Origin of the sequence: Rubritalea tangerina (assembly GCF_042683245.1) — a bacterium.
GTDB classification, from domain to species: Bacteria; Verrucomicrobiota; Verrucomicrobiia; order Verrucomicrobiales; family Akkermansiaceae; genus Rubritalea; species Rubritalea tangerina.
Window position 1 is genome coordinate 1 of the sequence record NZ_JBHUJB010000046.1, and the last position, 57,671, is coordinate 57,671.

Genomic DNA, 57,671 nt, shown 5'->3' on the forward strand with positions numbered 1-57,671 from the left:
CTTGGTGAGTCTCTCCTGCGCTCCCCTTGGCGGGTGAGGCGGGGCGCAATCTACATATTTCCCGACCCCATGCAAGACCTTTCGACACTTTTTTGTCACTTTTTTATACCCCGTTTCTACAAGTCCTACATACATCAACAATTCCCCATTTTTCGGAACCACCATTTTTTCCTCACCCACCCAGATCCATTCTAGCTTCTTTGCTCGCAGAATTAGTTTTGCCGCTTGAATTCACTCTGTTAGGATACCCTCATGGTCGACTTAAAATCCATTTTTAAGGAATGGCTTGGGCATTTCACCCATGCTGGTTATAAATGGTGGAAGAGCAACCACGCAAATGAGGCTGCGGCATTAGCCTTCTATTCCCTCTTTTCCTTTATCCCCATTTTACTCATTGGTCTCTTCGTAGCCTCGATGCTGGTGGGTAAGGACACTGCCACCAGCAGCCTCCTTGAACAAACCAACCAAGTCACCGGCTTCAGCGCAGGTGATTATCTTACACAGACACTCAATCGAGACCTCCAGTGGGTCGACAATAAATACTCCCCACTAGTCGGAGCCCTCGTGCTTGCGTTCTCAGCAACCAAAGTCATCAACGAATTGCGCAGAGCCCTAAGCAATATATTTGGGAATCCGAAATATAAGAAGAAATCGCATGCGGCTCTCTCCATTCTGCTGGGCCGAGTCATATCCTTCATCATCATTATTGCCCTAGGCTTTGTGATTGCTAGCTCAGTAATTAGCGAGAGCATCATCAATGCCATTCACAATCAGTTAGAAGATGATGACTCCATTATCTTAGCGAAGCTCATCAGCTATCTGTCCCCTCTCGCGACCTTCATTTCAGTCACCTTTCTGGCCACAGTCATCATGCGCTGGCTCCCCAAGCGCCCCCCAAAACTTAAAGAAGCCATCTACGGTGCAGTCGTCTGCTCCTTGCTAATCATTGGCCTGAAATACGGCCTAATGATCTTTCTTAGACACGCGAACATCACCAACATGTTCGGTGGGGCGCTCACCCTCGTCCTGATTTTACTTTGGATCTACTTTGCCATGCAAGCCGTCCTGTATAGCGCGGAATTCAGCGCCAACCTTGCACGCGAAAGAAGACAACTAGAGAAGAAGTCCAAAAAAGCAAAAGCTACTGAGGAACTAGAAAGCGAGTGCACAACCCCTCTCCCCGAGTAATCGCTTCGAGACGTTCTGGGCTTTTACCGTGGGCTATCACAGTTTCGATTCCCCCATCGAGCGCCACCTGCACAGCCTTAAGCTTGGAGGCCATCCCCCCAATGGAAAACTTACCTTTGTCTGCTCTAATAAAACCGAGTACATCTTCCACCTTTTCTACCAAGGGAATCACTTCAGTAGATTCTGGTGCAAGTAAACCATCAATATTTGAAAGCAAAATTAACTGAGAAGCTCCAATCACGCCTGCCACACGTGCAGATAGCATATCGTTATCTCCCATGCTCAATTCCTCCACAGCTACCGAGTCGTTCTCGTTGATGATCGGCACGATCTTAGCACATTGTGAGAGTCGACTTAGGGTATCCTCCATCCGCCTCAAGCGCGCAGAGTCACGAAAGTCATCCGCCGTGAGTAATAATTGCGCCACACTCAAATCAAAGTTTGAGAACAAGTTTTCATAAGCGTGCATCAAACGCGTCTGCCCCACTGCCGCACACGCCTGGCGTGTGGGCACATCCGATGGGTATTCATGCAGCCCTAACTGGGAAACCCCCGCTCCCACGGCACCACTAGAAACCAAGACGCAAGGCTGGCCAGAATGCACAAGATCAGCAACGGCCGTGACCAACTTTGTAAGAGCTGCACGGTCGAGTAGTCCATCACTTTCACGTGTGAGCACCCCTGTACCAATCTTAATAACTACTGGCTTCATATAGTTTCAAGTGAAGTTGCTGCTGCATCAACAATGGCAGTGCTGACTGCTGGGAAAATCTGTTTCTTACGGCTAACCACCCCCTCAGCATCTAGGACATTGTCACTACAGCGATCAAATGGAAGCGCTTCAATGATACGAGTATCACCTACTGCAACTATCTTACTATGATGCTTGGTAATGTCTGTCACTGCCAACAATGCGACATCGTACCCTTTGTTGGAAATGAGATTCTCCAAGCCGCTGATCATATCCTCAGCCCTCTCAGGAAAGCGCTCAAGATCCATCTCTTCAACTTGCGAAATGCTTATGAACTTGCCTGACTCCTTAAACTCTTTGCGGTCTGTACCAATCAGTTCATCCACTGACCCCTTGCGCAACAAGGAACCAGAAGCAAAAAAGTCGTGCGTGAATTGCTCAGCATCAACACCAGCTATATCACAGAGCCATTGCAACATATCCCTATCCAACTCCGTCGTCGTCGGTGATGTCAGATTCAAGGTGTCAGAAATTAATCCTGCACAAAGGCACATCGCCACTCCCCGAGAGAGTGGAACTTGCATATAGCGAAACTTTCTCGCCACCAAGGTCGAAGATGAGCCCACAGGCTCATTCAAGAAACGAATTGGCTCACGCGACATGATGTCCCCACCTAACCTGTGGTGGTCAATCACCTCCGTTACATTCGCTTCCTCTACCCCACGAACTGCTTGAGAGTATTCGTTGTGGTCAACAAGAACCAGACGTGTCCGAGCGGGATCAACCAAGGCTGACTTGCGGAACACCCCAACAAGCTTCCTCGTACCAGAGACCACTACCGGAAACAAATCTTGTCGCGCCGCTGAGAGACGCTTCTTTATATCAGAAACCGCCTCATCGGCATCCACACAGAGAAAGTCATGCCCAAGCGCACTCTTCACGGCACGCGAACAACGTACTAGCTGAACTGTCGTTGCTGTGTCAAAGCGACAAGTAATAATGGCAACACCATTCTCTTTAGCCATCTCACTGACGTGCTCGCTCACAGCAAAACCTCCAGTCACAATCACCAAGCGCACACCAATCGCTACCGCAGCCTTTTGAATGTCCTCGCGGTCACCACAGATCACAATCTGCTTGTGGCTTAATCCTTCTTTCAGCGTAGAATCGATACTTGAAATAGTACTATCCTTACTTGAGGCCCCCACAAACATGATGAGATCTTCTTCTTCATCAGTCAGATCTCCCCCCACAGAGTGCCCAAACAAGGTTGATTTAATATTTTTGAGCGATGCTTGCACGCTCTTCACACTATTCGTCGCATCAATCTCTACCGGCATCAAAAGCTGCATTAAGTCGGTGAACTTCAAAATGCCCTTAATCTCACCTAAGTCATTCACGACTGGAATCGACTTCACCTCACACTTCTGCATCGCCCGATACACCGAGTAGAACGTATCCCCCTCAGAAACAGAAACAAATTGCTGATCACAAATGAGCTTCGCGGTAGTACGCACGTCGGTCACAAGATCAGGAGTAGGCACGCCAGCCTGCTCCAGCACCCATGCTACACGTGATGGCACATCTCCACAACGGATAGGCACAGCATCGACGCTCTCAGCACGTCGCAAATATTCAGCCTGACCAATGGCTGCACAAATCGCATCCGTATCCGGATTGAGGTGACCAACTACATAAGTGGGGTTCTGGCTTGTCAGAGTCATCGTCGCGTTCGTAATAGGCAGACAAGAACATCACAATTTTCCAGCAATGCAATAGCGAGTTACTACATCTTCCATTGCTGCATGTAGACCCCACCTCGCCAAAATGAGCTTTCCTCATACAAAGTAAGTCCATTACGAAGGAAATAGGCATCAGCACGAGCGACAAAAACCTTGTCGACTCTGGCTGTCCAACCAAAGAACACCTGCATCCATCGCACCACCCACCGCACCTTCCAATGCGCTGTCTCATCAAAATCAGCCACAAACACACTTCCACCTTCTCCTACTAGCTCAGAGATTTTCGCAACCACCCCCGCCAACTCTCCCCCCTCGTAGTGATCCAACACAAAATGCAGAACCACTGCCGCATACCCTCTACTCTCTACCAGCTCAGACACATCACCACAATGCCAGCGCACCCGTGCATCCTCCCCCACACGTGCGCGAGCCTCTCGCATCATCCCCTCACTCAAGTCCAGATAATCGACCCGAAAATACTTATCGCACTCCAACAACTTCTCGAGGAAGCGGCCGTCTCCTTCACCTACAAGTAAAACTCTATTCTCCTCCCCAGCTTCTAACTGCGTCTCCAACAGCCCTAAACACCACAAGCGTGCACGCATGAGAAGCGAACCAAAGATTAGACGCTCCAGCCAAGCATACACCCGTGCGACCGCTGAATAATCTAACTCAGCCACACGACTAAAGGCACTGGAAGAATCAAGGCCAAGTCTGCCATCACACGCAGCGCCGCCACGGAAAACCTCGAACGTTCACGGTTGATGACATGTAAGAGTCCAGCGGAAGCCATCACTGCATAACACAAGGGAGCACTATAATCATCGACGTAAAAAGCCACTGCCATCACAGCCCCCACCACTAATGCAAACAACCCCATCGATAATGCAAACTCGCTCTCTTGCTTCACTTCCGGATCATCAGACCTGCGAGAACGCTCCCATAAATCGATCGCATTGATATTCATCACACACAGCAGCCCGAACAACAGCACATGAACTGACAACAAAACCATCTTCAAGGTCATCAACACCATCCCCACAAAGCGCATCAATGATTCAAAAAAAGCCTGAACCACAAGCAATCCACTCGCCCCACGAAATGGCTCGAAAACATCAGATAAAACCAATGGCAAAGGCTCAGAGGCCACCACTATAGGGGCCGCCACACCAAAAGCAAAGGTCATGCCCGCCATCAGGTTCTTGCCATATGCCACATCGGAACGATCAAACAAAGAAACAAGAAAGTAGCATCCCACTAACACCAATCCTACTACCCCCACGGTAAGCAACACCCGTTGCATTTCAAAGAGGGCAAAATAGCCGCTGTAGACTACAATCAACAATACAGCACCAGACAGAACAAACCGTCCCTTCCAATGAAATTTGTGCCGCCACGGCATCTCCCCCTCGATTGGGTGAACCCCACGGCGAACATCACGAATGCGGTCCAATACATAAACGCACCAAACCGCAGCCGCTAACAAGATATAGGAGGAAGTCTCAACATATTGCACGCGCATCGCACGTGCAAGCATCCACATCCAAATGACTGCAACCAAGGGAGCATCTAAGCTCAGTAAGTTTGGGAGCAGCCATGCAGGAGGACGCTTATCCATTTATCGAACCTCCTGAAAATTCCACACTAGTGAGACTCGGCGTGCCCCGCTTTATCTTCATGCTTGTGGTCATGCCCGTGGTCACCGTGTGCATCGTGACCGTGGTCGTCGTCAGACTTATAGAGTTCCACCACTCCTTTGCCTTGATCGTCTTTCCATTCATGTTTTTCACATGAGGACAGTCCGGCGAAGAGAGCGAGAGCGCTAGCGCTATAAATAAAAAGTTTCATTACGGCGAGAACCCATAACCCACATCAGGAGGAAATCAAGACCACATTAATGAGAAATCCGCATATGCAATATTCTTAATCATCTTCTCGCTGCCTCAGGTTCAAAATTTTGGGACAAACATTCAACCCACATCGGAAGCTTGGCTTTTCCCTCAAAAGTGACACTAATCACAGTCCTCCCCTGACCTTTCTCATCAACAACAAGTTGAATTGCAGACCTATTTATGTCTGCCAAATGTGCATAGCTTAACTTAATCCTCTTTTTTCCACTCACCCATGTTTTGTGCGTATCAAAAATAACACCAGCAATGTTGCGCACGGAACCTTCACTGACTATTGTCATTATCGTTTTACGGTTACTCTGGTCTTGAAGCGTATACTGCCACTCCTTATTCGACATCACTTCAAGCGACACTAGCGTCTCTCCTTCTGGAAAGTTAAGCTGAACTCTCTCCTCCCCATTTACACAGGATGTTAGCAAACACAGGAAGAGTAAAATAAGTTTTCTGAGAGAGTTAGATTGCATGATCCACAGTTTCACGAAGCTGTTTTGTATCATATTTGGACTCCCTCGTTAGGTCAAACAATCAAAACCTAAACAAGCCCCCTCCTCTTCTTCCAACAAGAACAAAGGCTCCCGCAATCGCCACCCCTAAGAAAACCATAGCCCACACCCCCAATGCTGATGCGATTTCATGACCATTCCCCAGAGTACTCAACAAGGCATAAATCGCCTTCGTCACAGGATAATGCTCAGCCTGCTGAGCTAAAATAAGACTATCAGACACCTCTAGCATCGCAAATGCGAATGCCAATATCGCCCCAGCTATCAAACTCGAGCCAATCAATGGCAAACCAACACGCCAAAATGCGCGAGACGGCGACGCCCCCATAGACATTGCAGCTTCCTCAAGCTGCACATTGCTCTGCTGCAGACCAGAAACTGCTGCCCGCACCACAAATGGAAGACGACGCACCGCGTAGGCAATCACCAACAAAAATGCTGGATTGCCATTCTCCCCAATCAAAAAGGCAAAAGCCCCCCCATTTTCACTCATCGAGAGGTAGCCAAATGCCAAAACCAATCCAGGTACAGCTAACGGCAACATCATTAAAGCATCCAAAACCCCACGGCCCCACATCTTACTGCGCACCACCACCCAAGCAATAGCCACCCCTAATATCACATCCAGAAATGTCGCCCCAGAGGCGTACAATAAACTATTCTTGATGGACCCCAGTACCAACGGATGCCCCAAGCCCTCCCCGTAATGCGCCAATGTTAATGACTCTGGCAAAATCGTCCCGTACCAATCACTGGAGGTCGATAGAAAGAGCACTCCAAAGTGCGGAATCGTCGCCAACACAAACACCGCCACGAAAGTCAATGAAGCCATAGCTCCAGCCAAACCTCCTAACTTCCGCTCCTGAGCATTCCCCTTAGGCTTGCTCGCGTGCGCCAACTTATTGCGCCCCAAAATCACCTTCGAAAACGCGTATACACACACTGAGATCGTCAACATGATCGCAACCAAAGCGTACGGAATCGGGTTGGCATTGAGATCCTTCAAGCCATCAAATATCTGCACCGGGGCCACCCGTGTATAATCAAACACCAAGGGCACCCCCAATTCCGTGAATGACCAAATAAAGACAATCGCTGCCCCCGCAAAGATCCCAGGCATGCAGAGTGGTAATGTAATCTTCTTAAATCGCTTCCACGGTGATGCTCCTAAATTCTGGGCCGCTTGCTCCATCGCGGGGTCCAAATTTCCCAGCGCCGCCAGAATGTTCATATACAATATCGGATACAAATGCAGCGCATTCATCACCACCACTCCCCAAAATTTCCCTTCACCTAACCAATCAGTTGGCGCCGATGCAGCCATCAATCCTAGATCAATCAAAAACGCATTCAACGCCCCTTCGACTCCCAAAATGTGACGCACCCCTACCGCCCCAACAAAAGGCGGCAACACCAGTGGAGCCAACACCAGTAAAGACAACCACTTCTTCCCAGGAAATGCCCAACGGTAGGACATCAAAGCCAAAGGCAATGCCACAATAAAGGTCACAAAGGTACTCGCTACCCCCAATGCAAATGCATTCCATAAACCCTCTAAATAGATCGGGTTCGATAATACCGCCCATAAAAAATGAATCGTAAATGCCCCCTCCTCATCCACAAACGCTTGCTTCAGCACATCACACACTGGCCAAATAAAAAATAAGCCAAAAAATGCCGTCACTAACAAGGTGATCAATAATGCCTTACCTCTCTTCACTTGCCTTCCTCCTCTGCTAAACTTGCTGTCTCTTTATAGTTTCTTCGGAACACCCCAGTCATGCGCTTGGCTATTTCTGCCGATTCTAACTTGTCTCCAGATTTCAGCTGAGCGCGTATCTCACCCATTGCTTTGATGTATGAAACATAAGAGACATCGTGAAAGTGGTCCAACGTGTGCTCAGGCATGTCATTCTCAATCAATGCTGCCCATGCCGCCTGTAATTCCTTGTGCGCATCGATGCACATACTCTTGATCACATACCGCAGCGCCCCAAAAACTGGCCCCGTAATCTCAGGCTGATAGATAAACAATGGTGGCTTCTCAAATGGTAAAACCTCCGGGTCCGTAAAGTGCGCCAAATTCTTTGGACTGTAAACAGCCGGACGTATCGGCATCCGCCGCAACGCCCGTCGCTTAGGCCCGCCCGGAGCTCCAACCTGCGTATTCCACAACAATTGACCAGAATCACTCAGCAAAAATTCCACAAACCCTTGAGCCAATTCCTCATTCGGCGCCCCCCTAAAAATGGCCACCGGATCCACACTCAAAGAAGTCCCCCCCTCAGGAGCTACCCATTGTAGCCTCGAACTCCCATCCGCCTTCTTCAACTTCTCGTTGTACGCACGCCCATAAAAATCAATGCACATCCCAGCCGAAGCATCCCCCTGAGCCACGTCGTGTGGAATCTTAGTGGCTGCATCCGTGAAATAGCGCGCATTCGCCGAGATCTTCTGAATCAAATTTAACCCGTCCGCCCAACCATAACGAATCGCCCGCTGGCGTCGCATTGCTTCAGTCTCACCAGGTTCACGCCGCGTCTGCGCAATCGCTTGATGAATCTTCTGCTGAACTAACATCTCGAAAGCCCGCGCTACAGACCCACTCTTGGAGGGGTCCGCTAATGCAAGCGTCCCAAAGTATCTTGGATCCCCCAAATCATCCCATGTCTCCGGCGCCTCAATCCCCAAACGCTCTAAAACATCCACATTGTAGCAAATGCCAAACTGAGACAAACACACTCCCACCCACAACTTCTCTGCACTGTAGTATTTCTCACCCGTGTAGACTTGAGGAATCCCCCCCTCACCTTTAAACCAATCAGGGTGTTGCTTAAACACCTCCAAGGGCATGAAGCGCCCCTTCTTCGCCTGTTGCTCAAAGACGTAATCGCCCCCCCCAAAAAAGACATCCACCCCCACACCTTCACTATCTCCCGCCCGCGCAAATTTACTGTCTAACACCATACGGATCTCCGACGTCCCACCTGGTGTCCGCCAGTCGACATAGACCTTCTTGCCCGTCTTCTTCTCCCAATACGCACTAAATGCCTGAGCAAACTCACTGCGAATCGTCTCATTGTGCGGAGTGATTACCACCAATGACTCCTCTGCTTCAGAGCGACTCACTGCCTCAGGCCTCTGCAACAACAGTGGAGCCACCGCCACGATCACTATCGTAGCCACCACCCCTATGCGCTTGTTCCAGAACTTCTTCATCGTCTCCTTAGGGCTTCAACATTACCACATCCTGCTGCCTCGCCGTCAAAGCCACTCGCTCCTGAGGCTCACGTAAATGCCTCGGGTTCAGCTCTGAAACCTGAATGTAGACCCCCTCGTCACTCTGAACCAAATATTGAATCGTCGCCCCCTGATACACACGCTCAATCACTTGACCAAAAACCTGGTTGATCACGTCACCAGAATCATCAAATCGTAACGCCTCCGGCCGAACACTCACCACAACCGAATCCCCCACATCAGGCTTCCAGCCCGGTTCCGTCACATATCCTTGAAAAATCTCACCAGCAGCAGAAATCACTCGCACACTGTACCCCCGGTGGTCGTCGTGAACAATCCAGTCGACTTTGCCTGCCAAGAAATTTGTCTCCCCCATAAATTGAGCCACGTGCTTACTCCGGGGCGTCCGATAAACCTCCTCAGGTGTCCCCACCTGCGCAATGTGCCCATCGCGCATCACCGCAATCTTATCCGCTACAGATAATGCCTCCTCCTGATCGTGCGTTACATACACCGCTGTTAAACCAAATTCCTTCACAATCCGACGAATCTCCGTGCGCATCTCTAAGCGCAATTGCGCATCCAAATTCGACAAGGGCTCATCTAACAATAGACACTTTGGCCTAACAACTAATGCTCGTGCCAACGCAACACGCTGTTGCTGACCGCCAGATAATTGATCCACCCTTCTATCTTCATACCCCTCCAAATGCACCCCTTTGAGCGCCTCAAGTGTCCTATCGACTAGCTCATCCCCCTGCACCCCACGCTCCTCTAAACCAAACGCAACATTATCCCCCACTGACATGTGCGGCCATAACGCATATGACTGAAACACCATCGCAGCCTCACGCTTATGCGTCGGCACCTCAGTAACATCCCTCTCACCAAATAAAATACGCCCCTCATCAGGCTCCTCTAAGCCTGCTATGGTTCGCAACAAAGTCGTTTTCCCACAACCACTTGAACCTAACAAAAAGAATAACTCTCCAGCACCGACGTGGAGGTTCACATTTTCAAGTGCCACGACATCCTTGCCGTAACCCTTCTTCACACCATCTATTTGAATCGCATCCATCGCTTCGCCCGTATAGTTCCTCATGCACGGGGGAATGCAAGAATAGAGATCTCTAATCTATTGCCATCGGCTGTAGCGGATACGTTTCCACCTGCTCTAACTTTATTCCGTATACTTTCGCAATCTCAGGCGCATCCGACTTCTTGTAGATGTCACGGTAGTAAATCTCCTTCACCCCATATGCACATAATGTCTGCATACAAGCAGTGCAGGGCATCGTCGTTGTCGCTATCACCTTCGCCTCCCCACGCTTGAATAAACTACATAAGTTTACCTCTGCATGTAGCATGAATTTCTGCCGGCCTTCTCTATCATCCCAAAACCCCACTGGCGCATCAAAACCCGGAGCCAGACCATTGTAAGCAGTCCCAATCACACGATTATCAAAATCTAAAGCCGCCGCCCCCACCTTGCGGTACGGATCCTCACTGCGTAAACTTGCCACATGTGCCAATGCCATCGCGTACTGGGGGATCGATAATCGTTCCGAACTCATGCCATGCACTTCAACACAACTCCCTCCTTAAGCTCAACACTTTTTCCCTCCAGCTCCACCCCAACCACAAGATATTCACGTTGGCTTCATCATCACTTCACACTATCCTGTCTATATCATCCCATGATTAAGCTCTCACGACGCCAAAGCCTCAAAGCCCTACTCGTTGCCGCACCCGCTGCAGCTGTCGCTAACGCCTTCTTGATAGAACCAAATCGCCTCAGCATTACTCGCAGAGAAATCACCCTCCCAAACCTCGACCCCAGCCTCGACGGTCTCACCATCGCTCAAATCACCGACCTCCACTTCAAACCAGGCACAGATGACGCTCTCATGCAAAAACTCGTCGCCACGGTTAATCAGGAAAATGTCGACATCATCGCTCTCACCGGTGACTACGTCACGGATGACCCCTCAGTCCTCCCTCCTCTCATAGAACACCTCAAACAACTCCAAGCCACTCACAGCATCACCGCTGTACTCGGAAACCACGACGGCTGGAGTAGCTCCCGCGCCTTCTACCGCAAACACTTCGAAGCCGCTAACATCAACCTCCTCATTAACCAAAATACCCAACTTCATATCAAAGGCTCCCCACTCTACCTCGCCGGCTCAGATTACGTCTGGTTTGGCACCCCTAACGCCTCAGAAACCCTTAAAAATATCCCCTCTAACGCCCCATTCGTCGCCCTCGTCCACGAACCAGATTATTTCGACAACATGCGCGCCGTCCGCAACATCGGCCTCCAACTCTCAGGACATACCCACGGCGGACAATGCCGCGTCCCCTTCCTCGGCTACGCCCCAGTCACTGTCGAATATGGAAAAAACTACATCTATGGTGACTATCAAGTCGATGCTTCACAACTCTTTGTCTCACGTGGCACCGGAACCTCTGGCTTACGCGTCCGCTTTGCCTGCCCACCCGAATTAGTCATTTTTACTTTGCGTTCCCCTGCATAAAGAATGCAATTCACGTCATCACCCCAAGCTAAGACACTGGTGACCAAAGAGACACACGGGAATGGCAAACCAGAGTGTTGACGTGGAGAAATTCTCCCCCATAATCCCCGCCCGCACTCAGTGCGGCTGAAATAAAAGCATCTCGCAACGAGCCGCTGACTTCAGACATTCATCACATAATACAATTATGGCCAATTACGCAATCAACGGTTTCGGACGCATCGGACGTAACGTCCTTCGCGCTCTCATCGAGAAAGGTGAACTTGAAAAAGTAGTCGCTATCAACGACCTCACTGACAACAAGACTCTCGCACACCTTCTCAAGTACGACTCATCCCAGGGCAAGCTCGACGCAGAAGTTTCCTACGACGATAAGCACCTCATCGTAAACGGTCACAAGATCGTAGCTCTCGCTCAACGCGAACCATCCGAACTTCCTTGGAAAGAACTCGCAGTAGACGTAGTTCTCGAATCCACAGGCTTCTTCGCTTCCCAAGCAGGTGGCCAGAAGCACATCGACGCTGGTGCTAAGAAAGTTCTCATCTCTGCTCCTGCTCCAGATCCAGATCTCATGATGTGCATTGGCATCAACGACGGTGACTACGATGCTTCTAAGCACCACATCGTTTCTAACGCTTCCTGCACCACTAACTGCCTCGCACCAATGGTGAAGGTTCTCCACGACGCATTCGGTCTCGAACAAGGCATGATGGCTACCATCCACTCCTACACGAACGATCAGCGCATCCTCGACCTTCCTCACAGTGACCTCCGCCGCTCACGCGCAGCTGCAGTTAACATCATCCCAACATCCACTGGCGCTGCGAAAGCCATCGGTAAAGTCATCCCTGAACTCGCAGGTAAGCTCAACGGTAACTCCTACCGCGTACCTACTCCTACTGGTTCTATCACTGACTTCGTCTGTACACTCTCTCGTGAAGTGACTCTCGAAGAAGTAAACGCAGCATTCAAAGCCGCTGCTGAAGGCCCAATGAAAGGTGTTCTCGCATACACTGACGAACCAATCGTTCTTCAGGACATCGTATCCGACCCACACAGCTCCATCTACGACTCCGGTTGTACAATGGTCGACGGCACAATGGTTAAACTCGCTTCTTGGTACGACAACGAGTGGGGTTACTCCAACCGCGCCGCTGAAGGCCTTGACCTCCTTGCTAAAGGTCTCTAATCCATCAGTAATGATGTGAATCATTTCCAACAGGGGAGGCTCTAACCAGTCTCCCCTGTTTTATTTACTTCACCACAAAACTAACCGACAACTTTCCAACCATGCCAAAACTTACTATCCGCGACATCGATGTGCAGGGCAAAGAAGTGCTCATGCGTGTAGACTTCAACGTACCACTTAACGACGAACTCCAAATCACTGACGAAACTCGCATCCTTGGCGCCCTCCCGTCTATCAAACACCTCCTCGATGGCGGTGCTAAACTCGTTCTTTGCTCCCACCTCGGCCGCCCAAAAGGGGAACCACAAGAAAAATTCTCACTGCGCCCAGTCGCTAAACGCCTCTCCGAGCACCTCGGTGCTCCCGTCGCTTTCGCTGACGACACTGTCGGTGAACACGCTGCCACCCTGCGCTCAACTCTCCAAGCTGGACACGCAATGGTGCTCGAAAATACACGCTTCGATAACCGCGAAACTGCTAACGACCCAGAATTCTCAAAAGCACTCGCCGGTAATGCTGAAATCTTCGTCAACGATGCCTTCGGTACCGCCCACCGTGCTCACGCCTCCACAGAAGGCGTCACACACTTCGTCAACACTTCCGTCTCAGGATTCCTCATCGAAAAGGAACTCGAGTTCCTCCAGGTGAAACTCGAAAACCCTGCAAAACCATTCGTCGCTATCATGGGGGGAGCGAAAGTCTCCGATAAAATCCAAGTGATCAAGTCCATGATGGATAAAGCCGACACCTTCATCATCGGCGGCGCTATGGCATACACTTTCCGCAAAGCACAAGGATACAAAATTGGTAAATCACTCGTAGAAGACGACTTCCTCGACCTCGCCAAAGAAATCCTCGCTGACGCAGAAGCGAAAGGTATCAAGTTCTACCTCCCTGCCGACACCCGCGTCACCCAAGACTTCAGCCCTACCGCCGAAACTAAAGTCACTGCTCCTTATGCTGACGGAGGTGCCATTGAAGATGACTGGGAAGGTATCGATATCGGTGACGTAGCCATCGAAGAATTCTCACAAGTCGTCGCCGGCGCCAAAACCATCCTCTGGAATGGGCCGATGGGCGTATTCGAAATGGATAACTTCGCCAAAGGCACTAAGGCTCTCACCGCAGCTGTTGCAGCCTCTGACGCTCTCAGCATCGTCGGTGGTGGTGACTCAGTCACCGCTGCTAACAAGTTTGGCAATCCAGCAGACTTCTCCTTCCTCTCCACTGGCGGTGGTGCCTCACTCGAACTCCTCGAGGGCAAAACCCTCCCAGGCGTTGCCGCACTCACAGACGCTTAACTCTTATCATTAACAACTAACAATTATATACCATGTCACGTAATCTTATCGTTGCAGCTAACTGGAAACTCAACAAAGGCCCAGCCGAAGCAGAAGCATTCCTCGATACCTTCATCCCGAAAGTAGATGCTTTCGCTGGCTCCGCAGACATCGTCATCGCCGCGCCTTTCGTTACCATCCCAGCACTCGCTGCCAAACTTGCCGGAAATAACCGCATCGCAGTCGCAGCTCAGAATTGCTCCGAACAAGAGTCTGGTGCTTTCACCGGTGAAATCAGCACTGCCATGCTCAAAGAAGTCGGCGCCCAGTACATCATCACTGGCCACTCAGAGCGCCGCTCAATCTACGGTGAGTCCGATGCTCTCATCAATGCGAAGAATAAAAAAATCCTCGCTGAAGGCCTTAAGCCAATCTTCTGCATCGGTGAAACACTCGAAGAACGCGAAGGCGGACAACTTGAGTCAGTCCTCCGCACCCAAATCACAGAAGGCCTTAAAGACATCGACTCTCTCGAAGATGTCGTCGTCGCCTACGAGCCAGTCTGGGCCATCGGTACAGGTGTCACAGCGACTGCGGAACAAGCTCAAGACACCCAAAAATTCGTTCGCTCAGTCATCGCCGAGCTCTACGACCAAGCCACTGCCGATGCTGTTCGCATCCAGTACGGTGGCTCCGTGAAGCCAGGCAACGCGGGTGAACTCCTCGGCCAGGAAGATATTGATGGTGCCCTCGTCGGAGGTGCCGCTCTCGAAGCCGATAGCTTCTTTGGCATCCTCGAAAATTCAGCTCAGTAAAAACCACAACGCTGAAAATATACATTTTAGGCCCTGCACTCCCAGTGCAGGGCCTTTTTTATGACAGCATTTTTCAACATTCAGCGGTTGCCTGCACCCAATTTCTCTCTATTTTGCCCAGTGTATGACCACACTAATACGATCCCTACTCCTTTGCTGCCCCCTTCTCACGCTGCAAGCTGGTGTCTATGAAGACCTAGAATACGGCGACTCGAAGTTGGATGTCACAAAGAAGCTCATGAATTGCGAGCGTGTGGAAAATACCGTGCCTGAAACCATGTTCGGCCGCGTCGGACTCAATGGCACCTTCAGAATCAAAAAACAACTCAACGGCCTGAGCTTTGCTCTCTACTTCGATTGGGACGAAGACGACCAACTCAAGGAAATCACCCTCCGCTCCGATGCCATCCCTGTCGGTGAGTACAACTCAACCTTGAAAGAAGCCTTCAAGTCCGCTTCCAGCCTCATCACGGAACTCTACGGAAACCCCGTCATGGGCAATACTATGCCCACAAGCTCTCAGCTCGAAGAAGGCATGATTCTCAACTCCCACCTCTGGCACCCCGAAGAAGGTACCCTTCTCATGGGCGTCGCCCGCGAAAATGGCAAATACCACCTCTCTATCCGCTTCCTTGAAAAGCGTATCGAACCCGTGCGTAACTAATCGCCCCCGCTGAATGTCTGACTTGCTCGAGCCCACTCTGCTCTCACACTTCGGGCATGCCTCCTTTCGCCCCCTCCAACGCGAAATCATCGAGAGCACCCTCAGCGGCGCTCCCACTCTCGCCATTCTTCCCACAGGAGGAGGGAAATCTCTTACCTATCAACTTCCCGCACTCCTCCTAGAGGGCGTCAGCATTGTCATCTCCCCCTTGCTATCGCTCATCGAAGACCAAGTCACTGAACTGCAGCGAAAAAATATCGCCGCGGCTCGCTACGATTCCACCCAGTCACTCACCCAACGCGCGGAAACCATCGAGAAACTCAAAAAGAGAGAAATTAAATTACTCTACACCTCCCCAGAATCACTGGCCTCCACCACCCTCGTCACTGCCCTCAAACACATCGATATCGCACTCGTCGCCATCGATGAAGCCCACTGTATCACCGAGTGGGGCCATACCTTCCGCCCCTCCTACCTCTACCTCCCAAAAATTATTCGCCAGCTCAAACCCCACGCCACGCTCGCCCTCACAGCTACCGCGACAAAAAAGACAGCCTTCGAAATCAGGAAATATTTCAAAATCAAAACCGCCCACCAGTTCACAAGCAGCCACACCCGCCCCAACCTTACCTTCCAAGTCACCCCACTCACACCCGAGGATAAAACCGCTGCCTTGCTCAGCACACTGGCTTCCCCAGATACCCTCCCTGCCATCGTCTACGCGATGCGACAGGAACAGTGCGAGCAAATCGCACACACACTCAGCCAAAACGGTTACCAAGCACGCTCCTACCATGCGGGTATGAGCAACCCCGCACGCAGCCAAGTCCAACACGATTTCCTCCACGATAAGATTCAGATCGTCGTCGCCACCATCGCTTTCGGCATGGGTGTCGATAAACCTAACATCAGATCCGTCGTCCACTACCACCTCCCAAAATCACCCGAAGGCTGGATGCAAGAAGCCGGCAGAGCAGGACGTGACCGCAAACCCAGCACCTGCACTTTACTCGCCTGCGGTGACGACACCATCCCTCTAGAGAATTTCATCCACACCAAACTCCTGCGTAAAAACACCCTCTCCCGCTTCCTCGAGTCACTTTTCTCACAAGGCAAACACATCGAATTCTCCCCCTACCACACACGCCTGCTCCATGACTTTCACGTCTCCACACTAGACATCATTCTAGCTCGACTCGAAGTCACCCACTACCTCCAGTTCAAAGGAACCTCGTGGCGCTACATCCGCGCCTGGATCCCCACCGGCCAATCACTCACACTCGATCACTTCCCCAAAAAAACACAAAAAGCAATCAACCACATCCTCACCCTCGGTGAACGCTACGATACCAACCGCTCACAAGACGACTTCGGCATCTCCCGACCAACCCTCTGGAATGCCCTCGATCAACTCGCTTCCTCCATCGTTTTCAAACCCAGTGGCTGGCTCTGGCACTACACAATCAAAAAACAACCACCCCATCTCGAAACCCTCGTCGATTCCCTCCACGAAACTTTCCATGCCCAATACCAACACGACCTCGAAAAACTCCACCACCTTACCAAAATCAGTCTAACAAGAGGGTGTATCCCGAAAGCTCTAGCCCACTGGTTCGGTGAACGAGATGCCCCCAACTGCGGCAAATGCAGTGCCTGCCTCAATCTCAAAGTCCCGCGCCGGCTCCCAAACTCAGCCCCCTCAGAACCGAGCCCGCAGGAACAAGAAATGATCCATCAACTCACCACTAACCCAAGACACCACTTCAAAACAAACCAACAACTTGCACGTTTCCTCTGCGGAATCGCCTCCCCCTACCTGCGCCACTACAAGCTACACTTCCACCAGCACTTCGGCTTACTCAAACACCTGCCTTACACAGACGTCTTCGCCTACGCCAAAGCCTCACTCAACGCCCGCGATTAAAAACCCCATCACCCGCAGGCTCTCTCAAATCACGCTCCCTCTCAGCGCGCCTTCAATCTTTGTCGCGCCCCAAATGCTTGAACAAAAAGTCCGTCGCCTTTTTCTTAGCATAGTCCTCTATCAGGCCCTCCACATCGGGCAACTTGGTCAGCATATCGACCTCCGGCTTCGAAAAACTCCCCTGCGTCCGTAAACGCAAAGTCAGCTTCCCATCCACTAACCACTCGTTCTGTACATTCGCATTCAACGCCTCGCCCAGTGACTGAGACACCTTCCCCGCCAAATCTCCAACATGCTTCACTACCGACGCACTCGACTTCTTGCTCGCCGCAACATCAATTAAAAACGCATGCTGCTCACTCCCAGACTCGATCCAAGAACCCTCGTTGATCGCAACCTCCCAATCATGCACCACAATCGAAATGTCCTCACTCACATCCACCCGTCCACGCTTGTAACTCCCCGCTAATTTACGACTCCGACCAAAGGTCGCCTTGTCAGGTAATGTCCCTAAATTCACCCCAAATTGCTCAAGCTTCTTCGCCGTATCCCAAACCTTCTCCACATATGGCACCCGCGTGTTCAAATAAGAATCCTCAGAAAAGTCTAAATCAATCATCACATCTGGATCCAAATCACCATTGCTCGGGTCAAATAACTTCGCCACCGCCGGCCCACTTAAACCAATCACCCCAAACTTTACCGTCTTAGAGGCTGAATCATAAATCTCAACACGTGAGCCTAACTGAATCTTTGCCTCATTCACCACCTCCAAAGAATTGGGATTCACTTCAATATCATCTATCAAAACCTGACACCCCTGCCCCGATACCAAAACACCCGTCTTCTCAATTAACAAATCAAAGCTAGCATCCGTAATCCTTATAGAATCTAACTGAGTCACAAACTCTTCACTGCGCTTCGCATTGAAACTCGGCGGCTCCGCCACAGCATCTGGCACCGGCTCATGCGGATCCGCAAATAACGCATTCAAGGAGTTCGTTCCATCCTCATACAAACTCACCTTTGCATGAAACCCGTCCGCTTCAAAAGTATCCACGTAAATCTTCCGCGATAATAACTCCCACAGCGACACATCAAAGCGTATCACATCACACGATAAAGCCCCCGTCGCTATCGGTTCCCTCTCAGCATAGGCCACCTTGCGATTCGCATAGTTGTCACGCTCCGCCAAGATCACATCACGCAACGTCACCTTCGCTGGAAATGAAAATAACGATACCTCAAAACTACCAATCTGCACCCGGCTATTGATAGCATCCTCAGCTTGCTCAACTAACAATTCCTTGGTGAGCAAGAACTTTGCCGAAAAAGCAAAGACACACGCTATGATTATGAGGCCAATTACCAAACGCTTCACCCACTTCTTCATAGCGCGTAATCTAGCAAAAATTTAGTCGTCCGTATACTTTTTATGTCCCTCTTTCTTGACCTCTTTCACCTTGCTCATCGCTGCCTCTATCTTCGCTGGATCCTTCTCAAGGTAAGCAAGCTCTAAGGCACAAAGAGATGCATAAGAAAGTCCCATCACCCGACGTGAATCCGCAATCGCCTTAGCCTTCTCTTCACCATCAGGCATCTCCTCTACCATCACGGGAATGTACTGCATCGCCGCCAAGAGAGCCTCGTGCGCCTTGCGTACTGCTTCCGCTCCAGCAGCATAATCATCCTTAGGAATCGTGCGTAATGCCTTGAGCTGCTTACTCACAACCTTCATCTCAGTAGCCATCTTCGTGTCGTCCTCAGCACGCACAGAACCCAAGCATACCATTGCTGTTACAGCCACGACGGAAAACGGTCGAATCATTGATGTTATCATAGGTCCCTACCATCTGATCTCACGCCGCCTTGTCAAGACCCAGACTCACATAAACTTCCCCGCATTTCAGACTTCACACCCTCCCTAATGCTGGACCAGAATCCCCCCACATGGCCGCTAAGAAAGAAAAGAAACTCACCCCAATGATGGCGCAATACGTCGCTATGCGCCGCTCGCTCCCTGAAGATGTCGTGCTTTTCTTCAGACTCGGTGACTTCTACGAAATGTTCTTCGAGGACGCTCAGCGTGCCGCAGCCACTCTTAATGTCGCTCTCACTAAACGCCATGATGTCCCCATGTGCGGTGTCCCCCACCACGCAGCACAAGGCTACATCGCCAAACTCGTGAAAGCCGGTATCCGTGTCGCCATCGGCGAACAAACCTCCACACCCATCCCAGGTAAACTCGTCGAACGTGAAATCTCTCAAATCATCTCCGCCGGTACCGTCGACGATATCAACCTGCTAGATGACACCAAACACAACTACCTCGCATCGGTCAGCTTCTCAGGCAAACGCTACGGACTAGCCTGCGCCGACCACACCACTGGCGAATTCACCGTCGCCGAGTTTGCCGATAAAGTGCAGTTAGAAGATGAACTCAAACGGCTTTCCCCCTCTGAGATCATCATCCCAGATGACCAACTCAACCAACTCGGCGGCATTGCACATTGCATGCCCTACGATGGCTACGCATTCATCCCCGAACAAGCCGAACACCAACTCAAAGATCACTTCAAAGTACAATCTTTCGATGGCTTCGGCTGCTCCAACATGACCGCTGCCACCTCTGCTGCCGGTGCCATCCTCCACTACCTAATCCACCAACTGAGACGATCCTGCGACCACCTGCTCAAACTCGCCGTGCGCGATAACTCAGAGCATGTCATGATCGACTCAGCCTCACAAAGTAACCTCGACCTCGTCGAATCCAGATCAGGTAAAAAACACACCCTCCTCCACGCCCTCGACCGCACAGCCACCCCCATGGGCGCCCGTAAATTGCGCGACTGGATCCTCCACCCACTCCGCGACCTCAATAAACTTACCGCGAGACAAGACCTCATCGCCTCCTTCCTCGAGCAACCCTACCTGCTCAACCAATGCCGCGATTCACTCAAAAAAATCCGAGATATCGAACGCACCACCGGAAGACTCTCACAAGGAAGTGGCACCCCACGTGACCTCCAGTCCCTCGGACTCTCACTCGCCCAAATCCCCACCCTCAAAGACGACCTCACCGCCGTCGCCTCCTCCACCGCCCTCGCCGGCCACCTCCTCGACCATATCCATAACTTCGATGAACTCGTCGAGTTGTTAGAATCGGCGCTGGTCGATGAACCACCCGCAAAGCTCGCTGACGGCGGCATCATCCGCGACGGATACTGCCCCGCCCTCGATGAATACCGTACCGCCTCAAGAGACGGCAAACAATGGATCGCACAACTCCAAGAATCAGAACGGAAACGCAGTGGCATCGAAAACCTTAAAATCAAATTCAATAACGTCTTCGGCTACTTCATCGAAGTCACTAAAGCCAAAGCAGACCTCGTCCCTGAGGACTACCAGCGAAAGCAAACAATGGCAAATGCCGAGCGCTTCATCACTCCTGAACTCAAAGAGGTCGAAAGCAAAGTCCTCGGAGCTGAAGAACGCTCAAAACAACTCGAGGCCGATGAGTTCACCAAACTCAGACTCCAAGTCGCAGCACACCTCAATGAACTTCAAGAAACTGCTGACGCCCTCGCCACCCTCGACGTCCTCCTCGGACTCGCTGAAACGGCTCAGCTCTTCCAACACACCCGCCCGCTAATCGATGACTCGCGCCAACTCACCATCACAGAAGGCCGTCACCCAGTCCTCGAACAAACATTGATCGATGAAAAATTCGTCCCTAACGACACAAACCTAAACCACGAAGACTCCAGACTCCTCATCCTCACAGGCCCTAACATGGCTGGTAAGTCTACCTATATCCGCCAAGTCGCCCTCATCACACTCATGGCCCAAATTGGTGCCTACGTCCCCGCTGATGCCGCACACATCGGCCTCGTAGACCGCATCTTCTGCCGCGTAGGCGCCTCAGATGATATCGCTCGCGGCCAATCCACCTTCATGGTCGAAATGAATGAAACCTCCCTCATCATCAATAACGCCTCAGATAAATCTCTCGTCATTCTCGATGAAATTGGTCGCGGTACCGCCACCTTCGATGGCCTCTCCATCGCTTGGTCAGTTGCTGAACACCTACACGATGTGTTAGAATCTCGCACCCTCTTCGCCACGCATTACCACGAACTGACCGACCTCTCTAACACTCGCCCAGCTGTGCAGAACTACAATGTCGCTGTCCGTGAGTGGAATGATGAAATCATCTTCCTGAGAAAAATCCTCCCGGGCTCAGCCGACAAATCCTACGGTATCCAAGTCGCCAAACTCGCCGGCCTCCCAGACACCATTGTCAACCGCGCCAAGGATATCCTCTCGCACCTCGAGATGAATTCCTCCAAACCAGACGCTAAGAAAAAACCGCGTGCTAAAAATACCAAAGCCACCATGCCTGAGAGCGATACCCCTCAGATGGACCTCTTTGGCGAATCCTCCCCTTCAGCATCCTGACCAAATTCCTCCGCGAATAGAAGGTCAGCTTTGTGAAGGCTTCTTCTAATAGACGTGTTATACCATTGAGCGATACGGAATGGACGAATGGTCGGAATGAGCTTGCAGAATAGCAAGGCGGAGTGATAGAGCCCCGCACGCGCGGGACAACTGAGTGACAACGATGACATACTGTAAGGTAATCCGATTGACTCTAAATTCGCGAAGCGCAAACTCCACAAGTCTGAACCACACCCCATGCGTCTATTCCGAGTCGAGAGATGCTATTAGATCCCGAAACAGGCTTTCACAGCACTGCGCTTAAGCGCTAATTCGCGCCACTCATTCGTCAATCTAGAAGCCTCAATCACACCACAGCCAGAAGGCACCGCCACCTGCTCCCCCTCCCAATATATCCCACGAATCGCAACCACTGCGTGAAATTCTCCATGGTCGTATACCCCAAAGGGTGCCCCAAAACCACGCGGCGCTCCCAGCCGGCTACGCCATTCGTAAAGTAACTCTAACGATTCAGGCGTCCTTGGATGTGGCCCCAGCGCTGGAGTCGGGTGCATCTTGCGTACCAAATAATCAATCGCGTGATCACCATACATAAACACCTCAATCGGAGTGTGGAAATGGACTAACTTTCCTAGATCCATCATCCTACGCTCCCCACGCTTCACCATGCCAATGTCGCTCAAACTTGCCACTAAAGTCTGCGCCACATACTCGTGCTCACGAATCTCTTTCTCATCAAACGCAAAGACACTACGGTCCTCAGCCCTTGCCGTCCCAGCCAATGCCATCGTCTTTAGCCTCCCTTTCCTGAGGTGAAACAACAACTCCGGGGTCTGCCCACAAAAACCACTCGCCCCATCCACCCAAGCATATGGATAGAATTGGTCGCCTGAGCCCACTAGCCCATTCAATAAACCTCTAGCAGTCCCGCCCTTAAGCGACCCGCGCTCGGTTGCAACAGGCACAGACTTCTCTAACACGCCTTTTTGAATCGACTCATTAATCTCAGAAAACACCTGCGCAAATCCATCAGGCTCCAGCGCCTCCCACTCAATCACCGGACTTTCCATTCCCTCCATCTCCGCTGGGTCAAACTCCACCACTGCACTCGGAACCTTCCATGGCCGTGGCTCAGTCAGCGAAAAGTTGTTCACGTAAAATGCTACCCCCTGGTGCGGACACTCAGCCAATTCCTGAAATGGCCCAATCCCCATCAAAACTTTCCCACTAGGTGCCTGTAATATCGCGAAACTCTCTGCGTCCATTCCCACCATCCTATCACTCCTCCTATCCAAATGATTTCATGAAACCCACCTCTAGGGCTAGTTGCTCGCTCACATTAGTCTCTAGCAAACTAGCTAGTCCCTCCAAGGCCTCCATTCTCCCCAGTAAGGATTCCAAGCTCTCATGCTCTGCAACTAACTTCGTGATCTTCGCCTGCTGCGGATAATCTAGCGCTTCGACATCACATTTCTGTCGCACCACATCCCCTAACCAAGTAATCAAAACATCCAGAAGCTGTGAACGCTCCAGCAAATACTCACTCTCAGTCAATGCCTTGTAGTAATTCTCCCTCTGCTTTAGCCAATCCCCCTCAGTCGTCTGCTTGTACTGTAAAACTTCTTCCTTCTGCGCAGCCTCGTTAGCCTTACTAATCGCCGCCTTTCTCCTATCTAACACTCTGGAAAAAGCCGCCTTCAAGGTCAGTGAACGCCCGACAGACCCAAAGCCAGCTTTGCCCAGTTTCGCTAAAACCTCTAACAAATCCTCTTCGCCGTCATACGCTTCGCGCTTCGCATTAGTGATCAATGGCAATTGAACACAACGAGATAATATCGTCGGTAATAAGCGATCAGGGTTACTCGTAATCAACAATAAGAGACAATTCGCAGGAGGCTCCTCCAAAGTCTTCAAAAAGGCATTTTCCGCCTCCACTCCCATGCGGTCCGCTTCTAACACCACACCAACCTTCCACTTGTCGGCTTCAGAGGCTTGATACATCGCTTTCTCTAAGCCACGCATCTGACTCACTGAAATCCTGCGCGATTTCATCTCAGGTCGCACCACCCTCACCAACTCCCCCTCTAGCTCATCTATCGTTTGTGGCTCTGGTGGGGGAGCGTCTCCAAAAAGATCCAATCCCGCCGTTGGGTCATCCACCCCGTTGATCATCTCAATCATACGAGAAGCCAGCCGCTCACCACCTGCGAGCGCCTCGCCCGTGATCAAAAATGCATGCCCAAGCCGCTGCCTCTCATAGGCCGCTTGCACCAACTCAAATGCCCTGTCTTCCGTGTATGCCATGGTCTGAAAACATGCTGGATGGAACACCTAAAATGACAATAGAAAAAACAATGACCCTTAAAGACATTCCCACCCTCACAATCATTCTTCTTCTCCTCGACTCAGCCAATCACAACCTGCGCCGTCCACAAGCTCGGGTCTAATGCTTGCTTCGCCCTGCCTGCCAATGCCTCAGCTGCGTTCGCATCCTTCAGAATCGCTATCATCGTGGAGCCTGAGCCACTCATCATCGCCGCAGCCACCTCTGGCTGACCTAACAGCCACATCTTCACTTCAGCCAAAAACCGATGTTTGGCAAAGACAGGCCGTTCCAAATCATTGACCATCCGCCCCCACTCCAGCTCCTGCGCCTCATAGCGAATCCCACAAATCGCCTCAGACCCGAGCCAAGCCTTGTACGCCCCCGGAGTATCCACCCCAAAGTCAGGCTTCAACAATAGCGCATCTAATTGATGCGGCCACTCGACAGCCTCGACTATTTCCCCTCTCCCCGTGCAATCACAGACACTGTCATAGACAAAAAATGGCACATCACTGCCGATCTCAGCAGCCCACTCAGCAAGTTGCGCCACCTCCACACCTGTCGCCTCCAGATGGTTCATAGCCCGCAGCACTGCCGCGGCATCACCACTCCCCCCGCCTAGCCCAGCACCGTGCGGAACATGCTTCTCTAACTCAACTCGATAAGCACACGCCGCACCCGTTTCACGCTGGAAAATCCGCACCGCGCGCGTGACCAAATTAGACTCGTCCACCGGCACCCCTACCTTGTCACAAACCAAGCTATAGCTCTCCGCTGGCGTAAGAATCAATCTATCTGCCAAGCTGATAGGCGCCATCCGCGTCTCAATGGCGTGAAAGCCATCCGCCCGCTTCCCCAATACCTTGAGTGACAGGTTCACCTTCGCTCTCGCATGTTCTATATACGTTTCCATCTTCACTTTTCTCCTTCTTGAATCCCCAATAAAGCGATCATCCGTCCCGTCGCTCCCTTTTCAAGGCGGTACGAATAATACGCATCCAGATCTGAGCTCGTGCAGATGCCACAGTCGTACGACTCCTTCACCCCAACACTCGCCAAAGTCTCCATGATCTGCTTCGCAAAATCCACTTCGTACGCCGGTGGACGAATACAGGGCGCCAAAACCGCAACCACGTCACTCGCCTGCGTCCCATAACATTCGCCCATCTTCTCCAAAGCCACCCGCACAATCTCTGCCTCCGTCCCCTTCTTCCCCGAGTGCACGAGGCCAATCGCCTGTTGCTTCCGGTCAAATAAATACACCGCCCCACAGTCTGCCACATAAATACCTAACATCACTCCAGGCACATTGGTCACTAATCCGTCCACTCCACTGATCACACCCACGCCGCTCTCCTCCACCACGGCCACCTCACCTCCATGCACCTGCTCAGCACGCGCCACACTTTCCCACGCAAACCCCAAGGACTCCACCACCTCGCGGTGCATTGGCTCCAGACGTGCCACTGTCGCCTCCCGGTCAGTGTCCACCGGCACCCCTGCGATTCGACCGATAAAATCAGCGGCAATGCCATCGCGCTTCAACGGTGCTAGAAAATGCTTATCATTCACGCCGCGACGCTATCTCTCAACCTAACGAATTGCAAAAACAATCCCACCCCTGTTAGCCACCCACACATCACGCTCACCATCAACACACTACAGAAACACAGCCACAATCCACACGATAGCGGTTGAAGATTTCTCAGATACCACTATCCTCATCCCTACGTCGTTTGCTGCAAATCAGCCTGCGTTGAGCCCACTCTCTCCCCATATGAGCCAAGCGAATAGAGACTTCCTCAGCACCGAAGATATGAGCGCTATCATCCGCACCCTAGCAGAGGTCGCGGACTCTAACCTGTCGCTTAGCCAAAAACGTACCCGCCTCGTCCGCAGTATCGCCGAACTCACCGACACCGACGCCTGGATCTGGGGCATCACCGGAAAATTTAAATCCGGAGAACACGCCACCTTCTCACTCTCCCACCAGGAAGGCTTCTCAGAGGAACAATTCGCCGCCTACCTCGCCGTCCTCGAAAAACCCAAAATGGCCGACATGTTCGCTCCCGTCCTCACCGAATATGCCGATTCCTCTACCACCCTCACCCGTAGACGAGACCAGTTTGACCCCGAAGGCAAAATCTACACCGATGCCTACGCCGAGTGGAAAGACATCGGACTCGCCCCCCTCGTCGTCTCCATGACCCCCACCAGCTCAGGTGGCACCAGCTGCGTAGCCATCTACCGCCACTACGACAAACCACCCTATTCCGCGCGTGACTCTAAAATCATGCACCTCATCCTCTCCGAGCTCAAATGGCTCCATGAAGAAGCCGGTAGCAAACCACCCAGACAAACCGTCTACTCTCTCCCCCCAAGGCTCAACACCGTCCTCAACCTCCTCCTCCAAGGTGCCGGCAGAAAAGAGATTGCTGCCAACCTTAAGATCTCCCCCAATACCCTCAGCGGCTATTCCAAAGAAATCTACCGCCGCTTCAATGTCCGCTCCCAAGTCGAACTCATCCACCGCTTCTCCGTCGGTGACCGAGGTGATGAATCTCCCACCCATCGCTAGACACCTCCCCCCTCTATTCAGCATTGCTTTTTTGCGTCATTTAAGGAAACTGGATTGTCCTAATAACCTAATGAGTTCACGAGCACGTAAACCCCAGCGCCGTCGCCGATCCCATGGCGCCGCCCGCAGAGCCCAAAGGCCAAGCCTCTGGGAGTCCATTCAAGGGGCGAACAAACGTGCCCACCAACGCGCAAATCAACGCGCCTGGAGACGCCAAGGCCTCACCTCTGTGCGTGCCGCGATCGCAGACACCTACGAGGACGACTTCAGCCTACCTACCGGCCAGCTCATCCTTAGAAGCATACTCGCTCTCCTGCTGCTGATCCCCAGCGCTATCAGCACACTCGCACTCTTCACCATCACCGAACACACCGGCAACAACCACTTCTGGATGGATATTGCCCGATCCCGCCCCTTCCTCTTCTTTGCGGTGGGCTGCTTTCTCATGATCGGCTGGTTCTACTCGCGCTTGTTTACCAATTTCTTTCTCTACCTCTACGTACTTGGCCATGAGCTCACCCACGTCATCTTCATCTACCTCTGCGGTGGCCGTGTTTCTGGCTTCCAAGTCACCCTCGATGGCGGCTATGTGATGACGAATAAGTCCAACGTACTCATCGCCCTCTCCCCCTACTTTGTCCCCTTCTGGTCCTTTATCGTCCTGCTTATTTCAGGCATCCTGCGCCTGTTCTGGGACATCCCCTACCACGACTACGCACTCTACCTCGCCATCGGAGCCACCTGGACCTTCCACCTTGCCTACACAATCTGGATGATCCCCCGTGACCAACCCGACCTCAAAGAAAATGGTACCTTCTTCTCCCTCGTCATCATCTACCTCGCCAACGTTCTCCTGCTCGCCGCCATGCTCTGTCTCGTCCCCGGTGGCCTCAACTTCCAAAGCTACGCTGCCCACTGGATCAGCCTCGGCTCCCACCTCCTCGACTTCTCCCAAGGCCTGCTCCATCACCTCTCAGCCAAAGTCTAGATAAATCAATTTATCTGCTGGCCGGTGATAGTCATACAACCGCCCAACGCATTTCTCGAGCAGATCAACATTCGCCTCCCTAATGGCGATAATGCCATGCACCCTATGATCAAAGCTCGAAGAGCTTACTTCCCCTAGCCCCGTGTGGCGCAGCCAACTCGGGGGAACCGAATGATAGCCTAAGAAGTCTGTAAGACTTCAGGATCAAGAGACCGCTCCCCCTCAGAAATATTCTTCCTCGATTCAAAACTGGTTGGGAACAGATTTGTAACTGATTTCTCATCTCATTTTCGTCCTATTCGCACTGTGAAATAATTTCTCCACACCGCCTGCACCCTATGCCGTCTATCCAAATAAATTTATCTGCTGGCCGGTGATAGTCATACTACCGCCCAACGCATTTCTCGAGCAGATCAACATTCGCCTCCCTAATGGCGATAATGGCACCCACCCTATGATCAAAGATCGAAGAGCTTACTTCCCCCAGCCCCGTGTGGCGCAGCCAACTCGGGGGAACCGAATGATAGCCTAAGAAGTCTGTAAGACTTCAGGATCAAGAGACCGCTCCCCCTCAGAAATATTCTTCCTCGATTCAAAACTGGTTGGGAACAGATTTGAAATCTGACAAAGGAAAAAAGAATCATCCTCAAGAGCGGACTATAAAGTAAAAAACACAAACCCGGTGCAAACCCATGTTACTTCCCTCTCACAATCGTTCAAAGACAGATAAGCCGGCTCCGCACAAGAACCTGCAAGCAAATAGATTTATCTGCTGGTAAATTGTTGACAAGCCAGTCATTCTTTGCATTCTCCCCACCCCGCCGCGACGGAAACGTGGCACAACCTTATCAAGACTATGAAAGCTGATATCCATCCTGATTACCACCCAGTAATCTTCCAAGACATGACATCCGGTAAGCGCTACTTCACACGCTCCACCGCTACTTCCGCTAACAAGGAAACTGTAGACGGCGTTGAGTACTACGTGATCTCCATGGGCGTTACTGCTGACACTCACCCATTCTACACCGGTAAGTCTACCTTCGTTGATACCGAAGGTCGTATCGACAAGTTCCAGAAGCGTTTCGGTGCTGTTCGCCGCGCCAAGAAGCCATCTCTCAAGGCTTAATTATCCCTTCCGGAAATTACCAATTTCTAAGCTCTTCGAGTCCGCTCGAAGAGCTTTTTTTATGCCCACTCAGCGCCCACTCCCCGTCGCTCCAGAAAACCCCTGAAACCAATGCACTCCCAGCACGCCTCCCTGCCGGTAAAACAAACACAGGGCATTGGGCTGCACCTCAAAACCCCGCATCCATTCCTTGCGCCATCCTTCAGCTCCCTCAGAGTCGACAGTCCAATGCTGCGCCCCCCTCTTTCCCGCTAACACCTTGCCCTCGCGCGCACCCAAGCTCAGCCGCCGGCCACCCGCTACCTTCACTCGCACTCCCGAGTCACTCGCATTGTAGACGTACGCCCCTCCTCCCCGTAAATCACCCATCGCCACAAGCAAAGTCCAGTATCTCTCCCCCTGCGGTACACACACCATCGCGTGCCTCCCCTCAGCATGCACATCCACACGCGCAACTTCCACCAGCTCCCCATCGCGCCGCACACATACCTGCCACGCCCCACCTTCCTCTAAAACCACCTCAGCGCTCGGCCTCAATCCATTACAGCGACACACCACCACACTCTCTCCCTTCCTAAAATACAAAACCTCTCGCAGCACTTTAGACTGCGCTACTGCCTCGTGGCCTAACACCACTCCACGCTCAGGCTCCGGCCGCCAAAGCTGTACCTCCACACTCGGCCCAGCCAAGGCCACACCCATCATTACATAAAAAAGAAGCCAAACTCTCACTCTGCTTTCCTAACAGAATTTGAGCCCGCTGCCAATCACATCCTGCTCCACTGAATCTCAGCCACCTCGCCACCATTGAACCACAATGTCAGCTCCACATCCTCATACGCCACACCACGCGCCGTCTCCGGCTTCGACGGCCCAATCTTCTGCGTATCGAGAAATGCCACGGCCTCATCCCGCTTCATCCCAATGAGCTTCTTGCCAAACAGTGTCACCTCCGGACTCGCCACCTCTATCGTGCACAACTGATAGTTCTCACTCTCATCAAAATTCAGAGAAATCCCTAAATCCCAATAATGCCACGCAATCGATTCCTCATCCCCCAAATCCACACTATCCACCTCCTCTGGTGCCCCCAAGACTGCCTCCACCTCATCGCGTGTCGCCCCAAAGGGTAAATCCGCTAAACCTTTTCCTAACATGATGTGCTGCGCCTTGCTCATGCCCGCACGCTATATCCCCCACCATTCAAAGGTCAACCCCTTCTCACTCCACCCATCCGCCATCCGCCATCCGCCATCCGCCATCCGCCATCCGCCATCCGCCATCAGCCATCAGCCATCAGCCATCAGCAATCAGCAATCAGCAATCAGCAATCAGCAATCAGCAATCAACAATCAACAATCAACAATCAACAATCAACAATCAACAACCGGTACTTTCCTGACTCCTTTATTTCTCTCCAATTATTTGTAACTCAGTCAACTGAGCTGCGTATACTATAGGATAAATTCAGAATTCTTCCCATCAGCTACCACTCTAAAACCCTGATTTTATAAGAGAAGCAGCTCGTATGGAGGTGAGTTTTGGAATAAAAACAACCTACCTGTTACTACACCATGCCATCACCCTGCCCTGGAAACCCACTCAGCGGATCTCCCTTCTCACGCAGAGAATTCCTCAATGTCGGCCTCCTCGCGGGCCTCGGTCTCACCCTTCCCGAGTTCCTGCGCATGGAAGCGCAAGGAGCCCAAAAGTTCTACGAAACCAAAGAAGGCCAGGCCAAAGCCGTCATCCAAATCTTCCTCCCGGGTGGCCTCGCCCAACACGAATCCTTCGACCCCAAACCCTTCGCCCCACCCGAATACCGCGGCCCCTTCGGCTCGATCAAAACCGCACTCACTGGCGTCCACTTCGGTGAAAAACTCCCCCACCTCGCGAAAATTGCAGACAAAATAACCGTCATCAATTCCATGTCCCATGGCGAGGCCGCCCACGAGCGTGGCACCCATAACATGTTCACCGGCTACCGCCCATCGCCCGCCCTCGAATACCCCTCCATCGGCTCGGTCGTCTCCCACGAACTCGGCCCCCAAAACAACCTCCCCCCCTACGTTTGCGTCCCCAATGTCCCCAACACCTTTGCCAACTCCGGCTACCTTTCCTCAGCCCACGGCCCCTTCGCTCTCGGCTCCAATCCCTCAGATAAAAATTTCAAAGTCCGCGACCTCAACCTCCCGAACGGAGTCGATGACGCCCGCTTCCAACGCCGTAAGTCGATGCTCGAAACCGTCGACCACCACTTCAGAACCCTCGAAAACGCGGATTCCCTCGAGTCAATGGATGCCTTCTATCAGCACGCCTACCGACTCATTTCCTCGCAACAAGCCAGAGAAGCCTTCGACCTCAATAAAGAACCTGACAAGCTCCGCGACACCTACGGCCGCCACCAAGCCGGCCAACGCATGATCCTCTCCCGCCGCCTCGTCGAAGCCGGCGTCCGCTTCGTCTCCCTCACAGTCGGCTCCTGGGACCACCACGACAACCTCAAACAAGGAATCGAAAAAAACCTCCCAGCCGTCGACCAAGCCGTCGCCGCCCTCATCAATGACCTCGAACAACGCGGCATGCTCGACTCCACACTCGTCATCCTCTCAACCGAATTCGGCCGTACCCCAAAAACTAACAAAACAGGCGGCCGCGACCACTGGCCCCGCGTCTTCTCCACCATGATGGCCGGTGGCGGCGTCAAAAAAGGCATGATCTACGGCAAGTCCGATGCCCTCGGTGGCGAACCAGAAGAAGATAAAGTCAGCGTCGAAGACTTTGCCAAAACCATCTACCACCAACTCGGCATCACCGCTGATAAAGAACTCATGGCACCAGGTGAACGCCCTATCGAAATCGTCGACGGTGGCAGAGTCCTCAAGGAAATTCTTGGCTAACACATACCATGCGCCTCGCCACACTCGCCTCGCCCGTCCTCTGTGCTCTCGTCACGAGCTGCCTCATCGCGCCCCTGCTCGCCTTCTCCCCCCAACTCAATGGCGCCTACCCCAATGGCCTCAAACGTGACACCTCCCCCACCCTCAACCTCCACGGCAAACAGCTAAGCAAGGCCAAAGCTCTCCTCTTCTACCGCCCCGGCATCCAAGCCGCCACACCTGAAATCCACAGCGACACCCACGTCGCCTTCCCCCTCACCATCGCGGCAGACTGCCCCATCGGCGAGCATCCCTTCCGCCTCCACTGCGCTGACGGCACCAGCTACCAACGCACCCTCTGGGTCTCCCCCTACCCAACAATCGGCGAAACCAAAGAGGCCAATGACACCCTCGATCAAGCCCAAGAAATGCGCCTCAACTCCGCCGTCCGCGGCATCACAAAAGTCGAAGACCTCGACTTCTACAAAGTCCACCTCGCCAAAGGCCAACGCCTCTCAGCTGAACTCTTCGCCATGCGCTTGGGCCGCAAATTCTTCGATGCCCACCTCACCCTCTTCGGCCCTGACCACAAAGTCATCGCCACCTCCGATGACACCGCCCTCACCAAACAAGACCCCTACATCTCCACCGTCGCCAAAAGCGACGGCTTCCATTACCTAACCATCCGCGAGGCTTCCTACGAGGGCTCCGACCAGTCGCGCTACCTCCTCGTCGTCGGCGACTACCTGCGTCCCGCAGCCGTCATGCCCCCAGCCGCCCAGCCGAACAAAGAGACCTCCTTCACCTTCATCCTGGATGACGGCTCCACCCACCAACAAACACTCAGCCCGAAGACCCCAAGCCTCTTTGCCGGTGCCGACGGCCAAACCGCCCTCTCACCTGTCCCCATCACCCTCTCACCACTCACCTACCAAAACGAAATAGAACCTAACAACGCTGGCAAAGACACCCAGCCTGCACTCGACCTCCCCTGCGCATTCCACGGCGTCGTCCAACAAGCCGGCGATGTCGATTGGTTCCGCTTCCGCGGAAAAAAAGACCAAGAAATCCGCATCACCGTCCGTGCACGCACCCTCGGCTCACCACTCGATGCCCGCATCTACCTGCGCGACCATAAAGCAAAGTACCTCGCGAACAACGACGACTCAAACCACCCAGATTCCCGCCTCGACTTCAAACTCCCCGCAGACGGCGAATACCTCGTCAATATCCGCGACCACCTCGGCAAAGGGTCCCCCACATCCACCTACCGGATCGAGGTCACCCCGCGCACCCCATCCGTCACCGCCTCACTCAACCGCGAAGACCGCAACGACTCACAAAAATCCAAAGTCATCAACATCCCTCGCGGCAGCCACCTCGCCTACCGACTCAACCTCAAGCGCGATAAGAATAATGCCAACTTCACCCCTCACGCAGCCAAGCTCCCCCCCGGCGTCACCCTCCACCCAATCACGGCCAGCAAGTCCCTCAACGACATCCCCATCGTCTTCAGCGCAGCCCCAGATGCCCCACTCAGCTCCGGACTCTTCCCCCTCACCCTCCAGTCCGATGATAAAAAAATCACCGCTCCTATCACCGAAACCGTCGAGCACCTCTTCGTTAATAATCAGGGCATCTACCACTCCTATAGCTCAGATTTGCTCACCATCTGCGTGATGGAGGAAGCCCCCTTCACGCTCAATCTATCAGCTCCTAACATACCTGCCGTCCAGAATGGCACCATCTCATTGCTTGCTAAGATCCAGCGTAAAGAAAGTTTCGACTCCGAGGTCACCCTCTTCTTCCCCTGGCTTCCCCCCGGTGTCAGCGCCCCAGCAAATGTCAAAATCCCCAAAGGCAAAGACTCCGCCCACTACACCCTGAGCATCAAAGGAGACTGCAAACCCCAAGATTGGCAACTCTGCCTCTCAGCCACCGCCCCCACGAAACAAGGCACCGTCCAGCTCAGCTCAAACCTCACCACCATATCAGTCAAACCACCCTACCTCACCGCCAAGCTCTCCATGGCCGCCACCACCCAGGGCGTCGACACCCAATTGCTCTGCACCATCGACCACCATACCCCCTTCGCTGGTCAGGCAGAAGTCAGCCTCCACGGCCTCCCAGATGGATTCACTGCCACCCCCGTCAAGATCGATAGCAAAACCACCGAAACCTCTATCCCCATCACTGTCGCCAAAGACGCTCGCACCGGCAAACACGGCAACCTCTTCGTCCATGTCAAAGTCCCAGAAAATAAACAATCCATCCCACACAATACCGGCCACGGCGGCACCCTCAGAGTCGACCCACCACCCAAAAAACAAGTCGCGAACAACAAAGCTCCCGCACCCGCGAAACCAAAGCCCACCACTAAAAAGCCACTCAGCCGACTCGAACAATTGAGACAACAACTCGCACAATAATGCCACCACACTCACGCGAAATGTCCCACCGTACCATCATCACCCTCCTCCTCACTGGCATCTGCCACGCAAACCCACACTTTCAGGCCGCCAAACCCGTCCTCGAACAACATTGCGTCTCCTGCCATAACGCAGACAAAACCAAAGGCGGCCTGCGCCTAGATACCCACGCCGGCTTCCTCGAGGGCGGCGACGATGAACTCGCCTACAACCCAAACTCCCCACGCGATAGCCACCTCCTCAAACTCGTCAAACTCCCTCACGACCACGACGACATCATGCCCCCAAAAGGCCGCCCACTCCAACCCGAGGAAATCAAAGCCCTCGAAGCCTGGCTCGCAGCCTCAGCCCCGTGGCCTAAAGACACCACACTCGTGGCCCAGAAACCCCAACCCACACTCGCCGAACTCACCGCCGGCCTCAAACAACTCGTCCCCCATCCCTCATCGATCCGCTTGGAAACCGCCTCTGACTTCCACTCCGTCATCGCCTACGCCCACTACGCCGATGCCACCAAGCGCGATGTCACCCGCCAACTCACCTTCTCCCTCGCCGATCCCTCGATCGCGAAAATAGAATCTAACAAGCTACTCCCGCTCAAGGACGGCAAGACCACCCTCACCCTCACTCTCGGCTCCCACTCCGCTCAAATCCCAGTCACGGTGAGCCAGGCCAGCACCAAACGCCCCGTTAGCTTTCAGTTAGACGTCATGCCCGTCATCACCGCAGCTGGTTGTAACACCGGCTCCTGCCACGGCGCCGCCCGCGGCCAAGATGGCTTCCAGCTCTCACTCTTCGGCTTCGACCCCAAAGGCGACTACCAACGCATGACCCGCGAGTTCCCCGGCCGCCGCATCAACCTCGCCCTCCCGGAAGACTCACTATTCCTGACCAAGGCCGCCGGCCAAGTCCCCCACACTGGCGGTAAAATCCTCACCCCAGAAACTCCCGGCTATCAGACCTTGTTAGAATGGATCAAGGCCGGCGCCCACTACGATAAAGACGATATCCCCCACCCCACATCGATCGATATCCAACCCAGAGAAATCGTCACCAAAGGTGCTGAAATCGACTCCACCTTCACCGTCACCGCCCACTACAGCGATGGCACAGACCGAGACGTGACCCCACTCTCCACCTTCACGAGCAGCAACGATAACGCCCTCGCCATCGATGATAAAACCAAAGTCGCCACCTCCGCAAACCGTGGAGAGGCCTTCATCATGGCCCGCTTCCACACCTTCACCCAGGGCTCCCAAGCCATCGTCATCCCCAAAAACGACCAACACCAGGCTCAAGCCAACCACTCGGGTAACTTCATCGACCAACACATCGGTGCTAAACTCAATAAGCTGCGCATCACCCCCTCCGACCTCTGCAGCGATGAAGTCTTCCTCAGACGTGTCTACATCGACATCATCGGAAAAATTCCAAGCCCGGAACAACACGCCCACTTCCTCGCCGACACCGCACCGGACAAACGCGAGAAACTCATCGACCACCTCCTCGCCCAACCAGAGTTCAATGACATCTGGGTCATGAAATGGGCCGAGCTGCTCCAAATCCGTACCTTCAATAACACGGTTAGCTACAAAGCAGCCATTCTCTACCACACCTGGCTCCGCGAACAATTCGCTGCAAACCGCCCCTTCAACCTCATCGTCAAAGATATCATCAGCGCCCGCGGCGGTACCTTCTCGACCCCACAAACAAACTTCTATCAGGTCGAGCGTGATAACCTCAAACTCAGCGAAAATGTCGCCCAGGTCTTCATGGGCACCCGCCTCCAGTGCGCCCAGTGCCACAACCATCCCTTCGACCAGTGGACCATGGAAGACTACTACGGCTTCGCCGCCTTCTTCTCCGAAGTGAAACGTAAAAAAGCCGAAGACCCACGCGAACAAATTATCTTCGACGGCAAAGGGGACGTCAAACACCCAGTCACCAACCAAGCAGTCGCACCCAAATTCCTCGGCGGCAGCCCGCCACCAGACGATGGGAAAAAACGCCGCGAACATATCGCCGACTGGCTCACCGCCCCCGAAAACCCATGGTTCGCTAAAAATGTTTCGAACATCATTTGGGAACACTTCCTCGGCAGAGGCATCGTACACCCAGTCGATGACGTGCGCATCTCAAACCCACCCTCCAACCCCGCCCTCCTCGAGGCCCTCTCCAGCCGCTTTGTCGACTACAACTACGACTTCAAAAAGCTCGTCCGCGATATCTGTAACTCCCACGCCTATCAACGCAGCACCCACACCAACCTCTCGAATGTCAGCGACCACACAAACTTCTCTCATGCCATCCCACGCCGAATGCGTGCAGAGGTGTTGTTAGATGTTATCTCGCAAGCTACGGAAACTCCTAACAAGTTCAAGGGGCTCCCGCGCGGAGCTAAGGCCGTGAGCATCGCCGACGGCAACACCTCCACCTACTTCCTGCGCACCTTCGGCCGCTCCACCCGCCAGACAGTCTGCTCTTGCGAGGTCAAACTCGAACCGAACCTCTCTCAGGCCCTCCACCTGCTCAATGGTGACAGCACGAACAACCGCATCCCCCAAGGCAAGGTCGTCAGCAAACTCATCGACTCGAAAGCCAGCGACGAAGAACTCATCCGCCAGCTCTACCTGCGCTGCCTCAGTCGCCCACCAGTCGCGAAAGAAACCCAGCACCTCCTCGCATTCTTTAAAGATGTCAATGACCCCAAGACGCGCAAAGAAATCCACCAAGACATCTTCTGGTCGCTCCTCAACTCCAAAGAATTTATCTTTAACCACTAATGCTCCGCCCACTCACCATCGCCGCAGTGCTCTGCACGCCACTCAGCGCCCAGGAGAAAGTCACCTTCGACGACCACATCCTGCCGATCTTCGAAAACGCCTGCACCAATTGCCATAACCCAGACAAAAAGAAAGGGGGACTCGACCTCACCTCCTACTCGGCAACCATCGCCGGGGGATCCGGTGGTAAAGTCGCCCACGCCGGCGAAGGCGCTGACTCGCGGCTCTTCCTCACCGCCTCCCATTCCATCGAACCCATCATGCCGCCAGAAGGCGAAAAGCTCGATAAAAAACACCTCAACCTCATCCGCGCCTGGATTGATGGAGGGTTGTTAGAAACCAAAGACTCGCGCGCTAAAAAAGCCCCACAAAATAAAATCAACTTCGCCCAGGGCAGCATCGGCAAACCAGACGGCCCGCCGCCCATGCCTGCAAAGCTCAGCACCGAGCCCGTCACCACCCCTGCCAGAGCCACCGCCCTCCACGCCATGGCCACCAGCCCATGGGCCCCACTCATCGCCCTCACGGGCCAGCGCCAAGTCCTCCTCTACCACAGCGACCACCTCCACCTCATCGGCGTCCTCCCCTTCCCGAAATCCGGCCAACCCACCGCACTCTCCTTCCATCCCTCCGGAAAGTTCCTAACAGCTGCTGGAGGGAGGCCCGGTAAAAATGGCACCACTGCCACCTGGGAAATCGCCACCGGTAAATTGCTCGCCACCACTGCGCGCGAGTACGACTCCATCCTCAGCACCGCCATCAGAGCGGACATGCAAGCCGTCGCCACCGGCAGCCCCTCGAAACGCGTCAAGACGTGGAGCACAGCCGATGGTTCCCCTGAACACTCGATTAAGAAACACACAGATTGGGTCACCGCCCTCTCCTACTCAGCCGATGGCATCCTCCTCGCCAGTGGCGACCGCAATGGCGGGCTCTGGGTCTGGGAAGCCCATTCCGGCCAGCAACTCCACGACCTACGCGGCCACCAAGGCCAAATTGTAAGCCTCAAATGGAGCGCCGACTCGAACTACCTCGCCTCCGCCTCAGAAGATGGCAGCCTCCGCTTCTGGGATATGAATTCCGGCAAACAAATTAAAAAAATCGACGCCCACAAAGGGGGCGTACTCAGCATGGATTGGGCCAAGGACGGACACATCGTCAGCTCCGGACGCGACCGAAAAATCAAACACTGGAAGCCAGACTACAACCTCCTCAAAGAACTCTCCCCCACCGGCCCCATGGTCACAAAGCTCAGCTTCTCACACGATGCCAAACGCATCTTCGCATCCGATTACGATGGCAAAATTGAAGTCTGGGATGCCACCAAACACGCCGTCATCGGCTCTATCACCTCCGTCCCACAGACAATCGCCAAGCGCCTCAGCATCGCGCGCACTGCACTCACCACAGCCCAAGACGCTCACAAAAAAGCCCAGGCCCAGCACGACGCTGCTAGCGCCCAACACACCAAAGCAGTCGCTCACAAACAACAGCTCCTCAGCGACCTCAAAGCCCGTGAAGCCGAGCTCAAACAAACCCAACAGAAAAAGAAAGAACTCCAACAAGCACTCGCACAGATCAATAAGGCAATCCACGAACGTGGCAAGGCACGCAAAAACGACCACGCCGAACTCAACAAAATCCGCGAGGCTCATGTGCACGCAAAACACGCCAAGCAAAAAGCCGAGCAACTCCAGAGAGAGCTCAGCCAAAAACTCACCGCAGCGGAAAAAGCACTCACTGCAAAACAAAAGTCTCTCACCGAGGCCGAGCAAGCGCTAGCCGCCAAGCCCGATAACACCGAGCTGCAAAAGCAACGTTCCTCGGCCCAGAACCAATGCGATCAAATCCAGAAAACCATCCCGCCCATCCAGAAACAACTTGCGGTACACGCCCCCAAGCTCCAAAAAACCCTCCAAGACTGGCAGCGCGTCGAGACCCAGCTCAATCAACAAACCACCAAAACCGAAGCCCACAACCCACTGTGGGATAAGTTGCTCGCCGACCGCACGCACACCCAGCAACAAGAAAAGCAAAGCCACGATAAAATCATCAGCCTCCAACACACGATCCCCAAGCTCAAGGAAGCTGTGCCTAATGCCGATAAACAAATCGCCCAACAAAAAGCAGCCCAACAAAAAGCCGCCACCGAGCGCGATGCCCACATGCGCACCCTCACCCAGCACCAAGCCACCGTCACCCGCCTCACCAACGAACAAACATTCTCCCAACAACACCCCCACCCCTAAAATCAACAACCGATCCCCCCTGACCCCTGACCCCTGACCCTTGACCCCAAACCCGCAATCAGCCATCAACAATCCGCCATCAGCAATCAACAATCAGCACATCCCCGCCTTCAGCCAGGCCATCCTCCAAAGCCTCTGCGACTCACCACGGATGGTCACCGCCCCCCTCAATGGAGCCCAGGCCTTCCCTCCACTCACTCCCCCCGACACCCCCTGTGAGCTTGCATTCAACCAAAAGCTCGGACACCTCTACGAAGACGCACTCCACCACTTGTTAGTTCACGCGCCGCGTTACTCCATCCTTGCGCATAACCAACAAATCATCACACCTAACAAGATCACCCTCGGCGAGCTCGACTACCTCCTCAGAGACGAGGAATCCCAAGAACTCATCCACCTCGAACTCGCTGTCAAATTCTACCTCGTCCACCACGCGCAAGGATCCACCACCTTCCCCGGCCCCGACGCCCGCGATAACTACCAGAAAAAGCTCCAGCGCCTCAGCAGCCACCAACTCACCCTCAGCCAGCGCCCAGAAGCCCGTGCCACCCTCCAGGCATTGTTAGGGGAACCGACTACCCCCATCCAATCCCAGCACCTCATCCACGGCATCTTCTTCGACCACATTGCAGCCCCCACCCAGCCGGTCCCTGAGCACGCCTCCCCACACACCCGACGCCTCCCCTGGCTCCACGTCTCAGAACTCCCCGACCATTTCCCTGAGCTCCAACACGCCCACATTATCCCCAAACAACTCTGGCTCTGCCACACCAACCCCAGCCTCGTCGACCGCCTCTACCTCGCCGACCTCCCCACACTCACCACCCTCGGCCAACAACGCTGCACCCTCTTCCTCCCCACTCCTCACTCCCAACCCACCTTCCTCGCCCCAGACACCTGGCCCCATACACCTCGCGAAGCGTAGACATAGATGTGCAAACAGCCTATACCATCGGCTACCAAAGGGGGTAGTTAACGAGTTTTTGACATAATGCTATACACCTCACCATGAACTCGTGGACGCAAAATACTACTCATATAAATTGTCTTATTCATTGATGGACTATTCTCAATGGGGAGAAGGTTTATTGGCGTGATAGGCTCTAAGGATTATATACCGACTCACTCCTATCTAGCCCTTGAAATAAATTGCGTTTGGGATCGAACTCTAAATTTAAATCATTTGCTGCAGGATTGAAATGGTACTGAAACGAAACAGTATTCTTTTTAGGGTCGAAACTCAGCGACTCATTAAATTTGACATAATTTGCAGATTCTATTTTACCTGCTCTGTTCAATTCCACCCTAGTTCTCACAAAAAAGCCAAGATCCGGTTTTCCTGCTTCCTTGTATTGCCGTTGAAGAACTTTACTATCCCAATTTGCTTGGTAACCATCCAGCGGGGCCTCATGTGGCATCCTTAGATCGGATTCTACATAGTACTCATCATCACAAATCTGTATACCCTCCTTTTTTTCAGTGAAACTAATTTCTAAAAGCCCCCCCCAATTTCCGGCAACTTCTCTGAAATACTCTTCACTCCATTCTTTCCCCTCATCAGCCCTAAGACCTTTTGTATATTGCCTGAGATCGTTTAACTTTCGTTCAGACTTTGAATATCCCTCAAATACTCTTGTCGACTTAAATAAAATATCAGTTTTTACTCCCTTGCCGTATGGAGAAACCCAATCACCCACTCCAAAGTCAAACCCTATGAAAACTCCATTTTTAGGAAACGTGAGAGTCACCTTTCTCGCATAAAGTGCTGTAGGGTTAATAATACTTCGCATCAATATCTTCTTATGAATCGGTTCAGCCGAATCATCCATCCTATCCTTCTGCACACGGTGATATTTGATTGAATAATACCCAGATTTCGAAGATTTTGCCTCAACACCACCAAGTACACGATCCATCGCTGAGAACCTCCCATTAGCATCGGTTTCCCCCTTATGAACAGGACTTCTCTTTCGCCCAGGGTGCCAAAAATAAATATTAGCATTTGCATCAGCGACTGCAGCTCCTGTTTCGTCTCTCACTTCCAGTGTAATTTTACGCAAAGGTCCCCTGCTCTCACAGCGTGCTACAGAGCATACGGCAACAGAAGCTCCAAGCATTAAAAAAATTAATGTTCTATTCATCATCTAATCCTCCCAAATCTATCATTTTTGTATACAGTGGGTGAAGAAAATTAAGTGCTACTTCTTTAAAATCACTATGCAACCACTGGTCTTCTGCTTTACCTTCATGATTACTATCAGGCCACGCCCCGCCTTCGCCAGGCTCTTGCCGCAGAGTATCCATATCTATATCTTGAGCAAAACTACCAAGAGGGTTAGCTGCAATAGCAAAAGACATTGCCGGTAAAGCCCTTGCTAATAGATCATATTGCACTTTCATTTCAGAGGCCTTTGCACTTCCATTTGCGCCGAAAAGATCTCGTTCTCTAAATAAATCAAAGAAAGGTTTACTTTTAAGCTCCTGAGTTGGGATTGCCTTTGCTTCGAACTCGTTATACTTACGATAACTATTAAAATGTATATTTTTAATTTCCCAATATCCACTACCTATCTCACCCGGTAAATTTGGAGGGTTATAATTAAAACCCCAACCACCCTGATCACGCGATTGGGCTATTGCTGCGGCGGAGGTTCCTCCTTTCACATATTCTTGGGCCGCCCACGCACCTCGAGCAAAGCCATCGCCCCTCAAAATTGTTTCAGCTATGGAAGCATTATCTGCTTCGGGGTCTGGATCTTGAACCACCTCATCACCTTTTGAATAGAAATTATAAGCTCTTCCTGAAGTAGCCACTTTATCGAAGCGATCTTTCCACGTCAGCTCATTACGTACATCATCCGAGTCAGTCGAGAATAACTCATGCCAATTAGCTGAGAAGAGACGTCTTTGGGAACCATTATCATAATCATAAAATGGTTTCCACTCTCTCTCGGTCATTCGTCTGCGCATTTCTTCAGTTGTTGCACTCTCATCATATGCCTGCAGAGCAACGGCTCCATTAATCATATAATATCTTGATGGCTTATACTCGGAACCAGGCTCCCCGTTCCCCTGCATCGCCTGACTTACTACCATATTACCCAGACTATGTGCCGCAATGGTCACATCCGCATCCCCTGTAAATGATAATGCCCCTTTCAAAGCGTCTCCAGTCTGTAGAGCAAAAAATGCCGCCTTATGATAATCAGCAGTCGCTAAATCGGGAATAAGCCCAGGCAAACCTGTATCTCCATCCCAAGTAACACCGACAAAGCGCGCTTTGCTTCCCGTCTGATGAAGTCTCTTAAAAAGTTCCGCATGCCATCCTCTTGCTTTCTCCGATGAGACATTGAAACCGTGCAGGAAGACAAAATACTTCCCATTAGTTAAATCATCTGGGTACGGGTCACCTGGATCAGCTGTTTTTGTTCCATTAGGCGCAGGCTCTTGGCCTGATGAGCTACCATTATAATTTTTCGGGACTTGCGTGAGATCCACATGACGGTACATATCCTCAACTTTTGAAGTTTTAACATGAAAATCAATGGTCGCAACCACTTCAGTGCCTTTACGAATTTCTAGCTGAATAGGCAACTCAGTCGGTTCTGTAGATTCTATATAGATACAGCCTCGCCCTTCTTCGGCTCTCTCTATATAAGAGGCCGAGAGTTCCACACCCTCTGAAGTCATTGTCTCTACCACTTCATCTGCGTACACTCTACCAAAGCCTACATTCTTAATGTATCGGTCTGGTGTTGGGTAAGTGGTACCATCAGTCAGGTGAACTCCCTTAATAGTAAAAAACTTAAATGAGCCTGAAGAATGCTTTAGATAATACTTATAGGTGTCTGTAGGCCACACATCTTTGGTTCGACTCAAATCAATGTGTAATGGGAAAAAGTCGACCAAATCTGTCAAGCCATCGACTAAATTATTTTTTGCATCAAACACTATGCCCATTCCTGTGGTTCTTCCTCCTGGTATGTCGAAGTTCCCAGTCTCACGTTCATCATCGTCATCATTTACCCACCAACGGAATGGATTTGCTTCGGTGACTTTGCCGCGATCTTTATCGTCAATAACTCCATCACGGTTGTAATCGGGAACTATGTCAATGGGTATGAGATAAAATTTACCATCCTCACCTTTTTTGAGCACATCTGGGTCAATAATCTCAGGAGTTTCCTGATGTGCATCCCACTGTATGGTCTTGATAACTTCTCGTTGGGTTTCGGATTCGTCGACTCCTGTGGTTTCGGGGTCATCCTCAGGCTCAAAAATGACAAGGAAATTTATATTATAGCGGTTCTCGTCTGCAACTCCCTCTTCCCATTTTATTTTAAATTGGACTTTCTGATATTTAAAATAGTCCTCTTTATCGTTTAAGTCACGGTAGGCTAGAGGGATGCCTTGAGTAAACACATCCTGAAAGCCCTCTAGCTCCGATTTGGCGTTGGCTATCAAGCGTTCTGTTGTGTATTCTTTTGAGAGACTTTTTGAATAGGTCTTACTGTTATTTTGGTCAGCTTTTTGGTTAGGTTCGTCATCGTAGGATGAGCCTTCGGACACTCCTTGTGCAAAGGTGGCTGACATGGGCGTGACAGCTCCTCCCATGTTGTTGTTGCCTGGGTGTTGATAGTCATCTGCCTTGACCTGTCCAGTGAGAGGGTCTACCTGATTATTTCTGGAGCCATTAATACGACTTTCTGGTTGCTCTTCTGTCCCTCCTTTGAGCACGAAGGATACGGTCTCGAGCATATTGAGGTAGCGCTTAACGACCTTTGTCCCCGCTGGAGTAATAAATTCAGGATAGCCGTATTTGGGTAAGCCAACATTTTTTTCTTCTATCTCAAAGGACCAATTTGCGGTCGGGAATGATGGCGCCGTCGGATCATCATCGTCGTCAGTTGGCGGTTCAGGAATATCTCCAGGATTATCATCTCCAGAGGTATCTGGATGATCATTTGCATCTGTCGGGTCAGATTCTGCCGAGAGCTCGAGAAAATCAGAAAAACCATCGCTGTCGTAATCATTCGTCAAAACATCGGAATTGGCCACAAGGGGGGAGTACCCCAGTACGGGATAGAGTATTTCTAAACCATCCAAGAGGAGGTCGCCATCTGTATCGGCGTTCTTAGGGTCAGTCTGCAAATTGTATTCCTGAATATTGGTCAAGTAATCAGAATCTGCGTCAAAAGCCGTATCGTCCTTATGAGGGTTAAGATTGTTCTCAACTTCCCAATGGTCCGGCATTCCATCGTCATCAGTATCGTCTTTTTTCGGGTCGGTACCCTCCTCAAATTCCTTCAAGTCGGTCAGTGTGTCACCATCACTGTGGCTGTCGGCGTTGTCAGCGTCAGTGGGGAGTCCATACTTCCTCTCCCACCAATCTGGGATACTATCATTATCATCGTCCCAAGGAAGAAACGTGGCTTCTATCTCCACACTTGTTAGCGGTGTATAGACCTGACCTGTTGCAGGGTTGATAGATGTAAAGCGAATTTCCCATTTTTCTTTATGCTGGAACCAGTCTTCAATAAATATGCCTTGTTCAGAGAAATCACTTTGAATACCAAAACGGATTCCCAGATCTGGCCCATTTTCAACAGGACTTAGATTAGTAGTAAAGCTGCTAGATGAAGCCCTACAGCTATCGAAAATAATTCCCTGCGGTGTGACCCCTTCTCCAAAAATAAGGATATTGTTGCCATATCTGTCGGATATAAAATCGAGCTGATGCCCCTGATTCCAGACGTAAATATCATTTCCTTCACCACCATATAGGGTGTCATTACCCTCAATGCCGATCAACGTATTGTCTTCTACATTCCCTGTGAGACGATCGTTACCAAGAGTTGAGATCACCCCTCCGTACAGGGAGGTCTGATCAAACAAATATTCAAGGCTCCAATGGACATTATGAAACCTCCAATCGTTGACCAGGAGACGACCAGAAAGCTCAGGATTTGAGGGATGCGTGATCGTGATTTCAATGTCATCCCCATCTACATCCTCTGTAAGGGAGAGGCCACTCACTCTTCCAAGCTGATAGGATATCCAAGACGGGTCAATGTCAGCAGAAAAACGAATAATATTTTCTCCGGAAGAATCATCAAAATAATCCACGCCATCCCCTAGATTCCAAAGATAGACATCATCACCCGCTTCTCCTCTAACGTAATCGTTGCCGGTTCCTCCAACGAGAGTATCGTTTCCATCACCTCCAAAGAGGTCGTCATTTCCACTATCTCCGTAAATGATGTCATCACCTCCATTGCCGTCCATATCGTCACTCCCTGAGAGTCCATGGAGCTCTTCACCAATATTAAGTCCCTCGATATGATCATCTCCTGAGGTCGCTAAGGTATTGCTGTCCCAGACTGTGCCATCATTGAACACGATATTCCAATGGCGTCGGTTGTTGTTCCATGAATCAATGATGATGGATCCCGAGTAGTTTGCATCCGAGGGGTGAGTAATTATAATTCTGAGGTCGTTTCCTGTAGCACTACTTGTCCAGCTCGAGCCACTCCAATAACCTAGCTCCAAACTAACCATGGCTGGAGTAATCTCTGTGCCGAAAATAATTTGGTTCAGATCGTCACCGTCGTACCTTGTATCTATATAATCATGACCGTCGCCGAAACTCCAGAGCACGCGATCATCCCCATAGCTCGGATCAATGGTGTCATTACCACCTCCCCCAAGAAGAGTATCATCCCCGTTCCCTCCATCCAATGCATCTATTCCGCTGGTGCCAGTCAGGCTCACAGGTGTGTTGACCAGCGAGACATCAAAAGATAGATACTGTGAGCCATCATCTAACAGAATCTGATAGTACCCTAACTGGTTCGAATAAGTCCCATTTTCGATAATAAGAGATCCTGACAGGCTGTTATCGTCCGGGTGGGTAATGAGTATGCGTAACTCCCGGTCTGATTCCCGAGACTCGGTCACCCAATCCGAATACGTTGTATAATCTTGGTATGTGGTGTCTCCATACTGCAAGATCACCATATCTGCAGTGATGCCAGTGCCAAGCTGAATGGTATTGCCATCACCATAATCCGTAGAAAGCGTGCGAATGAAATCATGTCCTTCGCCCCAATTCCACTCAACAACATCGTCACCAGTTCCAATCGCGATAATATCATTGCCCAAGCCACCATTGACGAGATCATCACCATTCGCACCGTATAGTGTATCATCACCACCTTCTCCTTCTAGATGGTCATCTCCATCTAGACCATGCAGTGTGTCATTCCCCTCGTCGCCCTTGAGCGCTCCCAAATCGAGTTCATCACGAAGATAATCTCTTCCTAGGGTAGCCAGATAATCACCGTCTATTACATTTCCGTTTGCCAACCGAATAGCCCAAACATCAAGATCCAACCTCCAGTTATCAATTATAAAGCTTCCTGATAGACTAGAGTCATTATGGGTAATAACTACCCTAAGATCAACGTCACTCGCTGGGTCATGAGCCCATGATAGATAATCTGCATGATAAACAGAATCACGTTCAAAGGATAGCATGTCCGCTGTTATGTCGTAACCGAGCTGGAGGGTATTTTGGCCAGAACTATCATTAGCATAATCATCCCCATCCCCAAGATTCCAGTAATAAACATCGTTCCCTGCACCACCACTAAGGATGTCATTACCTTGAGCCCCAAATAGTTGATCTCCACCCGAGGTTCCATCAATTGTGCCACCCCCATCGTTGCTCAGCACGTCCAAAGCATCTTGAGCATCAAACCCAAAGAATGTTTCAAATCCGTCATTCACTCCATCACCATCTGAATCACCATCTCCATCTGAATCACTATTGATAATCGTGACAGAGGCTACCTGAGAGCCCATAGTATAAGCTGCATCATCACTTAGAGTGATTTCAACCGTCTCATCGCCTTCGATGATGCTATCCTGAATCGCTGTGACCACAAGGTCTATAGCGGTACTCCCAGAAGGTAGGGTCGCAGTCCCCGAAAGCGTTACAAAGTCGACCCCGGAGGTGGCGGAACCACTCACCGAATAGTGTACAGAAAGATCAGCATCGAGCACGGCCGGCACACTAATACGCAGTGTAGCTGTGTCGGTAACATCTACCTCGTCAGCAACGGCATCGATAGCTGCGATGGACACGAGAGGGAGCTGTGTACCTCCACCAGAGAGAAGCGTCATGATCGCGTTTCTGTCGAGGCTCCCATAGGCCACACCTGTCGACGGGTCGATAGCTTCAAACTCAATCGTCCAATCTACATTGGACTCCATGGCATTGTTCAGCACAACCACTCCCACGAGCGTAGGGTCACTGAGGTGGTTCACATGGATGCAGACATCTGAACCGTCCATCACAGGAGTGCTGCTTGAGTAATTGCTCTCATCAGCATGCACCCGCGTGAAGAGGAGATCACTGGGGCTAATTCCTGAACCGAACTTCAGAGTATTAGAACCTGTGTCCTCGATAAAGTCGTTCCCGTCTCCATAACTCCAATGGTAGAGGTCGTTACCGGCCCCCCCATAGAGCAGGTCACCCCCCGCCCCACCATCAAGCACGTCATCACCACCCAGTCCATAGAGCGTATCATCACCGGCCTCTGCCGTGAGAATATCCGCCCCTCTGCTACCGTACACGAGATCATCGGCTGATGTCGCAGAAGCACCAGCTCCAATATTCGCTAAACTTGAAATCTCAACTCCTGTCAACGCACGTCGATAAATCTGAAGGTTATCAACTTGGCCGTGCAGACGCTGTATATCGTGGAAGCCTCCCCCTAGTGAATCCTGCTCCTGTCCAACCAGTAAGCCACCTGAGGATATATTAAGCGTATTCAAAGTGGCTGCCCCTTCGTACAACTCCACTCCATCCAGATAAAACTTCACCTTCTGGTTAGTTTGATCTCGCACCCAAACATAGTGATGCCACTTACCATCAAGATAGCTCTGTGCATCATAGTTGTAGGTCTTCGTGGAACTAGTGGTCTCTCCAGTGAAAAAGCGAATATTGCCTAGTAGGGCGTTTACCCACATGACAAATTCATTGTCATTGCCACTTCCAAAACCAGAAATCAAAGGATGGTTCTCTTTATTCGTCGCGGTAGATTTATACCAAATGCTATAGGTGACATCAGAGGCCCCATCTAGAGTGGCATGCGGAATTTCCAGATAATCATTCACCTGGTCTAAGACCAATGCGTCACCTGCTACCCCCGTACCTTCTGACACCAATGGTCCGTGCACTAACACACCATCGTTGGAATTCCCGCTGAGATCAGGAACTGAATTATTCTGAACACCCTCAAAGTCATACTCTACCTGTAGGTCAGCAAAGCTTTGAGGTGTTTTAGGATACACCCTCACGTCCACATTGCTCATTTCAAGTATTTCCTTTGCATCCAAACACCTACGGTAAATCCGCAACTCATCGACCTCGCCATTCAGCCGTGCATCTGAAGCAAACCCCCCAGCAAGAGCATCTTGTTCCTGACCGACCAAAAGCCCTCCAGCAGCTAGGTTGAGCGGGTTCAAAGTCGTATTAGCCCGGTAGCGCTCAATACCATCAATATAAAATAAAATGCGTTGATTAGTGGCATCGCGCACCCATGTGTACTGGTGCCACTGGCCATCAAAGAAGTCAGATACATCGTAGTTGTAGAGAACATTAGCATCCTTCGATTGCCCCGTGAAAAAGCGAATATTATTATCTTGCTCGATAATCATCATCAAAAACTCATTCTCATTACCACTACCGTAGCCTGAGATTAAAGGATGGAATGACCGTGATGAAGTAGAAGCTTTATACCAAATACTGTATGTCACATCGTTTGCCCCATTCAAACTCTGATAGGGGATATCCAAATAGCTGTTAGTTTGATCCAAAGTAATACTATCTCCGAGGATCCCCGCACCAGCATTGCTTGCTACAGATCCGACAAGAGCACCATCATAGTTTGAGCCACTCAGGTCACGCACCGTGCTATCCTGAATGTGATCGAAGCTATAATGCAAAACAAGCCCTTCATCATTCTTATCGCTCAACCCATTGCTATCACTATCAGAAAGCTGAGGGTTCGTACCATCCACATACTCCTGATGATTGTTCACTCCATCCTGATCCACATCACCAATACCTGAATGCGTCAGACCACCAAAGTGCTCTAACTCCCATGCGTCGGGTAGTTGATCACCATCACTGTCATCCGAAAGTTGGTAATAATCAAAGCTGCCTGCCTGCGTGGAAAATTGCCAATCCCGTGGCTGCATCCAAAAATCTTTCACCACCACAGAACCTGAAAGTGAGGCGTTTGAACCATGGTTCATGCTCACACGCAAATCAGCCCCTTCAGAAGTGGCTGACCATAGGCTGTTAGGATCATCCGACTGGAGTGCCCCGCGACTGAAAGCAAGCTCGGCATTCGCCACACCCTCAACCTTAATGACATTCGTCTCACTTGCTAATCCATCAATGACCACATCATTCCCGTGCCCCCATTCCCACACATAGCCATCCACGCCTGCATTGCCATGCAGGACATCGTCACCTTCACCACCAGTTAAAGTATCATTCGCCTTGCTGCCATAGACCGTATCATTGCCCGCCGAGGCATCGATCGTATCGACCCCAAGAGTGCCATGCAGCACCTCATCTGTCGCATTACCCACCAATACTTGGTCTTTACGCGCACACTCTTGAATCTCAGAGGCACTTAAAACCCGCCCGTAAAGTCGCACATCATCGACTTCCCCATACAGGCGAGCCACTGAATCAAATGAGCCCCCCACACTGTCTTGCTCTTGGCCCACGAGAAAGCCTCCGTTAGAGGCTGTCACTGCGCTCAAACTCGCGCTTCGTGTACCGATGAGCACCCCATCAATATACAACGAGACGGACTGGTTTGTGATGTCCCTCACAAAGGCGTAATGGTGCCACTCATCATCAAGGTAATCATTGAGGTTCACATCAAAAATCACATAGCTCGTGTTCGTATTCCCTGTGTAAAAACGAATGTGGTCTTCGACCTCAAAGAGCATGGCTAACATCTCATTATCCTTGCTGCCGCTCGCTACGGAGACCAAAGGATGCCCACTCACAACGCCCTTCTTCGACTTATAGCGAACCGCATAAGTCAAGTCTCCTACCCCACTGAGTGCAGAAGAAGGAATCTCAAGACGTCCTTGTGTTCTTTTGATGAATAAGGCCCCTCCAGCGCCCTCGTCGTGCAGTACCGTCTTAGCCTCACCTAGGAAAGTACCATCTCGTTGGGCTCCAGAGAGGTCATAGGCCTTCGTCCCCGATGCCTGATCAAAATCGTAAGCGACCAAGAGACCATTCTCAATGTCATCACGATAGCCGTCGCCATCTGAATCCGCCTGCAGGGGATTGGTTCCTTGCTGATATTCTTCAAGATCTGTCAGTGTGTCCTGATCTGCATTTGTCGTGCCATCAATATCCTCAATAGACTGAAGCGCATCATTCAGATTGGCATCTACAATTGACTGCTCCCAGATATCCGGAAGCGTATCACCATTAGTAGCATTATCCTTGTCCTGCGCAAAACGAAGTGAAAAAACAGCCTTGAGCTGGCCAATGCTGGCCAACTTGAGATTCTCTTCCACAGGCGTATTTACCTCCCATGGGTAGCCCTCAGCACCCAGCGTGATCCCATTCTGAGAAGCTTGGTCAGCAAGCCAAGCATCGGGGAGTTTTCCATAAAACTGAGCCGAAATGGCTTTGAGCTGACCGATGTTCAAAGGTGCGCGTTGGGCTGCGTACCAGGCCGCATCTGGAGTGGCTGGCGGCTCAGGAAAGACCTGACTGAGATCAATCTGTGCTGCGAGCGTCGGAGCAACCGCACTGAGTTCCTCCAATGCCTGAGTCGCCATCCACTTCGCTTGACCCACATTTGCGACCGCTAGATTGTTAGACGTCGCAGCTCCATCGACCACTCCCCGGTCAGTCCACCAGCTTAGTGGAGCCTGAGCGAAAGGAGCAACGGTTGATAGCGCCATGCCACAGGCCGCAAGCAAAGATGTGGCGCGCCAATGCGCCTTGGGCAAAGAAATTTCAGTGCTCATAAAAAATGGAGTAGAAAAAAGTAAATGTATGAAAACTATTGGCCGTAAATGCCCATGGAAATATCGCCCTGAGGCTCGGCTAGAATGACAGGCCCATTAAATGTTGAAGAACCATCAGCTTTGATATGCAACGGAACTGCATTATCACTGGCTGTTGCTTTGCCTAACTCCACCGAACCATCCTGATAAACCGTCACCGCATTCTTACGATTCAGCGAATCGGCTCCAATACCGACCTCTAACACTGAGTGCTGATCGTCTCCCATCCACACACTTCTGTTCGCCAAGTCTCCATAGGCCACATTAGATCGCCCAAAAGCCGTGGAATACCCTGAATTAGTCCGAACACCTCCACCAAAAGCTGCTGAGAAACTACCATAGGCCGCTGAGTTCTGACCAAAAGCTACGGAGTAATCTTCAGCTTCCACTCCGTCTCCGAAAGCAAAAGCATAGTCACCCTCGACATCCGCATTCAAACCAAGCGCAAATGAGTAATCACCGAGCGCAGATGAACCTTGACCAAACGCAAAGGAATAATCTCCATCTGCTCCTGCACCTGATGCTGCAAAAGACTTATTCCCAGATGCAGTTCCTCCCATGAAACTCAAGCCCACGGCTTCATTTTGCATGTAATTCAAAACAGTTGCCGGCGCCGATGCCTCAGAACTGACAAGGTTTCCATCTACATAAACTCCGCTCGGCAGAGAGTAACCCTCATAACTTTGACCTGATGCGATATGTAATTGTGGTTCGATTTCAACCAAGCTATTGAGCTGCTCAGTACTCGGTGTATTAAAATACCACTTATTCTTGAATGCAGTTTCAAACTGCACTCTTACAGGGTTTGTATGGGGTGCTGGAGCAGCATTATAATACTGAAGAACAAGTCCAACCCAAGGACCATGCGCATAAGACAAGACTTTGAATCGACTATGGTATGTGTGCTTTTGTTCCAAGTACACCGTGGGCTTTACTGCGCCATAGACAGGAACAAACATGAGCCTTCCTGTCGAATGAGCATGGTATCCTTCACATGAAATATGTATCTCATGCACAGCCCCACCAGCGAAGATACCTAAGGGAATGTAGACCTCCTGCCCAGCCTGCACTTCTGCATCCACTTGCCTCACAGTCTTTCTTACCACACTCCCATCAGACCCATCGTCCGCTTGCAAGTACTTCAATTCCGCAATCCCATGATTCGGAGCAATCAGAGTCTGCGCCTTCATTATTGATAACGAGCACAGCATGGCTATGGAGAAAAGAGTTAAGAAACGAACATTCATAATCTTGTTAGACAAAATTCAACTACGGCGAAACAACACATGTTAGAGCAACAGGTCAACGAAAATTATTATTTTCTAACACACTAACAGAACACTTCTAGAGCACAGTTATATTTCGTATTCCGACAGTTCACTACCGCTTTTAAGGATCGCTGAAGCTTGCTTCAGTTGCCAAACACCAAGCGCTCAAAACAACACTCCCAAACCCAGCGAAGTTACGCCTCCCTAAACCAAGCTTGATCAGAACATGAAAACTTTGGTGCCCACTCCATCTCCACAAGCAATGATAATCAATGGCCTCCTACACCCGCATGCAGGGCCAGCGATTTGGCGCAACATTCTACTAGCGTGGGCTACTGACCATAAATCCCCATCGATATATCGCCCTGGGGTTCAGCTAGAATGACACTGCCATCAGACTTCACTTGAAGTGGAACCGTCCCATCAGCAGCCTTGGATCCCACATCCACCGAACCATCCTGATAAACCGTCATCGCATTCTTGCGGTTCTGCTCATCAGCACCAATACCGACCTCTAACACTGAGTGTAGATTATCCCCTTGCCACACGTCTTGCTGACCTACTCCAAAATTGTATTGTCCGAGAACAAAGGAACTTCCTGAGGGAGCGCGGGTAGATAGTCCTGTAGCAGTTGAAAATGAGCCAATGGCCTCACTAAATCCGCCAAGCGATGTCGCTCCAGCCCCCACTGAAGAACTTAACATGCCTAGTGCAGTTGAGTGAGATCCGAGTGCCTGATTCTCATACCCAATGCTTACTGCGGAGATACCTGGGCTAAATGCCTGCTTACCAAGCGCAATAGAGTACATACCAGTTGCTGCACTAGAAAACCCCACCGCTACGCTATCAGATGCCGTAGCTTGAGCCTGATACCCAACTGCAAAAGCATTAACCCCAATGGCTGAGGCACCTGAGTGTGGCACCTCTAGGTATTTACCATCAAAAAAAGTAGTAGCACTCCCCTCTGTGAGCACCTTCTCCCCATCTACATAAACACCGCTCGGCAAAGAATAACCCTCATATGTGTTACCTGATGCGATGTGTAGCCGTGGCTGTATATCACTTAGATTATTGAGAATCTCCGAGCTAGGTGTGTGGTAGTGCCAGTGCTCGTTCATAGGAGCCTCATACCTAACATCAATGACGTTGTCAGTCCCCGCTGTATTAATCACCTTGAGTACAATGCCAATTCCGCGATACGCTTCGACCTCGGCGAACTCCCAAGTATTGAAATACATGACCTTGTATCGTGACTGTACAGAATGTTTTTTCTCAAAATTAACTTCAGGTCCATTTTTATGTTTCAAAAGACAAAAAGACCCAGAACTGTTCCCATTCGCTCCAGACATGGAAACGGAAAAATCATGGTCCACCCCATAGCGATAGAGCCCCAAGGGGATGTAAGCCTCAGTGTTTCCAGGAATTGTAGCTTTAAACTGATGTACTGTTTGCGTGACATCATCTCCGTCTGACCCGTCAGCAGCCTGTAAATGCTTCAGCTCTGCCACACCAATATCTGGTTCAATCAAAACCTGTGCCTTCAATATTGATACTGAGCACAGCATGGCTATGGGGAAAAGAGTTAAAAAACGAACATTCATAAATTTGTTAGGCAAAGTTCAACTACGGCGAAACAATACATGTTAGAGTCACAGGTCAATGAAAAACATCACTACCTAACAAACTAACAGGCCACTTTTAGAGCACAGTTATTTTTCGGACTTCGATAGCTCGCTACCGCTTTTGAGGATCACTGAAGCTTGCTTCAGGCGCCAAAAATTCAATCCACTCCCCTTAAGTTTCGAATAGCATAGGTGATAAACGACAGAATCGCACAAATGAAGAACAAGATCTGTATACCGATCACAATTCTAACATCAGGAGCCAATGCTACTGCCAGATTTTCGCTAGATGCCTGCGCCATCCTTCCCGTAATGGTCATATGCACTAACAAACCAACAACTAATGTGAGGGCAAACAAGATCCAGCTACTATAGAGAAAGGCTCTCTTGTGCTGGTTGTTCGTAATCACATCCTTGAAAAAAGTAATCGATAAAGCAACGCTACCCGTCGACAGGGTGATCAATTGCTTAGACAGGTCGAGTGCGAGCTTAGTCGCTTCTGGGCAAGTATCCATAGCCGTGCTTCTTTTTATTTACGGGCAAAAGGGGTAAATCGCCCATTTCTTGCAGATCGCCTCAATCATGGACTCCGTGAGATTTCCGCCATTCGACTTGGCCCGCTTGATACACTCCGCAGCAAAGCGCTGGGTATTGGCATCCATCACCTTGGCTAACTTAGCAGACGCTTCAGCTGCGGACTTCTCATCTGCAGGCAAAATGAAATGCTTCTTTTCAACCGAACGATTCAGTTCTTTCGAAATCCTAGTATTCGATTTCTCCAACTTTTCCTGCAATAGCTTTTTGGCCTCACCTGTCAGCTGAATATCGTTGCTATTAAACTCTGAAACCAAAGTGCCCGTCATATTCGTCAGCAATACGTCCTCGAATGACTGAGGCGCCTCACGCGATAATGTCCACGTCGATTGCTTCTCAATTGAGTTCTTAAGTTTCTCAATTTGAGCTGGGGTTTTGCTCTTATCGGTTCGAATCTGAATCTTCTCAGGAAAGACACGGGCATCAGGAAAATGCACCTGCTCCCTCATTGGTGCAGTCTGCAAACCTTGCGCAAGCACACATTGGCTCATCACCACGACACCCAGTATGAGCCCGCTAAAACAAAATGATACTTTCATAACAACACACCTCATCTAACAACTTTATCGAAGGAGTCAATCTCCATCCACCCACCTCCCCTTCTCGGACTGCGCCAGCATACTAGATTTTTTTCACACACCACTGATACACACTACAAGCAGTAGCTCCCCCTAATCAAGGATCTCACTAGAGCTTCACACTCTTCTTCTTTCCTAACAAAACCTTCTCGCCGCGTGGCGAGATGGTAATCGTCGAGCGATGGATACTCACCAGCAAGCCAATCGTGGCGAGGGTGAAAACGAGGTTGGTACCCCCGTAGCTCACAAAGGGAAGTGGCAAACCAGTGTTCGGCAGCACGGCTGTGGTCACCCCCATATTCATCATCGCGGGAATGACGATCGAGCAGGTCAAGCCTGCCGCGAGCAAGCGACCAAAGAGGTCGGTTGAGCGCGCCGCAATGGCAATCCCGTAGGATGCAATCAAGGCGAAACAAAAGACGGTCCCGAGCGCGAACCAGAGACCGAGCTCTTCGCCGACCATCGGAAAAATAAAGTCCGTGTGTGCAAAGGGCAGGTAGCCATGCTTCTCAGCCCCATTCCCGAGCCCAAGTCCGTCGATTCCCCCGTTGCCCCAAGCGAGCAGCCCGCGGTATTGTTGGAAGAAGAAGCCTCGCTGAGCCTCCGGGTCGTCGGGGTTGAGGAAGGCGAGAATCCGCGCCATACGGTTCGGATTGGTATACACGAAGGCTGACAGCACGCCGAGCCCCCCCAGACAGGAGGTCACTAACAACCATCCACGAGTCCCTGCAATGTACATCAGCCCAATCGCCGCAGCAGCCAAACCTGCCGCCGTCCCCATATCCTTTTCAAAGAAAATCAATCCTATCAACACGCCCATGATCACCATGGGCATCACAAAGCCACGCTTGAAGGTGCGCACCTCAGCCTGGTGGTGGGCAAACCATGCCGCCAAGGCCACCATCAAGGCAATTTTCGCTGGCTCCGACGGTTGGAAAGTAAAGCCAGCCAGCTGGATCCAGCGGGTCTCACCATTGACCTCTTTGCCAATCCCAGGAACATAGCATAAGGCTAACAAAAACAAGGCAAAGCCGTAAATCGGCCACGCGTACTTGCGCAATTTTCGGTAGTCGCTGTAGGCAAGCCCCCCCGCCACACAGAGTCCAAAAAGTAAAAAGATAATCTGCTTTATCAGCAATGAATACTCAGCCCCCTCTGCGATCCACACGCTGGTCGACGCCAGCATCACCAAGCCTAACACCATGAGTAGGCAGGTAGCGAGACAGACCACAATGGCATTGCGGCTATCGATAGATCGCTCGAGGACGTTATTCATCAATGCTTACTGAGCAGGAATTTTCAGCACTTTGCCAGCCTGAAGTTGGCGAGCATCAGTCATCCCATTAAGTTGCATCAGAGCCTCCTGGCTCACTTTGTACTTGTGGGAAATCCGCCAGACAGAATCACCTGGCTGCACTGTGTATGTCTGAGCTCCCGCTTCCACCACTAGCTGGGCTTTAGGAATTGCCGGCTTCACCACCTCCGCTTTGACAACTTCCGCCTTCGGGGCAGCAACCACAGTCGTGGTCACCGGCTCGATATTCACCACCGTGTTCGTTGCGGGCAAGGCAGGTCTATCAGATACCGGAACCTCCGCTGTTGCCACCACTGCGGGTTGCACTTGAATCTTCTGAGCAGGGAGAATCATGGCGCGACCCGCATGGATCGCAGCATTGCCATTGACCTTGCGCAACTCATTCACATCCACTCCGTGGCGAGCTGCAAAGGATTCATAGCTGTCCCCCGCAATCGCGAGCTTCGAATCCATACTCGCGTTGACATTAGAAATATCGACTGCAGCACTTGGCTGAACAGCAGCTGCTGGCGTGCTCGCATAGGATTCGCCACCAAAATCCCCCTTGTTCCACTTGATACCGATGTAGATCACTCCGATGGCAACCACGTGCAAGACGAGGATGATGGTGAGTGCACGGCCGATGCTGGCATTCGGCACGTCGGAATCGAGCATGTGCGGGTTAGCGGCTGCGCT

The 57,671-nt window shown here is 51.5% G+C and carries 43 protein-coding genes (1 of these 43 running past the window's edge); 17 read left to right on the forward strand and 26 right to left on the reverse strand.

Going from position 1 to position 57,671, the window contains the following annotated elements:
* Positions 1–252 precede the first annotated feature (252 nt).
* The gene (locus tag ACFSW8_RS10870) at positions 253–1,188 is read left to right on the forward strand and encodes a YihY/virulence factor BrkB family protein (protein ID WP_377086085.1); all 936 of its coding nucleotides are present in this window, start codon (positions 253–255) and stop codon (positions 1,186–1,188) included.
* Here the strand turns inward: ACFSW8_RS10870 and proB are convergent.
* From proB to ACFSW8_RS10920, 10 genes are all read right to left on the reverse strand, one after another.
* Positions 1,142–1,900: a glutamate 5-kinase gene (gene proB, locus ACFSW8_RS10875; protein ID WP_377086087.1), complete on the reverse strand. Its 759-nt coding sequence runs from the start codon at positions 1,898–1,900 to the stop codon at positions 1,142–1,144. The two genes, ACFSW8_RS10870 and proB, sit on opposite strands and share 47 nt — an antisense overlap.
* On the reverse strand, positions 1,897–3,603 hold the full coding sequence (locus ACFSW8_RS10880; protein WP_377086089.1) for a putative manganese-dependent inorganic diphosphatase: 1,707 nt from the start codon (positions 3,601–3,603) through the stop codon (positions 1,897–1,899). The genes proB and ACFSW8_RS10880 overlap by 4 nt, the downstream gene beginning before the upstream one ends.
* A 62-nt stretch (positions 3,604–3,665) precedes the next feature.
* On the reverse strand, positions 3,666–4,301 hold the full coding sequence (locus ACFSW8_RS10885) for a class I SAM-dependent methyltransferase (RefSeq protein WP_377086093.1): 636 nt from the start codon (positions 4,299–4,301) through the stop codon (positions 3,666–3,668).
* Positions 4,289–5,239, reverse strand: coding sequence for a hypothetical protein (locus ACFSW8_RS10890; RefSeq protein WP_377086095.1), 951 nt, complete (start codon positions 5,237–5,239; stop codon positions 4,289–4,291). Before ACFSW8_RS10890 ends, ACFSW8_RS10885 begins: the two co-directional genes overlap by 13 nt.
* Before the next feature lie 26 nt (positions 5,240–5,265).
* The gene (locus ACFSW8_RS10895; RefSeq protein ID WP_377086096.1) at positions 5,266–5,469 is read right to left on the reverse strand and encodes a hypothetical protein; all 204 of its coding nucleotides are present in this window, start codon (positions 5,467–5,469) and stop codon (positions 5,266–5,268) included.
* A gap of 79 nt (positions 5,470–5,548) precedes the next feature.
* The gene (locus ACFSW8_RS10900) at positions 5,549–5,995 is read right to left on the reverse strand and encodes a hypothetical protein (RefSeq protein WP_377178226.1); all 447 of its coding nucleotides are present in this window, start codon (positions 5,993–5,995) and stop codon (positions 5,549–5,551) included.
* 61 nt (positions 5,996–6,056) lie between these two features.
* The gene (locus tag ACFSW8_RS10905) at positions 6,057–7,754 is read right to left on the reverse strand and encodes an ABC transporter permease (protein ID WP_377086100.1); all 1,698 of its coding nucleotides are present in this window, start codon (positions 7,752–7,754) and stop codon (positions 6,057–6,059) included.
* Positions 7,751–9,253, reverse strand: coding sequence for an ABC transporter substrate-binding protein (locus tag ACFSW8_RS10910; RefSeq protein ID WP_377086101.1), 1,503 nt, complete (start codon positions 9,251–9,253; stop codon positions 7,751–7,753). Before ACFSW8_RS10910 ends, ACFSW8_RS10905 begins: the two co-directional genes overlap by 4 nt.
* A gap of 7 nt (positions 9,254–9,260) precedes the next feature.
* A complete protein-coding gene (locus tag ACFSW8_RS10915) occupies positions 9,261–10,376 on the reverse strand; it encodes an ABC transporter ATP-binding protein (RefSeq protein ID WP_377086103.1) in 1,116 nt (371 codons plus the stop codon).
* A gap of 28 nt (positions 10,377–10,404) precedes the next feature.
* Positions 10,405–10,848: a deoxycytidylate deaminase gene (locus ACFSW8_RS10920; RefSeq protein ID WP_377086105.1), complete on the reverse strand. Its 444-nt coding sequence runs from the start codon at positions 10,846–10,848 to the stop codon at positions 10,405–10,407.
* 123 nt (positions 10,849–10,971) lie between these two features.
* Here ACFSW8_RS10920 and ACFSW8_RS10925 point away from each other — a divergent pair, with 123 nt between their 5' ends.
* The 6 genes from ACFSW8_RS10925 to ACFSW8_RS10950 all read left to right on the forward strand — a co-directional run bounded on the left by ACFSW8_RS10925 (position 10,972) and on the right by ACFSW8_RS10950 (position 17,683).
* Positions 10,972–11,811, forward strand: a complete 840-nt coding sequence (locus ACFSW8_RS10925; protein ID WP_377178228.1) for a metallophosphoesterase — start codon at positions 10,972–10,974, stop codon at positions 11,809–11,811.
* 184 nt (positions 11,812–11,995) lie between these two features.
* Positions 11,996–13,000, forward strand: a complete 1,005-nt coding sequence (gene gap, locus ACFSW8_RS10930; protein WP_377091359.1) for a type I glyceraldehyde-3-phosphate dehydrogenase — start codon at positions 11,996–11,998, stop codon at positions 12,998–13,000.
* 101 nt (positions 13,001–13,101) lie between these two features.
* Positions 13,102–14,301 (forward strand): phosphoglycerate kinase, encoded by a 1,200-nt coding sequence (locus tag ACFSW8_RS10935; RefSeq protein ID WP_377086111.1) that lies wholly within the window; start codon positions 13,102–13,104, stop codon positions 14,299–14,301.
* A gap of 32 nt (positions 14,302–14,333) precedes the next feature.
* Positions 14,334–15,095, forward strand: coding sequence for a triose-phosphate isomerase (tpiA, locus tag ACFSW8_RS10940; protein WP_377086113.1), 762 nt, complete (start codon positions 14,334–14,336; stop codon positions 15,093–15,095).
* A 124-nt stretch (positions 15,096–15,219) separates the two neighbouring features.
* Positions 15,220–15,759, forward strand: coding sequence for a hypothetical protein (locus tag ACFSW8_RS10945; RefSeq protein ID WP_377086115.1), 540 nt, complete (start codon positions 15,220–15,222; stop codon positions 15,757–15,759).
* 13 nt (positions 15,760–15,772) lie between these two features.
* A complete protein-coding gene (locus ACFSW8_RS10950; protein WP_377086116.1) occupies positions 15,773–17,683 on the forward strand; it encodes a RecQ family ATP-dependent DNA helicase in 1,911 nt (636 codons plus the stop codon).
* A 52-nt stretch (positions 17,684–17,735) separates the two neighbouring features.
* On the opposite strand, the gene ACFSW8_RS10955 is transcribed toward ACFSW8_RS10950, so the two are convergent.
* Together ACFSW8_RS10955 and ACFSW8_RS10960 are read right to left on the reverse strand one after the other, a co-directional pair.
* A complete protein-coding gene (locus ACFSW8_RS10955) occupies positions 17,736–19,076 on the reverse strand; it encodes a hypothetical protein (protein ID WP_377086118.1) in 1,341 nt (446 codons plus the stop codon).
* 21 nt (positions 19,077–19,097) lie between these two features.
* Positions 19,098–19,523 (reverse strand): hypothetical protein, encoded by a 426-nt coding sequence (locus ACFSW8_RS10960; RefSeq protein WP_377086120.1) that lies wholly within the window; start codon positions 19,521–19,523, stop codon positions 19,098–19,100.
* A gap of 110 nt (positions 19,524–19,633) precedes the next feature.
* On the opposite strand from ACFSW8_RS10960, the gene mutS reads away from it, so the two are divergent.
* Positions 19,634–22,141, forward strand: coding sequence for a DNA mismatch repair protein MutS (gene mutS, locus ACFSW8_RS10965; protein WP_377086122.1), 2,508 nt, complete (start codon positions 19,634–19,636; stop codon positions 22,139–22,141).
* 266 nt (positions 22,142–22,407) lie between these two features.
* On the opposite strand, the gene ACFSW8_RS10970 is transcribed toward mutS, so the two are convergent.
* From ACFSW8_RS10970 to ACFSW8_RS10985, 4 genes are all read right to left on the reverse strand, one after another.
* Positions 22,408–23,406 (reverse strand): chorismate-binding protein, encoded by a 999-nt coding sequence (locus tag ACFSW8_RS10970; protein ID WP_377178230.1) that lies wholly within the window; start codon positions 23,404–23,406, stop codon positions 22,408–22,410.
* 22 nt (positions 23,407–23,428) lie between these two features.
* Positions 23,429–24,445, reverse strand: coding sequence for a hypothetical protein (locus ACFSW8_RS10975; protein WP_377086126.1), 1,017 nt, complete (start codon positions 24,443–24,445; stop codon positions 23,429–23,431).
* Between the two features lie 101 nt (positions 24,446–24,546).
* Entirely contained in the window at positions 24,547–25,380 is an 834-nt protein-coding gene (gene ispE / locus ACFSW8_RS10980) for a 4-(cytidine 5'-diphospho)-2-C-methyl-D-erythritol kinase (RefSeq protein ID WP_377086130.1), read from the reverse strand.
* Between the two features lie 2 nt (positions 25,381–25,382).
* A complete protein-coding gene (locus ACFSW8_RS10985) occupies positions 25,383–26,039 on the reverse strand; it encodes a purine nucleoside phosphorylase YfiH/LACC1 family protein (protein WP_377086132.1) in 657 nt (218 codons plus the stop codon).
* Between the two features lie 205 nt (positions 26,040–26,244).
* Between ACFSW8_RS10985 and ACFSW8_RS10990 the strand changes: the two genes are divergently transcribed.
* From ACFSW8_RS10990 to ACFSW8_RS11000, 3 genes are all read left to right on the forward strand, one after another.
* Complete coding sequence (locus ACFSW8_RS10990; RefSeq protein WP_377086135.1) at positions 26,245–27,045, forward strand: LuxR C-terminal-related transcriptional regulator; 801 nt, start codon at positions 26,245–26,247, stop codon at positions 27,043–27,045.
* 70 nt (positions 27,046–27,115) lie between these two features.
* On the forward strand, positions 27,116–28,033 hold the full coding sequence (locus tag ACFSW8_RS10995; RefSeq protein ID WP_377178232.1) for a hypothetical protein: 918 nt from the start codon (positions 27,116–27,118) through the stop codon (positions 28,031–28,033).
* A gap of 856 nt (positions 28,034–28,889) precedes the next feature.
* Positions 28,890–29,162, forward strand: a complete 273-nt coding sequence (locus tag ACFSW8_RS11000) for a type B 50S ribosomal protein L31 (RefSeq protein WP_377091360.1) — start codon at positions 28,890–28,892, stop codon at positions 29,160–29,162.
* A 69-nt stretch (positions 29,163–29,231) separates the two neighbouring features.
* On the opposite strand, the gene ACFSW8_RS11005 is transcribed toward ACFSW8_RS11000, so the two are convergent.
* The gene (locus ACFSW8_RS11005; RefSeq protein ID WP_377178234.1) at positions 29,232–29,894 is read right to left on the reverse strand and encodes a hypothetical protein; all 663 of its coding nucleotides are present in this window, start codon (positions 29,892–29,894) and stop codon (positions 29,232–29,234) included.
* Positions 29,895–29,929: 35 nt separating this feature from the next.
* The gene (locus ACFSW8_RS11010; RefSeq protein WP_377086143.1) at positions 29,930–30,340 is read right to left on the reverse strand and encodes a hypothetical protein; all 411 of its coding nucleotides are present in this window, start codon (positions 30,338–30,340) and stop codon (positions 29,930–29,932) included.
* Here ACFSW8_RS11010 and ACFSW8_RS11015 point away from each other — a divergent pair.
* The 6 genes from ACFSW8_RS11015 (at position 30,339) to ACFSW8_RS11040 (ending at position 40,427) form a co-directional block, all read left to right on the forward strand.
* A complete protein-coding gene (locus tag ACFSW8_RS11015; protein WP_377178236.1) occupies positions 30,339–30,593 on the forward strand; it encodes a hypothetical protein in 255 nt (84 codons plus the stop codon). The genes ACFSW8_RS11010 and ACFSW8_RS11015 overlap by 2 nt on opposite strands.
* Positions 30,594–30,736: 143 nt before the next feature.
* Positions 30,737–32,062: a DUF1501 domain-containing protein gene (locus ACFSW8_RS11020; protein ID WP_377086147.1), complete on the forward strand. Its 1,326-nt coding sequence runs from the start codon at positions 30,737–30,739 to the stop codon at positions 32,060–32,062.
* Between the two features lie 8 nt (positions 32,063–32,070).
* The gene (locus tag ACFSW8_RS11025; RefSeq protein ID WP_377086149.1) at positions 32,071–34,470 is read left to right on the forward strand and encodes a PPC domain-containing protein; all 2,400 of its coding nucleotides are present in this window, start codon (positions 32,071–32,073) and stop codon (positions 34,468–34,470) included.
* The gene (locus ACFSW8_RS11030) at positions 34,470–37,253 is read left to right on the forward strand and encodes a PSD1 and planctomycete cytochrome C domain-containing protein (RefSeq protein ID WP_377086151.1); all 2,784 of its coding nucleotides are present in this window, start codon (positions 34,470–34,472) and stop codon (positions 37,251–37,253) included. Before ACFSW8_RS11025 ends, ACFSW8_RS11030 begins: the two co-directional genes overlap by 1 nt.
* The gene (locus ACFSW8_RS11035) at positions 37,253–39,502 is read left to right on the forward strand and encodes a WD40 domain-containing protein (RefSeq protein ID WP_377086152.1); all 2,250 of its coding nucleotides are present in this window, start codon (positions 37,253–37,255) and stop codon (positions 39,500–39,502) included. Before ACFSW8_RS11030 ends, ACFSW8_RS11035 begins: the two co-directional genes overlap by 1 nt.
* Before the next feature lie 40 nt (positions 39,503–39,542).
* On the forward strand, positions 39,543–40,427 hold the full coding sequence (locus ACFSW8_RS11040) for a DUF1853 family protein (protein WP_377086154.1): 885 nt from the start codon (positions 39,543–39,545) through the stop codon (positions 40,425–40,427).
* A 178-nt stretch (positions 40,428–40,605) separates the two neighbouring features.
* On the opposite strand, the gene ACFSW8_RS11045 is transcribed toward ACFSW8_RS11040, so the two are convergent.
* The 8 genes from ACFSW8_RS11045 to ACFSW8_RS11080 all read right to left on the reverse strand — a co-directional run.
* On the reverse strand, positions 40,606–41,646 hold the full coding sequence (locus tag ACFSW8_RS11045; protein WP_377086156.1) for a hypothetical protein: 1,041 nt from the start codon (positions 41,644–41,646) through the stop codon (positions 40,606–40,608).
* Positions 41,636–51,580 carry a LamG-like jellyroll fold domain-containing protein gene (locus tag ACFSW8_RS11050; RefSeq protein WP_377178238.1) on the reverse strand — a complete coding sequence of 3,315 codons (9,945 nt, stop codon included), beginning with the start codon at positions 51,578–51,580 and terminating at the stop codon, positions 41,636–41,638. The genes ACFSW8_RS11045 and ACFSW8_RS11050 overlap by 11 nt, the downstream gene beginning before the upstream one ends.
* A 35-nt stretch (positions 51,581–51,615) precedes the next feature.
* Positions 51,616–52,866, reverse strand: coding sequence for a hypothetical protein (locus ACFSW8_RS11055; protein ID WP_377178241.1), 1,251 nt, complete (start codon positions 52,864–52,866; stop codon positions 51,616–51,618).
* Positions 52,867–53,219: 353 nt separating this feature from the next.
* A complete protein-coding gene (locus tag ACFSW8_RS11060; protein ID WP_377086162.1) occupies positions 53,220–54,452 on the reverse strand; it encodes a hypothetical protein in 1,233 nt (410 codons plus the stop codon).
* A gap of 215 nt (positions 54,453–54,667) precedes the next feature.
* Complete coding sequence (locus ACFSW8_RS11065) at positions 54,668–55,024, reverse strand: hypothetical protein (protein ID WP_377086164.1); 357 nt, start codon at positions 55,022–55,024, stop codon at positions 54,668–54,670.
* Positions 55,025–55,042: 18 nt separating this feature from the next.
* Positions 55,043–55,642 (reverse strand): hypothetical protein, encoded by a 600-nt coding sequence (locus ACFSW8_RS11070; protein WP_377086166.1) that lies wholly within the window; start codon positions 55,640–55,642, stop codon positions 55,043–55,045.
* 148 nt (positions 55,643–55,790) lie between these two features.
* Positions 55,791–56,957 carry an FtsW/RodA/SpoVE family cell cycle protein gene (locus ACFSW8_RS11075; protein ID WP_377086168.1) on the reverse strand — a complete coding sequence of 389 codons (1,167 nt, stop codon included), beginning with the start codon at positions 56,955–56,957 and terminating at the stop codon, positions 55,791–55,793.
* A 6-nt stretch (positions 56,958–56,963) separates the two neighbouring features.
* Positions 56,964–57,671, reverse strand: partial view of a LysM peptidoglycan-binding domain-containing protein gene (locus tag ACFSW8_RS11080; protein WP_377086170.1) — the 3' portion only. Its footprint extends 99 nt past the window's final position; the window shows 708 of its 807 coding nt (coding positions 100–807); the start codon falls outside the window, past its right edge; it ends in the stop codon at positions 56,964–56,966.

What these genes read in the sequence shown, in the direction of transcription:
- ACFSW8_RS10870 (WP_377086085.1), top strand. Translation starts at nt 253, where the DNA reads ATGGTCGACTTAAAATCCATTTTTAAGGAATGGCTTGGGCATTTCACC.
- proB (WP_377086087.1), bottom strand. Translation starts at nt 1,900, where the DNA reads ATGAAGCCAGTAGTTATTAAGATTGGTACAGGGGTGCTCACACGTGAA.
- ACFSW8_RS10880 (WP_377086089.1), bottom strand. Translation starts at nt 3,603, where the DNA reads ATGACTCTGACAAGCCAGAACCCCACTTATGTAGTTGGTCACCTCAAT.
- ACFSW8_RS10890 (WP_377086095.1), bottom strand. Translation starts at nt 5,239, where the DNA reads ATGGATAAGCGTCCTCCTGCATGGCTGCTCCCAAACTTACTGAGCTTA.
- ACFSW8_RS10895 (WP_377086096.1), bottom strand. Translation starts at nt 5,469, where the DNA reads ATGAAACTTTTTATTTATAGCGCTAGCGCTCTCGCTCTCTTCGCCGGA.
- ACFSW8_RS10900 (WP_377178226.1), bottom strand. Translation starts at nt 5,995, where the DNA reads ATGCAATCTAACTCTCTCAGAAAACTTATTTTACTCTTCCTGTGTTTG.
- ACFSW8_RS10910 (WP_377086101.1), bottom strand. Translation starts at nt 9,253, where the DNA reads ATGAAGAAGTTCTGGAACAAGCGCATAGGGGTGGTGGCTACGATAGTG.
- ACFSW8_RS10915 (WP_377086103.1), bottom strand. Translation starts at nt 10,376, where the DNA reads ATGAGGAACTATACGGGCGAAGCGATGGATGCGATTCAAATAGATGGT.
- ACFSW8_RS10920 (WP_377086105.1), bottom strand. Translation starts at nt 10,848, where the DNA reads ATGAGTTCGGAACGATTATCGATCCCCCAGTACGCGATGGCATTGGCA.
- ACFSW8_RS10925 (WP_377178228.1), top strand. Translation starts at nt 10,972, where the DNA reads ATGATTAAGCTCTCACGACGCCAAAGCCTCAAAGCCCTACTCGTTGCC.
- ACFSW8_RS10935 (WP_377086111.1), top strand. Translation starts at nt 13,102, where the DNA reads ATGCCAAAACTTACTATCCGCGACATCGATGTGCAGGGCAAAGAAGTG.
- tpiA (WP_377086113.1), top strand. Translation starts at nt 14,334, where the DNA reads ATGTCACGTAATCTTATCGTTGCAGCTAACTGGAAACTCAACAAAGGC.
- ACFSW8_RS10945 (WP_377086115.1), top strand. Translation starts at nt 15,220, where the DNA reads ATGACCACACTAATACGATCCCTACTCCTTTGCTGCCCCCTTCTCACG.
- ACFSW8_RS10950 (WP_377086116.1), top strand. Translation starts at nt 15,773, where the DNA reads ATGTCTGACTTGCTCGAGCCCACTCTGCTCTCACACTTCGGGCATGCC.
- ACFSW8_RS10955 (WP_377086118.1), bottom strand. Translation starts at nt 19,076, where the DNA reads ATGAAGAAGTGGGTGAAGCGTTTGGTAATTGGCCTCATAATCATAGCG.
- ACFSW8_RS10960 (WP_377086120.1), bottom strand. Translation starts at nt 19,523, where the DNA reads ATGATAACATCAATGATTCGACCGTTTTCCGTCGTGGCTGTAACAGCA.
- mutS (WP_377086122.1), top strand. Translation starts at nt 19,634, where the DNA reads ATGGCCGCTAAGAAAGAAAAGAAACTCACCCCAATGATGGCGCAATAC.
- ACFSW8_RS10970 (WP_377178230.1), bottom strand. Translation starts at nt 23,406, where the DNA reads ATGGACGCAGAGAGTTTCGCGATATTACAGGCACCTAGTGGGAAAGTT.
- ACFSW8_RS10975 (WP_377086126.1), bottom strand. Translation starts at nt 24,445, where the DNA reads ATGGCATACACGGAAGACAGGGCATTTGAGTTGGTGCAAGCGGCCTAT.
- ispE (WP_377086130.1), bottom strand. Translation starts at nt 25,380, where the DNA reads ATGGAAACGTATATAGAACATGCGAGAGCGAAGGTGAACCTGTCACTC.
- ACFSW8_RS10990 (WP_377086135.1), top strand. Translation starts at nt 26,245, where the DNA reads ATGAGCCAAGCGAATAGAGACTTCCTCAGCACCGAAGATATGAGCGCT.
- ACFSW8_RS10995 (WP_377178232.1), top strand. Translation starts at nt 27,116, where the DNA reads ATGAGTTCACGAGCACGTAAACCCCAGCGCCGTCGCCGATCCCATGGC.
- ACFSW8_RS11000 (WP_377091360.1), top strand. Translation starts at nt 28,890, where the DNA reads ATGAAAGCTGATATCCATCCTGATTACCACCCAGTAATCTTCCAAGAC.
- ACFSW8_RS11015 (WP_377178236.1), top strand. Translation starts at nt 30,339, where the DNA reads ATGCCCGCACGCTATATCCCCCACCATTCAAAGGTCAACCCCTTCTCA.
- ACFSW8_RS11010 (WP_377086143.1), bottom strand. Translation starts at nt 30,340, where the DNA reads ATGAGCAAGGCGCAGCACATCATGTTAGGAAAAGGTTTAGCGGATTTA.
- ACFSW8_RS11020 (WP_377086147.1), top strand. Translation starts at nt 30,737, where the DNA reads ATGCCATCACCCTGCCCTGGAAACCCACTCAGCGGATCTCCCTTCTCA.
- ACFSW8_RS11025 (WP_377086149.1), top strand. Translation starts at nt 32,071, where the DNA reads ATGCGCCTCGCCACACTCGCCTCGCCCGTCCTCTGTGCTCTCGTCACG.
- ACFSW8_RS11030 (WP_377086151.1), top strand. Translation starts at nt 34,470, where the DNA reads ATGCCACCACACTCACGCGAAATGTCCCACCGTACCATCATCACCCTC.
- ACFSW8_RS11035 (WP_377086152.1), top strand. Translation starts at nt 37,253, where the DNA reads ATGCTCCGCCCACTCACCATCGCCGCAGTGCTCTGCACGCCACTCAGC.
- ACFSW8_RS11045 (WP_377086156.1), bottom strand. Translation starts at nt 41,646, where the DNA reads ATGATGAATAGAACATTAATTTTTTTAATGCTTGGAGCTTCTGTTGCC.
- ACFSW8_RS11050 (WP_377178238.1), bottom strand. Translation starts at nt 51,580, where the DNA reads ATGAGCACTGAAATTTCTTTGCCCAAGGCGCATTGGCGCGCCACATCT.
- ACFSW8_RS11055 (WP_377178241.1), bottom strand. Translation starts at nt 52,866, where the DNA reads ATGAATGTTCGTTTCTTAACTCTTTTCTCCATAGCCATGCTGTGCTCG.
- ACFSW8_RS11060 (WP_377086162.1), bottom strand. Translation starts at nt 54,452, where the DNA reads ATGCTGTGCTCAGTATCAATATTGAAGGCACAGGTTTTGATTGAACCA.
- ACFSW8_RS11065 (WP_377086164.1), bottom strand. Translation starts at nt 55,024, where the DNA reads ATGGATACTTGCCCAGAAGCGACTAAGCTCGCACTCGACCTGTCTAAG.
- ACFSW8_RS11070 (WP_377086166.1), bottom strand. Translation starts at nt 55,642, where the DNA reads ATGAAAGTATCATTTTGTTTTAGCGGGCTCATACTGGGTGTCGTGGTG.
- ACFSW8_RS11075 (WP_377086168.1), bottom strand. Translation starts at nt 56,957, where the DNA reads ATGAATAACGTCCTCGAGCGATCTATCGATAGCCGCAATGCCATTGTG.